General features: G+C 39.9%; 40 protein-coding genes (2 of these 40 cut by a window edge). 26 read left to right on the top strand and 14 right to left on the bottom strand.

Annotated features, from left to right (window positions below):
- Window positions 1-7: the 5' portion of a GNAT family N-acetyltransferase gene (locus DPX34_RS11975; RefSeq protein ID WP_111978662.1), read on the bottom strand. Its footprint begins 452 nt before the window's first position; only the first 7 of its 459 coding nucleotides appear in the window; its start codon is at window positions 5-7; the stop codon falls past the left edge of the window.
- 717 nt (window positions 8-724) lie between these two features.
- Here DPX34_RS11975 and DPX34_RS11970 point away from each other — a divergent pair.
- Window positions 725-3,910: a di-heme oxidoredictase family protein gene (locus tag DPX34_RS11970; protein ID WP_111978661.1), complete on the top strand. Its 3,186-nt coding sequence runs from the start codon at window positions 725-727 to the stop codon at window positions 3,908-3,910.
- A 224-nt stretch (window positions 3,911-4,134) separates the two neighbouring features.
- On the top strand, window positions 4,135-5,280 hold the full coding sequence (locus DPX34_RS11965) for a Fic family protein (protein ID WP_111978660.1): 1,146 nt from the start codon (window positions 4,135-4,137) through the stop codon (window positions 5,278-5,280).
- Window positions 5,281-5,309: 29 nt separating this feature from the next.
- On the opposite strand, the gene DPX34_RS11960 is transcribed toward DPX34_RS11965, so the two are convergent.
- From DPX34_RS11960 to ilvG, 8 genes are all read right to left on the bottom strand, one after another.
- Window positions 5,310-6,197, bottom strand: coding sequence for a GIY-YIG nuclease family protein (locus DPX34_RS11960; protein WP_111978659.1), 888 nt, complete (start codon window positions 6,195-6,197; stop codon window positions 5,310-5,312).
- A 268-nt stretch (window positions 6,198-6,465) separates the two neighbouring features.
- Window positions 6,466-7,008, bottom strand: coding sequence for a hypothetical protein (locus tag DPX34_RS11955; RefSeq protein WP_111978658.1), 543 nt, complete (start codon window positions 7,006-7,008; stop codon window positions 6,466-6,468).
- A gap of 605 nt (window positions 7,009-7,613) precedes the next feature.
- Window positions 7,614-9,284, bottom strand: coding sequence for a polysaccharide lyase family 7 protein (locus tag DPX34_RS11945; protein WP_198673690.1), 1,671 nt, complete (start codon window positions 9,282-9,284; stop codon window positions 7,614-7,616).
- A 500-nt stretch (window positions 9,285-9,784) separates the two neighbouring features.
- Window positions 9,785-11,326, bottom strand: a complete 1,542-nt coding sequence (gene ilvA, locus DPX34_RS11940; RefSeq protein WP_111978655.1) for a threonine ammonia-lyase, biosynthetic — start codon at window positions 11,324-11,326, stop codon at window positions 9,785-9,787.
- A gap of 101 nt (window positions 11,327-11,427) precedes the next feature.
- A complete protein-coding gene (gene ilvD / locus DPX34_RS11935) occupies window positions 11,428-13,272 on the bottom strand; it encodes a dihydroxy-acid dehydratase (protein WP_111978654.1) in 1,845 nt (614 codons plus the stop codon).
- Window positions 13,273-13,466: 194 nt separating this feature from the next.
- Window positions 13,467-14,396, bottom strand: a complete 930-nt coding sequence (locus DPX34_RS11930; protein WP_111978653.1) for a branched-chain amino acid transaminase — start codon at window positions 14,394-14,396, stop codon at window positions 13,467-13,469.
- 17 nt (window positions 14,397-14,413) lie between these two features.
- Window positions 14,414-14,680 carry an acetolactate synthase 2 small subunit gene (gene ilvM / locus DPX34_RS11925; RefSeq protein ID WP_198673689.1) on the bottom strand — a complete coding sequence of 89 codons (267 nt, stop codon included), beginning with the start codon at window positions 14,678-14,680 and terminating at the stop codon, window positions 14,414-14,416.
- Window positions 14,681-14,684: 4 nt separating this feature from the next.
- Window positions 14,685-16,325 (bottom strand): acetolactate synthase 2 catalytic subunit, encoded by a 1,641-nt coding sequence (ilvG, locus tag DPX34_RS11920; protein ID WP_111978652.1) that lies wholly within the window; start codon window positions 16,323-16,325, stop codon window positions 14,685-14,687.
- A gap of 852 nt (window positions 16,326-17,177) precedes the next feature.
- Here ilvG and DPX34_RS11915 point away from each other — a divergent pair.
- Together DPX34_RS11915 and DPX34_RS11910 are read left to right on the top strand one after the other, a co-directional pair.
- On the top strand, window positions 17,178-18,116 hold the full coding sequence (locus DPX34_RS11915) for an ABC transporter substrate-binding protein (protein WP_111978651.1): 939 nt from the start codon (window positions 17,178-17,180) through the stop codon (window positions 18,114-18,116).
- Window positions 18,113-20,821, top strand: a complete 2,709-nt coding sequence (locus tag DPX34_RS11910) for a hybrid sensor histidine kinase/response regulator (RefSeq protein WP_111978650.1) — start codon at window positions 18,113-18,115, stop codon at window positions 20,819-20,821. Before DPX34_RS11915 ends, DPX34_RS11910 begins: the two co-directional genes overlap by 4 nt.
- Window positions 20,822-21,393: 572 nt before the next feature.
- Here DPX34_RS11910 and metJ read toward each other — a convergent pair.
- On the bottom strand, window positions 21,394-21,735 hold the full coding sequence (gene metJ / locus DPX34_RS11905) for a met regulon transcriptional regulator MetJ (protein ID WP_111978649.1): 342 nt from the start codon (window positions 21,733-21,735) through the stop codon (window positions 21,394-21,396).
- 414 nt (window positions 21,736-22,149) lie between these two features.
- On the opposite strand from metJ, the gene metB reads away from it, so the two are divergent.
- The 7 genes from metB to DPX34_RS11870 all read left to right on the top strand — a co-directional run bounded on the left by metB (window position 22,150) and on the right by DPX34_RS11870 (window position 30,074).
- The gene (gene metB, locus DPX34_RS11900; RefSeq protein ID WP_111978648.1) at window positions 22,150-23,310 is read left to right on the top strand and encodes a cystathionine gamma-synthase; all 1,161 of its coding nucleotides are present in this window, start codon (window positions 22,150-22,152) and stop codon (window positions 23,308-23,310) included.
- A 223-nt stretch (window positions 23,311-23,533) separates the two neighbouring features.
- The gene (argC, locus tag DPX34_RS11895) at window positions 23,534-24,547 is read left to right on the top strand and encodes an N-acetyl-gamma-glutamyl-phosphate reductase (RefSeq protein ID WP_111978647.1); all 1,014 of its coding nucleotides are present in this window, start codon (window positions 23,534-23,536) and stop codon (window positions 24,545-24,547) included.
- On the top strand, window positions 24,547-25,323 hold the full coding sequence (argB, locus tag DPX34_RS11890; RefSeq protein ID WP_111978646.1) for an acetylglutamate kinase: 777 nt from the start codon (window positions 24,547-24,549) through the stop codon (window positions 25,321-25,323). Before argC ends, argB begins: the two co-directional genes overlap by 1 nt.
- 22 nt (window positions 25,324-25,345) lie before the next feature.
- Complete coding sequence (locus tag DPX34_RS11885) at window positions 25,346-26,257, top strand: ornithine carbamoyltransferase (RefSeq protein WP_111978645.1); 912 nt, start codon at window positions 25,346-25,348, stop codon at window positions 26,255-26,257.
- A gap of 91 nt (window positions 26,258-26,348) precedes the next feature.
- Window positions 26,349-27,557: an argininosuccinate synthase gene (locus tag DPX34_RS11880; RefSeq protein ID WP_111978644.1), complete on the top strand. Its 1,209-nt coding sequence runs from the start codon at window positions 26,349-26,351 to the stop codon at window positions 27,555-27,557.
- A gap of 173 nt (window positions 27,558-27,730) precedes the next feature.
- Window positions 27,731-29,701, top strand: a complete 1,971-nt coding sequence (argH, locus tag DPX34_RS11875; RefSeq protein ID WP_111978643.1) for an argininosuccinate lyase — start codon at window positions 27,731-27,733, stop codon at window positions 29,699-29,701.
- 106 nt (window positions 29,702-29,807) lie between these two features.
- The gene (locus DPX34_RS11870; protein WP_111978642.1) at window positions 29,808-30,074 is read left to right on the top strand and encodes a hypothetical protein; all 267 of its coding nucleotides are present in this window, start codon (window positions 29,808-29,810) and stop codon (window positions 30,072-30,074) included.
- Window positions 30,075-30,175: 101 nt separating this feature from the next.
- Here the strand turns inward: DPX34_RS11870 and rho are convergent, their stop codons facing one another.
- Together rho and trxA are read right to left on the bottom strand one after the other, a co-directional pair.
- A complete protein-coding gene (rho, locus tag DPX34_RS11865) occupies window positions 30,176-31,444 on the bottom strand; it encodes a transcription termination factor Rho (RefSeq protein WP_111978641.1) in 1,269 nt (422 codons plus the stop codon).
- 216 nt (window positions 31,445-31,660) lie between these two features.
- Window positions 31,661-31,987, bottom strand: coding sequence for a thioredoxin TrxA (gene trxA, locus DPX34_RS11860; RefSeq protein ID WP_111978640.1), 327 nt, complete (start codon window positions 31,985-31,987; stop codon window positions 31,661-31,663).
- A gap of 109 nt (window positions 31,988-32,096) precedes the next feature.
- On the opposite strand from trxA, the gene rhlB reads away from it, so the two are divergent.
- The 6 genes from rhlB (at window position 32,097) to DPX34_RS11825 (ending at window position 45,694) form a co-directional block, all read left to right on the top strand.
- Window positions 32,097-33,368, top strand: a complete 1,272-nt coding sequence (gene rhlB, locus DPX34_RS11855; protein WP_111978639.1) for an ATP-dependent RNA helicase RhlB — start codon at window positions 32,097-32,099, stop codon at window positions 33,366-33,368.
- A 14-nt stretch (window positions 33,369-33,382) separates the two neighbouring features.
- On the top strand, window positions 33,383-34,876 hold the full coding sequence (gppA, locus tag DPX34_RS11850; protein WP_111978638.1) for a guanosine-5'-triphosphate,3'-diphosphate diphosphatase: 1,494 nt from the start codon (window positions 33,383-33,385) through the stop codon (window positions 34,874-34,876).
- A gap of 1,255 nt (window positions 34,877-36,131) precedes the next feature.
- Window positions 36,132-38,603: a hybrid sensor histidine kinase/response regulator gene (locus tag DPX34_RS11840; RefSeq protein ID WP_111978637.1), complete on the top strand. Its 2,472-nt coding sequence runs from the start codon at window positions 36,132-36,134 to the stop codon at window positions 38,601-38,603.
- An 8-nt stretch (window positions 38,604-38,611) separates the two neighbouring features.
- On the top strand, window positions 38,612-40,909 hold the full coding sequence (locus DPX34_RS11835; RefSeq protein ID WP_111978636.1) for an EAL domain-containing protein: 2,298 nt from the start codon (window positions 38,612-38,614) through the stop codon (window positions 40,907-40,909).
- A gap of 124 nt (window positions 40,910-41,033) precedes the next feature.
- Window positions 41,034-43,541, top strand: a complete 2,508-nt coding sequence (locus DPX34_RS11830; RefSeq protein WP_111978635.1) for an EAL domain-containing protein — start codon at window positions 41,034-41,036, stop codon at window positions 43,539-43,541.
- A gap of 20 nt (window positions 43,542-43,561) precedes the next feature.
- Window positions 43,562-45,694 (top strand): hybrid sensor histidine kinase/response regulator, encoded by a 2,133-nt coding sequence (locus tag DPX34_RS11825; protein ID WP_111978634.1) that lies wholly within the window; start codon window positions 43,562-43,564, stop codon window positions 45,692-45,694.
- Window positions 45,695-45,946: 252 nt separating this feature from the next.
- Here DPX34_RS11825 and DPX34_RS11820 read toward each other — a convergent pair whose 3' ends face one another.
- Both DPX34_RS11820 and DPX34_RS11815 read right to left on the bottom strand, forming a co-directional pair.
- Complete coding sequence (locus tag DPX34_RS11820; protein ID WP_111978633.1) at window positions 45,947-46,438, bottom strand: GNAT family N-acetyltransferase; 492 nt, start codon at window positions 46,436-46,438, stop codon at window positions 45,947-45,949.
- 44 nt (window positions 46,439-46,482) lie between these two features.
- Window positions 46,483-49,041 carry a penicillin-binding protein 1A gene (locus tag DPX34_RS11815; RefSeq protein WP_232824719.1) on the bottom strand — a complete coding sequence of 853 codons (2,559 nt, stop codon included), beginning with the start codon at window positions 49,039-49,041 and terminating at the stop codon, window positions 46,483-46,485.
- Between the two features lie 140 nt (window positions 49,042-49,181).
- Between DPX34_RS11815 and DPX34_RS11810 the strand changes: the two genes are divergently transcribed.
- From DPX34_RS11810 to DPX34_RS11770, 9 genes are all read left to right on the top strand, one after another.
- The gene (locus DPX34_RS11810; protein WP_111978677.1) at window positions 49,182-50,261 is read left to right on the top strand and encodes a pilus assembly protein PilM; all 1,080 of its coding nucleotides are present in this window, start codon (window positions 49,182-49,184) and stop codon (window positions 50,259-50,261) included.
- Window positions 50,249-50,836, top strand: coding sequence for a PilN domain-containing protein (locus DPX34_RS11805; RefSeq protein WP_111978632.1), 588 nt, complete (start codon window positions 50,249-50,251; stop codon window positions 50,834-50,836). The genes DPX34_RS11810 and DPX34_RS11805 overlap by 13 nt, the downstream gene beginning before the upstream one ends.
- Window positions 50,836-51,468 carry a type IV pilus inner membrane component PilO gene (locus tag DPX34_RS11800; protein WP_111978631.1) on the top strand — a complete coding sequence of 211 codons (633 nt, stop codon included), beginning with the start codon at window positions 50,836-50,838 and terminating at the stop codon, window positions 51,466-51,468. Before DPX34_RS11805 ends, DPX34_RS11800 begins: the two co-directional genes overlap by 1 nt.
- Window positions 51,465-52,004, top strand: a complete 540-nt coding sequence (locus DPX34_RS11795) for a pilus assembly protein PilP (RefSeq protein WP_111978630.1) — start codon at window positions 51,465-51,467, stop codon at window positions 52,002-52,004. The genes DPX34_RS11800 and DPX34_RS11795 overlap by 4 nt, the downstream gene beginning before the upstream one ends.
- A gap of 5 nt (window positions 52,005-52,009) precedes the next feature.
- Window positions 52,010-54,058, top strand: coding sequence for a type IV pilus secretin PilQ (locus DPX34_RS11790; RefSeq protein ID WP_111978629.1), 2,049 nt, complete (start codon window positions 52,010-52,012; stop codon window positions 54,056-54,058).
- 115 nt (window positions 54,059-54,173) lie between these two features.
- Window positions 54,174-54,689, top strand: a complete 516-nt coding sequence (aroK, locus tag DPX34_RS11785) for a shikimate kinase AroK (RefSeq protein WP_111978628.1) — start codon at window positions 54,174-54,176, stop codon at window positions 54,687-54,689.
- 22 nt (window positions 54,690-54,711) lie between these two features.
- The gene (aroB, locus tag DPX34_RS11780; RefSeq protein ID WP_111978676.1) at window positions 54,712-55,776 is read left to right on the top strand and encodes a 3-dehydroquinate synthase; all 1,065 of its coding nucleotides are present in this window, start codon (window positions 54,712-54,714) and stop codon (window positions 55,774-55,776) included.
- Between the two features lie 21 nt (window positions 55,777-55,797).
- The gene (locus DPX34_RS11775; protein ID WP_111978627.1) at window positions 55,798-57,093 is read left to right on the top strand and encodes an SPOR domain-containing protein; all 1,296 of its coding nucleotides are present in this window, start codon (window positions 55,798-55,800) and stop codon (window positions 57,091-57,093) included.
- Window positions 57,086-57,671: the 5' portion of a Dam family site-specific DNA-(adenine-N6)-methyltransferase gene (locus tag DPX34_RS11770; protein WP_111978626.1), read on the top strand. It continues 260 nt past the right edge of the window; 586 of the gene's 846 nt are visible here — the first part of the coding sequence; it begins with the start codon at window positions 57,086-57,088; its stop codon lies beyond the right edge, outside the window. Before DPX34_RS11775 ends, DPX34_RS11770 begins: the two co-directional genes overlap by 8 nt.

The raw sequence follows: 57,671 nt of genomic DNA, 5'->3' as shown, positions 1-57,671 counted from the left end.
GGAGCACTTATATACACCTAACAGTTTAATCGAGCGCGATTCACGTATTTGCAAGCTAAAACCACGTGCATTTTTAACCTTGCTGTATTTTTAACAAAAAAGCTAACACATGGCTATTGATATTGTTATAGGCGGATATAAAAACATCAAAGGACAAATATACGCTAGGGCGTGTTTATCTTTGTCGTATAGATTTTGTTCAATTCCAAAACGTTTTGATCGCGGCATTGGCTTGATGGCATCGTGGTTCTACGTCAAAAGCCAATAACAAAGAGCAAAACGTTTTGGATTGAACCCAAAGGGCAGCGCATTTGCACCATTTCTACTATGTTGCCCCACATGGATGTAGGGTAAGGTGACTTTGCAGGAGCATAAAGTCTTTATCGCTCTTTTATGTAGAATAACGACACCGTAATCGCTCTGCCTTGTATAAATAGAGCAAATACTGCTGAAAAAGCATACACAAAAGATAAACACGCCCTAGTGAATAACGCGATCAATTAACTCATTTATCAAATAAAAACAGGCTTACACTGCAGATAAATGTGACAAAAATTAACCCAAACAGCTCAAGCGGAACAATGACAAGTTGAAGCGGCCGCTCTGACCTATACAGCGCAAAAAGTAATCGATATCCTTTTTTTAACAAAAATAAAACAATTTTATGATCAAGGATAATTGATATGACACTCACACACTCAATAAAAGATAAGGTGACGCTATAATGAGCCAGCCTATTAAATTATTACTGCTTAGCCTTTCTATCATGTGTTTATCGGTTACTGGGTGCTCGGGCTCAAAAACTGACGATACCCAAGCGCCCATCGCGATACCGGACACGCCGGAGATACCCGATACATCTGAGACACCGGATACTCCCAATACGCCTGAAACACCCGAATCACCCGATACGCCGGAATCACCCGATACACCTGATACACCTGATACACCTGATATGCCTGATACGCCTAATGTTCCAGATGTGCCGAATATATTAACCATTCAAGCCGAAGATTACGTCGCGTATAAAGATTCAGATACCGGTAACACCGGAGGGCAATACAAAACAGATGATGTTGATATTGAAAGCACAACTGATGCCGAAGGTGGCTTTAGCATAGGTTGGACGGTTACAGACGAGTGGCTAGAATATGAAGTAACAACAGCAGCAGGCTCATATGCACTTAGCTCAAGGGTCGCTTCAGAAACCGGTGGCGGCCGTTTTACGGTTAGCTTAACAGACGACCTCGCGAGTTCAATTATTGGTAACTCCACAGTAGGTAACACCGGCGGGTGGCAGCAATTCGAAACTCACAACATAGGCTCACTGGCTTTAACCGCAGGCAAACACAAAATACGTTTGCACGTTAACACGGGTAATTTTAACTTAAATTGGCTCAAATTAACGCCCATTGCAGACGAAGATCAAGATGGCATAAGCGATGAAACAGACCAATGTGCATTAACGCCCACAGGCCAAAATATAAATAAAGTGGGTTGTCCAGATCTCGACAACGACGGTATTTTTGATGACCAAGATGCATGCCCACAAACGCCAATTAATGATTACGTAGATGCACTTGGCTGCACGGCAGTACGCCCGTTAAACGAAGTCGCTTTTAACAATAATATACTGGTTGGCGGCACCGAATCAGACAAAGCAGGTTTCTCGCTTTATGTATTTGATAACGACCAAAATACCACCGGCAGTAGCTGTTACAATACCTGTGCAACCAATTGGCCACCACTTTTAGTAACCGATGGCAAAGCGTCTGGCATACAAAACTTAGGCACCATTACACGTGATGATGGTAGCTTGCAAGCTACCTTTAATGGTCGACCCTTATACTTTTTTATAGGCGATAACCAAGTCGGCGATACAACCGGTAATGGGGATGTGTGGCATACCGTTGAAATAGGCACCATTGGCGAATTTGTTGCGTTATATAACGAAGCGACACCACTGGCACCCAACGCGGCTTTTACACGTGAAGATGGTGTAGCGGTAACACGTATCGCCGACCGAGGCCGTGATCGTCATGCTAAAGATATAACCTCAAGTGATCATTACGACCATTTTTTAGCCCATTATTGGGAGTATAGAACAGCCCGCATCCAGCTTGAAGATTACACGCCCCTCAACCAAAGCTTGATTAAAGTCACCATTATTACCGAAGCCGAGCTAGGTGCGCGCGAGTTTAGGGTGTGGTACAACGGCGTAACAACCACAGGGCAATTCAATTTTAATCCACAAAAAGATGAAGCCAAAGCCAACCCAAACGAAACCGGTGTGGTTTATGTAGGGCGTGGCACATGGGATAACAATTTTGAAAAAGTCAGTGACGACGGTCATCAATTCAAATACACCTTAAACATAGTCGATGAATGGCAAAGCAACGGGCCCATTATTCCGCTCACCACCGGTCGTCGAATGGAGTTTGAAGCCAGCCAATTTTTAATTAACCCACCGGCAGGTTCACGACTTAATTATTACGGTACCACCTTTTTATACATAACCGGTCAAGCAGGTGTGCACCCTTTTGAATGGGATCGCACCGAATTTGACGATAGCTATCCTATTCCTGCCGCTGGCTTATCGGGTGGTGGCACCACACTTGGCTACAACTATAGCGAAGAGCCCGCAGGCCGCTTTATGGGCATGGCAACCAATATGAATGCCGAAAATGCACAACCTTGGGTTGAAGGCCGACGTGTACACCACACTAATTTTGAAACCGGTGAACATGATGAACGTGCAGAAAACATAATATGGACCGAACAAATAGGCAAAGCGGGCAACCACTATATTAATAATGCGTGTGCAGCGTGTCATATACGTAACGGCCGAGCCTTAGTGTCGGATGTAGGCACCGAACTTGATAAATGGGTATTCAAAATAGGCGACGAAAACGGCGCACCCGACCCACTTAAAGGGCGAGTGCTACAACCTGAAATAGCCGACAATGCCACGACCGGCACATCAGAAGGTCAAGTTACATTAGGCCCGTGGACCGAGTTAGCCAATGGTTTGCGCACACCTAATTATGTGTTTACACAAGGCTCTCCGGTGCAATTCTCAGCTCGAATAGCACCGCAGTTAGTCGGTTTAGGGTTATTAGAAGCCATCCCCGAACATGAGATACTATCGTGGCAAGATGCCAACGACACCAATAACGATGGCATATCAGGACGGGCATCGGTTGTTACCGACCCAATAACCGGCGAGCAACGTGTAGGTCGCTTTGGTTACAAAGCAGGCACCGCCAGTGTAAAACACCAAGTCGCAGCTGCGTTTAATACCGATATGGGCGTAATGACCTCGGTATTACCTAAGCCAGATTGTGGAACACAGCAAACCGATTGCGACAGCTCAGGTTCAGAGTTAGACGATATACACCTCGACAAGCTCGTAACCTATATAAGTTTATTAGGTTTGCCCGCTCGCCGTGATTATGACATTGTCGTGGGTCAAAACTTATTTACCGAAATAGGCTGTGCCGATTGCCATCGCCCTTCGGTAACCACAACGCCTTATCATCCATTAGCCGAACTGCGCAGCCAAACGATCCATCCTTACACAGATATGCTATTGCATGATATGGGTGAAGGCCTAGCCGATAACTTAGCAGAAGGCACTGCCACCGGCGCCGAATGGCGCACCGCACCGTTATGGGGATTAGGTCATGCCGCAGATGTCATGGTAAGAGACAACAAAGCGAATGATTCAATCTCGCTGGCACAAAGCGCCGCAGACATAAATCGAGTCGGTTATTTGCATGATGGACGCGCACGGACAATTGAAGAAGCCATTTTATGGCACGGTGGCGAAGCACAATTAACCACCAACGCTTACCAAGCTCTTAGCGTGCAGCAAAAAACCGACTTGTTGGATTTTTTAAAATCACTTTAAAACGATAAACCGGCTTCGGTTAACTTCAACCAGCTAACGCAAACCAAGGTACTCAAAAACAAAAAAGCCCTAGTCATTAACTGGGGCTTTAAAATGCAATAAAAAAGAAAGCCCCTCAAAACTGATAATAATTGCCCATAAGCCGAATAAAGCCTATTATTCAGCTCATATATTGAGCCGAATAATAGACTTTATTCGGCTCACAACGTTAAAAAGGGTAAATTATGTATATTTGGCAATCTGATTTATGGCCTCAATTTAGTTTTGATGAAAGCGTTATAAGCAAAAAATTAAACGAAGTAGCGCAAGCCAAACAAAGATTGCTAGATTATTCAACTAGCCTTCCTCAGCCTATTGATAAAGAAGCACAAATGGATGCCTTACTGCAAAATGCTATTCGCACTTCCCAAATAGAGGGCGAAAAGCTAGATGTCGGCTCGGTACGATCATCTGTTGCTAAACAACTCGGCTTACACACTTCGGGTTTAAAACCTAGCACCAAGCAAACGGATAGCTTAGTTGCTATGTTAGTGCTTGCAACTGAAAATTTAGATAACCCGTTAACCGTTGAAACCCTATGCGAATGGCAAGCTCTACTCTTTCCCGAACCACCCTTATTAGGTTCACTCATATTAGGCGAGCTTAGGGGAAATGAACCTATGCAGGTCATTTCTTACCGGGGTCGGCAACAAACAGTCCATTTTGAAGCACCGCCTAAATCGGTATTAGCAAACGAACTAACACGATTTATTGACTGGTTTAACTCAACCGACAATAAAGTTCACCCATTGCTTAAAGCCGGTATCGCACACTTATGGTTTTTGACGCTGCACCCATTTGATGACGGTAATGGTCGCTTAGCCAGAGCCATAACGGATCGCGCATTAGCGCAAGCAGATAAAACGTCAATTCGTTTTTACTCATTAAGCGCGACAATAGAAAAATATCGCAATAGCTATTATGATCACCTTGAATTGACCCAAAACCTAAAAGCCGCATCACAAATAAGCTCCAATAACGAATTAGATATCACAACATGGCTAATCTGGTTCTTAGATGTATTGACCGAAACCATTGAACATGGGCGCTTTAGAATTGATCGCGTACTCAACAAATCCAAATTTTGGCACAAGCATAGCCAAACCGTATTAAGTGAAAGACAAATCAAAGTATTAAACCGTTTGCTGAATAATTTTGGTGAAGAATTTAATGACGGAATTAACGCATCAAAATACCAATCACTGGCTAAAGTGAGTAAAGCAACAGCGACTAGAGATTTGACCGAACTGGTAACCAAAGACTGCTTAATTAAACTTGATAAAGGCGGCAGAAGTACTCGCTACCAAGTTAAATTAGCGACGCAGAAGTAAAATCAACTGTTTTTTCCTGCTGAATAGACTTAGGTTTTGCTTACCAACCGCTCTTCGATTACTTTTAAATTCTCACCTTCAGAGGTTTTCCAACTTTGTGGACCACTACGGCTATTACCTGCAACTAATGCGGCGGCATACGACGATGAACTCATAAGCTTATCTTTAAGCAAAAGGTAGAAATGGCCTTTATCCTCTAGAAGACCATCCGCGATCATTTGCTCTTTAATGAGTAGATTTTTACCCGGCATACTCGATGACGATCTATGTGCGATTTGCGAGCCTTTCAATAATAAAAAGCCGTCATCTGTAACTCTACCTTGTGCAATCACTTTACTTACTTTAAAACTAAATTCATAATTTATTAGAGAGTCTTCTTTTGGCTCTACAATAATTTGAACAGCACCTGAAGAAACAGACTCTAAAATCCTGTGGCTTAAACTACCTAGAACAATACGAATATTTTCGACAAACTCTTCCATTGCTGCAGCGTCAGCGCGAGGAAGGTTAGATTTAGTTGGTGTATTACTATTTTCTAAATCATATCTATCGGCTGATTTACTAATTTCTACGAGCCTTGCCTCTAAGTACTTAATATGACCTTTAGTTAAGTTTTCATCTTTGCTAGTAAAAATGATAACCTCATTCCAGAACTCTTTTTTACGGTCATGATCTGCCAATCTTTTAAATACGTCTTCCGATTCACCAATATATGCGACATTATTATCACCAGCGGAGTTCTCAAATAAAAAATAGACTCCAGGTCGTTTTGATTCTTCCCAATTCCCTAATTCTGAAAAGCGACTTCGAGGACAAGCAAGAGCTTGACCAGACCAATTAGCTATTTCAACATGGCGTAACCCAGTAGGACTTCCATCAGCTAAAAATATTCTTATACTTCGACCAAACTTAGACATATTTTCAAAATTCCCTGTAAAACTTAACAATTTAATCGTGTACGATTTTCGTCTTTTCCAGCTAAATCAGCGCGCATTTTCAACTTACTGTATTTTTAACAAATACGCTAACACATAACAATTTATATTGTTTATAGGCGGATATAAAAACATCAAAAGGCGCAAGTAGAAACAAAGGTATATAACGATGGTATCTAACTATGAGGTAGGCTTTTTGATCTATGTTTTTTAATGATCGCTATATTCAATTTACGCAGCGAATTTAGAATTAATAAGCTCCCCTCAAAGTCAGCGACAATCCGTTGTACTTTCTTGTAGATGAAAGGTCATATCGGTGGAACTCTAAACCAAAACGGGCTTTATCTTTACCGATGAAATAGCTCACGGTATAGGCGGGGCCAAACTCATATTTGTTTTCGCAATTGTTATAGTCATCTTTTAAAGCTAAACAATCTTCTCTAAAAACAGCACAATCGAAGCCCGCACCAAATCTCATATAAGAATATCGGTTTAAGTCTAATCGATAACCTAAGATAAAATCGACCTTGCCTGATTGCTGATTAAAATCAACAGTTGCCTGATCTGAATTTAATAATTCAGAGAAAACTTCTTCCGCATTAACACCTAATGTCACTTCACTATACAAACCAAAGTCGTTTGCGAGGCCCATCCCAATATTAAAAAAAGCAGAGCTTGAATGATTTAAACTATCTTGCCCTTGGATAGCTTGCACTGAAAAAAGGCTATACGGCTTAGCGATAACGGTGCTGGAAATAAGCAATAATGTAATGAAAAGAAAATACGGTTTCATGGTGGCCTTTTATAGTGACAGTTATAATTTAGCGAAAACCCATTAAGGGTACGTTTATAAAGTAGGGTTAGTTAAAAGAGGGGAAGAATAACAAATACGTTGATGTAATTTTTAGCAGCATACACTGATGAGTGTTCATATATTCAAGTCCTTTTGTAACCGTTCTACATGGCTTATTGCCCATGTTTTAAATCCAACTTGCTGATGAATGTCCTGTAGTCGACATCTTGCGGTCGACATCCTACGATAGAGGAGACTAAAACGTTTTTATTCATCGAGCGGTTTAAGATTATCTAACTTATTTAAACTCTGCAATATGATTAGGCTTATTTTCAGGGGTTTTTATTTTTTAATTGAATATCATTTTGATAAGTGCCACTTTGATGATCGACCGCGATTTTAAGTTTTTCGTTAGCGATAAAAAACGATAACCTCAGCTTATTCGTGAATGCGCTCGATTGGCATATTGGCATTAAGATCGCGTATATCGTTGCGGTATAACAAGTAAAAAAACGCTCACTTAAAAGTGAGCGTTCTTGTCGATTATAAGCATTGCTGCTTATCGATATGCAACCCAATAAAGCAGCATAAAATTAGCGGGGTATTTAGTCATGAATAACTTCAACATTTGAGAATGTCGCTTCGTATATCACAGTTGAGCTGGCATCTGGCTTTTGCTGTGGATATAAACCGGCTTTGAAATAGAAAGTTTCATCTTTCCAAGCATTGTTTAATTCATTACCAAAGGTTAATGTTTCGGTCACACCACCGGCTGATAATTCAATACCGGTGTCGGTCATTTTAATGCTGTAATCCCAAAAACCTGAAGAATCAACATAGCCAAGATTGACCGATTCTGATGAAGACGTTGCAGGCGTTGTATTATAAATAACACGGATAGGTTTGCTATCGCCTTCCCAGTGTAGTTTGATCGTTGCATAACTCACATCGTGACCATGAATTTGCCCCACTACAACTTTGGCTGTATCTCGGTTGTAATCGTCAATTCTAATCGTTGCATTTAAGGTGTGGTTACCGCCAAACGCCCAGTTAGCTTCGCTTGTTGTGCCACAAGGTGACCAATCGTGTAATTCACGTAACTCTGAACGAATATACGATGTATTAGGTGTTTTGCCATCTAAGTTCATCGGTACTTTGAAGTGTAAACCTTCACTGTCTGACCAGAAGTATTCGTTAGCTAAATCTTCGTCAAATGTAGCATCGGTACAACCGGCAGGCTGAATTTCTGCTGCACTGCTCGTATTGCCATCACCATAAAACGTATCGCCATTAACCGGCATTGTTACTTTCCAACCATCCCAATCAAAGCCTGTACCGGTAATTGGACCGGATTCTTTTTTAAGCTCAACCCAGTTTAAGTTGAAATCACTGCCAGTAACATTGATACGAATAGTATGATTACCAGCACTTAGCGTACCTAAATTAACGGTTTGAGTGGTCCAAGATTGCCATCCCCCCGTGTGGCCGACTTCTACGTTGGCTTTAGTGTTTCCATCAACTAATACATCAAATGTACCCGTTGAACGCGAAGACGCCACACGAATATCGGCAGTATATGTACCGGCACTAGTAACAGAAATTGGATACTCTAACCATTCACCTGATTTAATCCAACCAACGTTATAACCACCGTCAGTATCATTCGTTGTTTGTACATCAACATCATCTGCACGATATTGACCACCCGTATTGCCCGCCGTCGTATCGTATGCCGCATTGTAATCTTCAGCTTGAATTAAGCCTGGTACGCTTGTACGAATAACCGGTTCACCGCCATCAATAAATTCAACATCAGTTAAGCTGTTCCATGTGTTTGAACTATTACCAAAGCCTTGAATACGAAAATAACGTGCTGATACGTTATCGTTAAAACTATAGTTTTCTAAGCCGGTCGTTGAACCCGAGCTACCTGTACTGCTTGCATCAATTTGAGTTGTCCAATTTGAACCGTCGTTTGAGCTTTGAATTCTGAAATAAGTTTGTCGTTGGTCGCCTTTATAAAAAGCAATATTGAGGCCGCTTAGACTGGTTGCTGAGCCAAAATCATAACGAACCCATTGGCTACCGTCGTTACCATTGGCAGACCAACGTGTGCTGAATGTTGGATCATTATCGATTGTGTTAGCAGCCACGTTGCCATCATTGCCATTATCGGTGATAACAGAAGGTGTCGCGGCAAAAGCACTTGAACTAAATGCACCGGTAAGTGCTAAACAGATTGCTGAAAGTTTTAAAATGTTGTTTGAGCTTTTCATATACATCCACTTATCTTTATTATTGGTATGACCAACTGGTTATTTAATGCTCAATCATCATATAGATCTATTTTTACAATGTCATTACTATTTTTTAACAATTGGAATTACCAATTATATAAAACAGAATAAAAACATAGATAAGTAACTTATAAACAATAACTTATCTATTTATGTAAATTGAAAAATATATTTATTTTTATAAAATATTATTATTACATTACCCCTTATTAAATATAAAAATACAAAAAAAGAGTTAAAAATAATACAACTAAAAATTGGTATGACAAAAAAAACACAGTAATGAGAGTCATAATGGGGGTGTAATGCAACACCTTAGATCATCATTTGAGACGGGTAATTTATGCAGGTTTAATATGAAAAGCGAGTTAATAGGGATGACTGACGTTAATCATCCTCATTAACCTAATCGAAATCGTGTTCTATTTAAGTGTGCTATGTATACGATAAATTCAAACCTTCGATTCAAGCGTTATCGCTTACGATTTTAAAAAATAGTGAAACGCTGGGTTTTCAGTCTCGTCTGAGTAATTGTAACCCAAGGTTGATAAGTGATTTTCAAGATCATCAACTTGTTCACCCGGTACATCAAACCCCACTAAAACCATTGCATCAGCGGCATCATGGTTACGATAATGAAATAATGTGATATTCCATAATCCACCTAATGTATGTAAGAAGCTAGCCAGTGCGCCAGGCAACTGAGGAAACTCAAAACTATATAAACGCTCATTAGGCAGCTGATTAACTCGACCACCAATCATGTAACGTACATGCAACTTAGCCACTTCGTTATCGGTTAAATTAACCCAATCGATACCTTCATTGGTTAAATCGGTAAGCACTTCTTTTAATTCTTCTTCGCCACGGCGTAAGCGAACACCTACAAACACATTTGCCGCAGTTTCGGGCGTATACCGATAATTAAATTCGGTGATCGTTCGATTCCCTAATACGTCACAGAACTCACGGAATGCCCCTTTAACTTCTGGGATCGTGGCAGCAATAATCGCTTCACGGCCTTCACCTAATTCGCAACGTTCTGAAACATAGCGTAACGTATGAAAATTTATGTTTGAACCACATAAAATACCAGCAAATTGTTGCTTTGTTTCTGGTGTGTTGGTACTCAACCATTTTTTAATACCGGCAACCGATAGCGCACCAGCAGGCTCAGCAATAGCACGTGTATCATCAAATATGTCTTTAATCGCGGCGCAAATCTCATCCGAGCTTACCGTGATCACTTCATCGACATATTGCTGACACAGTCGAAAGGTTTCGGCTCCGATAGTCCTAACCGCAACGCCATCAGCAAAAATACCAACGGTATCGAGTGTGGTTTGCTCACCTTTATCGAATGCAGCTTTTAAACAAGCAGAATCTTCTGCTTCAACGGCAACAATGCGTAAATTAGGGTTGAGTTGCTTCATGTATACCGCAATACCCGCCACTAAACCACCGCCACCCACGGCGATAAATAAGGTATCAATATCACGTTTGGCATCAAATAATTCTTTGCCTATGGTGCCTTGACCCGCGATAACATCGGGGTCATCAAACGGATGCACCATGGTTAAACCATGCACTTTTGATAAGCGCTGCGCTTCAGCACTGGCGCTATCAAAGTTTTTACCCTGTAAAACAACATTAACCCATTCACCACCAAATGTGCGTACCGCACTCACTTTGATATCGGGGGTGGTTTCTGGCATAACAATAGTCGCTTTAACTTGCATGCGTTTAGCCGATAACGCTAAACCCTGCGCATGATTGCCAGCCGAAGCGGCAATCACACCCAGCGAACGTTGATCATTCGTTAAACTGGCTAATTTATTATAAGCGCCTCGCAATTTAAACGATTTAACCGGTTGTTGATCTTCTCGCTTTAACCAAATATCGTGCCCTAAGCGCTCTGATAATTTGCTCATTACATTTAAATCGGTATTTTTAGCAACGTCATAAACGGGGGCTAATAATATCTTGCGTAAATACGCATCAGGGCTAACAGGGTTTGACATGTTGGTTTCCAAATTGGTGGCGCTAATAATGAAATGCCGGAACAAGTCCGACATTCGTATTGATATAAATATTACCCAAGCAGTTTGGGCATCATGTTTGATTAATCTTCAAACATTGATTTGTCACGCACAGCGCCTTTATCGGCTGACGTGGCAAACATACCAAATGTTTTTAAAGCAAATGATACTTTACGTGGACGTGGTAAAGCTGGCTTCCAACCCGCAACGTCTTGCTCTGCACGACGCTTAGCGAGCTCTTCATCTGATACTGCTAAAATAATATCGCGTTTAGGAATGTCGATGTTAATGATGTCGCCATCACGTACTAGCGCAATTGCCCCACCACTTGCGGCTTCTGGTGATACGTGACCAATAGATAAACCTGAGGTACCACCTGAGAATCGACCATCGGTAATTAATGCACACGCTTTGCCTAAACCTTTAGATTTAAGATAAGTCGTTGGGTAAAGCATTTCTTGCATACCCGGACCACCTTTAGGCCCTTCATAACGAATAACAACCACATCACCCGCTTTAACTTTGTCACCTAAAATACCTTTAACGGCATCATCTTGGCTTTCAAATACGATTGCAGGGCCAGAGAAAACTAAGCACTCTTCATCAACGCCTGCCGTTTTAACAATACAGCCATCAACCGCTACATTACCGGCTAATACCGCTAAGCCACCATCTAAACTATAAGCATTGTCTAAATTACGAATACAACCATTTGCACGGTCGTCATCTAATGTTGGATATCGACAATCTTGTGAAAACGCTTGAGTGGTACGAATACCTGCTGGACCGGCTTTATAGAATGTTTTGACGGCTTCATCTTCGGTCACCACAATGTCCCACTTCGCTAATACATCAGCAAGTGTGCCACCCGCAACATGCGTAACATCGGTATGCAGTAAACCAGCGCGATCTAACTCGCCAAGTAAGCCCATCACGCCACCCGCACGGTGAACATCTTCCATATGGTAATGTTGTACAGCTGGCGCTACTTTACTTAAGTTAGGAATACGGCGCGACATTTCGTCGATAACTGACATATCAAAGTCAATTTCACCTTCTTGAGCTGCCGCTAATAAATGCAGAACCGTATTCGTTGAACCACCCATTGAAATATCTAATGCCATGGCATTTTCAAAAGCTTGACGGTTAGCAATACTGCGAGGCAATACCGATTCATCATCACCTTCATAGTATTGTTTACACAATTCAACAATGCGTGAACCGGCTTCTTTAAATAACGCTTCACGATCGGCATGCGTTGCCAACATTGAACCATTACCCGGTAATGATAAACCTAGTGCTTCGGTTAAGCAGTTCATTGAGTTAGCCGTGAACATACCTGAGCATGAACCACATGTTGGACAGGCTGAACGTTCAATCTTTTCACTTTCTTCGTCTGATACATTCGGGTTTGCCCCCGCAATCATGGCATCAACTAAATCAAGATGAATAATTTTGTCTGAAAGCTTGGTTTTACCTGCTTCCATTGGGCCGCCCGAAACAAAAATAACCGGAATATTTAAACGCATCGAAGCATTTAACATACCAGGAGTAATTTTGTCGCAGTTAGAAATACACACGATAGCATCGGCACAATGTGCATTAACCATGTATTCAACTGAATCGGCAATCAAATCACGTGATGGCAAGCTATATAACATGCCGTCGTGACCCATAGCGATACCATCATCAACCGCTATCGTATTAAATTCTTTAGCGATACCGCCCGCAGCTTCAATACTACGCGCAACCAGTTGCCCCATATCTTTTAAATGAACATGGCCAGGCACAAATTGGGTAAATGAGTTAGAAACCGCAATAATTGGCTTACCGAAATCATTGTCGTTCACACCGGTCGCGCGCCATAATGCACGAGCACCAGCCATATTACGGCCTTGAGTAGATGTAGCCGATCTTAACTTTGGCATGTTAAATACCTTTAATTTGATAGTCGGTTAACCCGACAAATTTGAGTTCACAATGCGTGCACAACATTGTAATTTAAGAAGTAATATTAAAATATAAAAACGTCGATGAAACGTGCAACAACGGCGATCGACGTTATTAATATTACCTACGAAAGTACGACCGATGAAAGTCCAACTTTGTAAAAATTCGGTAATTAATCGTTAAGGTAGGTTAACCAGCCATATTTATCTTCACTGACACCTTTTACCAAATCGAAGTACGCTTTTTGCAATACTTCCGTAATAGGTCCACGTTTACCGTCACCCACTACAATTTGATCAACACTGCGCACTGGAACAACTTCTGCCGCACTGCCACACATAAAGACTTCATCAGCTAAATATAAAGCTTCACGTGGTAATGCTTGTTCATTCACTGTGTAGCCTAAATCGTTTGCTAACGTCATGATAGTACTACGCGTGATGCCCGGCAAAATACCCGCGGTTAATGGAGGCGTATTAATAACGCCATCACGAATAACAAATAAGTTTTCGCCTGCACCTTCAGAAACGGTGCCATTGTGATCTAAACCAATACCTTCAACATAACCATGACGCTTAGCTTCAGTTGTGATCAAGATAGAAGACAAGTAGTTACCACCGGCTTTGGCCCCCGTAGGCATTGTGTTTGGCGCTAAACGATTCCAAGATGTGATCGCAGCATCAACACCGTTAACTAAGCTTTCTTCACCTAAATAAGAACCCCACTCAAGTGCAATAACGGAAACATCTAAAGGTACTTTAGGTGGGTTTAAACCTAAACCATGCGCGCCCATAAAACCGAAAGGACGTAAGTAAGCATCTTTAAAACCATTTTGCAGCACGATATCTTTACACGCTTGGTTAATTTGCTCTGGGGTATAGCCTAAATCAAAACGATAGATTTTGGCAGAATCAAACAATCGACGTGTATGCTCTTGCAAACGGAAGATTGCAGGGCCTTTTGGTGTGTTATAACAACGTACACCTTCAAATACAGAAGAACCGTAATGGATAGCATGACATACAACATGTACTTGCGCTTCGGCCCATGGCTTAATTTCACCGTTATACCAAATTAACTCTGGAAATTTTGTAGTACTCATAATGGAATGCTTCCTAATTACGCGCGAATACTAGCGGCTTGCGCAGCTGTATCGGCAGATATTAATTCTAAATGGGCGATATCATACAATTTATCTAACTGTGTTTGCAGTGTTTCGATTGGTCTTTCACCCGATACCGTTAATTCTATTTCAACTTGCGCTTTATCGGAAGATGAAACGTTGACTGATTGTAAAATAAAACCACGATGACGGACGACTCGAAGTACACGTTCCACGGTAGCAGGTTGTTGTTTGGCTACAATATTAAAGCGGTGTCTTATCATCTTTTTATCCTTCTATCATTTCGTGGTTAGCTTTGCCAGGCGCAACAAGTGGCCAAACGTTTTCTTTATCATCAATAACAACATGTAATAAATAAGGGCCGTCAGTTTCAAGCATTTGTGTTATTGCATCACTGACTTCAAATTTGCTATGTATCGTTTTAGCCGTTAAATCAAATGCTCGAGCAAGCGCAACAAAATCGGGGTTGTCACTTAAATTAGTTTCTGAATAACGCTCTTCAAAAAACAATTCTTGCCATTGTTTAACCATGCCTAATCGTTGGTTATCAAGTAATACAATTTTAATTGGTAAATTAAAGCGTTTAATGGTGCCTAATTCTTGAATATTCATCATAAATGAACCGTCACCGGTGACAACAACCGACGTAGTATTAGGACGCGCGATTTGCGCACCAATTGCAACCGGTAAACCAAAGCCCATCGTACCGGCACCACCACTTGATAAATGGTTATAAGGTGACGTAAACGACATGTGCTGCGCAACCCACATTTGGTGTTGACCTACATCACAACTAACCACATGGTTAGTGGGTAAACGCTGACTTAACTCATTAAGCAATGCGGGGGCAAAAACACCTTCGCCCGGTGCATCGTAACGCCATGCATGTTCAACATTTAAGGCGCTAATTTTAGCTTGCCATGGCGTAATATCCACCTTTGTTTTTAAAGCAGGGATTAGCTGTTTAAAATCACCTTTTATGGCCACATCAGGTTGTCGTAATTTACCAAATTCGGCGACATCGATATCAAGGTGAATAACCTTAGCATTTGGCGCAAAGGTATCGAGCTTACCAGTAACACGATCATCAAAACGCGCACCAATACAAATCAATAAATCACACTCTTGTACCGCTAAGTTAGACGCTTTTGTGCCATGCATGCCGATCATACCCGTATAATAAGGATAATCCGGAGCAATCGTACCTAAACCTTTTAAAGTCGATACCGCTGGGATTTGTGTAGCTTGTAAAAATTCATTTAACTCATCAACGGCATCGGCCATACCCACACCGCCACCTATATAGGCAACAGGGTTTTTAGCTTGCTGGATAAGCGCTTTAGCCGCTTCAACATCGGCAAGGTTAAATTCTGGCAATACTCGCGTAGGTATCGGGTAAGGCTCAAAATCAACTTGACCAATTTGAATATCTTTTGGAATATCCACTAAAACAGGGCCTGGTCGACCTGATTGAGCAAGCTCAAAGGCTTCATGTAAAATTTTGGCTAGATCATTTATATCTTCAACTAAAAAGCTATGCTTAGTCACCGCTAGGCTCATACCAAGCACATCGACTTCCTGAAAAGCATCCGTCCCCATTAGTGAACTAAAAACCTGACCTGTTATAGCAACAACCGGTATTGAATCTAACAATGCATCGGCTAAGCCAGTGACTAAGTTAGTCGCACCGGGGCCAGACGTTGCCATGCAAACACCCACGCCATTAGTTGAACGTGCATAGCCAACCGCTGAAAAAGCAGCACCTTGCTCATGCCGACATAAAAAATGTTTTAAATCAGAATCGTAAAATGCATCATATATTGGCATGATCGCCCCACCTGGGTAACCAAATACATGCTTAATGCCATGTTGCTGTAGTACTTTCAGAACCAGCTGTGCGCCTGTCATTCTGTGTTCTCCGCCGTCAAAGTTGATTTTATATAACCAATCAACCTATATATTAATATTTTTATAATAAAATATTTTAACAAAACCCAATCAAAAAACCCCCCGAATCTTGCGATGCGGGGGGTTCCTTTTATTCGGTGAATATCTTTAGTCCGAACAAAGCCCCCGCGATGTCACAATAATGACCACCACACTGACTAGAATTCCAACTAAAGCTAATAATTTCATAGAATCAAATCTTGAATTTTGATAAATAATTTTATCTCACACTGATATATAATTAATAACACACACCGCCATTTGGATCAAAGCGTTTCTTATAACCGATTGCTTTAAGTTACGCATTCACCATTCTTTTTTAACGCAAAAGGGCTAACTTAGCTTAAAAAACACGGTTAACGCCCGCGCGATTTAAATGTACCCAAAGATCATAAAACACAGATAAAAAAAGATCCGTTATCTTGGTTTAAAAAAGGACGGATCCAGAGTGACGGCTTATACTATCGTCAAAGCGATCGGGTTTTAGGGGCAGGTTTCTAGTTCCAGACGCAACCGAAGTACTTACATCCATGATAAGCAAAGCCGTCAAAGCTACCGCGTCTTGCTCTCGCCCCTTACCTGCATCCATGCAGGCAAGCTTCGAGACGCCATGAGCATATGCTCTACTATGTGATTGGGGCCGCCTAAATGGATTTAGGTGTTAGAACGACGCAGGAGCCAAAGTCGAGAGTAAGCGCTGACAATGAACCATAAAACCTGAGCGAGAAGACTATATACTCAGGAAAATTAGGTATTAAAGACAAAAGACTCATGCACTGAATAATTCGATTTTTTCAGTTAAGGAATTAACGTTTGCTCTACTTTAAAACAAGTGTTTTTTTTATATTAACGGTAATAACCATAAGCTGCGCCAAACCCAATAATACATTGCGCATTGCACTCAACCCTTGGCCCGGCTACGAATTACTTTATTTAGCAGAACAACAAGGTTTTTTTGCTGATCAAGAGTTAGATATAAAATTAATACAAATAGCCTCTTTATCTGATGGCTTGCATGCATTTAATGCCGGCTATGTTGATGGCATGGCAAGCACGTCTATTGAAGTGTTACAAGCGGCTACATTAGGCGATCGAACGTTAGCCCCCGTTTTGGTCACCGATTATTCCAATGGTGGCGATATTATTGTCGCGCATCCGACCATTAAAGCCGTTCAGCAATTAAAGCAGAAGCGAATAGGACTAGAACTTAATTCACTCGGCATCTATGTTTTAAGCTTAGCATTAGCTCAAGTTGAACTCAGTTTACAAGATGTAACGCTAGTTAATGTAGAGCAATTAGATGGTGAAAGAGCCCTCGCGGAAGGAACCATCGATGCGTTTGTTACTTATCCGCCCATTAGTATTAATTTAACATCGCACTACAACACTTTATTTACGAGTAAAGAAACACCAAAAAAAATACTCGATATGGTTTCAATCGATCCGAATAAAATAGGCAATTTAACCGACTTTAAGCAAAAGTTGCACCTTGCTTGGCAGCAAACGCTCGACTACACGCAGCAAAATAAAAAGGCCGCTTATGGCTTAATGGCCAACAGAGAGAACATTAGCCTTGCTGATTTTCAACACACAATAGAAAATGATTTAAAGTTATTAACCGGAGCAGAGCAAGCAAAGGTACTTTTACAATTAGATAAACATTTTAATCAAATGTGCGCTATTTTAAGTCGGCAAGGCAATCAATCTATTGATTGTGACATCGCAATTCAGAACATCGAGTTAACCGAATGATCTTAAATAAATTATCCACCAAACTCATTCTGCCAATTAGTGGGTTGTTGCTATTACTCACGTTATGCATGGGGTATATGTTTAATGATGCATCTAACCAGCAATTAGCTCACTACATAAAACAACGCCAGCTCAGCTTATTTGAAACAGCCAGTTTAATGTTATCAATGACCGATTCAGCGGCCCAGCATCATAAAGCGTTAAACTTATTAGCCGCGCATCGCGACATAGAACATATTATTTTAATCGAATTACCTAGCCAAAAAATCATTATCGCTAACGATTATCAATTACTTGATAAGCCAATTTCACAATTAAGCAATATTGCGCTATTAAAGCAAATACCAGACCCGATTTTGCAACAGTCCACCTCAAGCGCCACACAAACATTCAATAACACTCATGCTTTATCTTGGCATATTGTGCCCGTATTAAATTCAGATAAAGATCAATTTATTCCACACATATTAGCCGTACATATCAACGCGGAACACACCATAAAAGAAATGAACGCTTTGTTGACGCATTTGGCTATTCTCTTTTTAATTAGTGTTTTGCTCTTAGTGGGTGTCATTGGCTACGTGATATTTAAACAAATTTTGAGCCCGTTACAATTTTTTACCGAATCAATAAATGTTAACCAAACCAGTAATAACGCCAAAATACTTAAATACAAATTTAACGATGAGTTTGCTTGCTTAGCTGATGCCTATAATGGCTTAATCACAAAGCAAAAAGAACAAAACCGCGCATTGATTATAACCGCAAAAGAAGCTAATCAAGCGAACCAAGCGAAAAGCCAATTTTTAGCAACCATGAGCCATGAGATCAGAACCCCTATTAACGGCATTATGGGCATGATCGATCTCACACTAAAAACGCCGCTAAATAAAAAGCAAACTCACAATTTAGAATGCGCAGTGCTATCGGCTAACTCGTTACTTTATATTATTAACGACATTTTAGATTACTCAAAAATTGAATCGGGCAAATTAAGTTTAGAAGCCATTTCTTTTAAACTCGACGATGTGATAACAACGTTAAAAACACAAGTGCAGCATTTAGCGCACGCCAAAAACCTTGATCTATACTTTCACGTTCCGCCTCAAATAGCCGAGCAATCTTTTGTCAGTGATCCACATCGCTTAAGCCAAGTGCTGTTGAACATCACCAGCAATGCGATTAAATTTACGAAGCAAGGTTCTGTGATTTTAAAAGTCATTCCAAGTGCAACCGGCTTGCTATTTTCAGTGCAAGATACTGGTATTGGTTTAACAAACACGCAAAAAGATAAATTATTCCAACCCTTTACCCAGGCCGACAGCTCAACAACACGTCAATATGGTGGATCAGGTTTAGGTTTAGCTATTTGTAAAAATATAATCGAACTATTAGGCGGCACTATCGACGTGTATTCGCGTTATAAATTAGGCAGTACGTTTAACATACATTTACCTATGGTAGTTGAAGAGGTTGAACCAGAGCCTAAACAAGAACTAAAAGTACTGGTTTATGAAGACAATGCCGATCTGCGCATACCACTCATAGAGCAGCTTGAGTTTTTAGGCTATATTGTAGTCGAAACAGGATCTGTGGTTGTTTTAACTAATTTACTTAACGAAAACAGCCAATTTTATTCATTATTTTTAACTGACGAACCGCTCAATCAATGCAAATTAGCGCTTAGCCAATATCAAAAACAAAACCCTAATGTGCGACTAATTGAGTTAGTCAACACACAAACCACAAAATCAGCAGACAGAGCCCCATTAACGATAGAGTCGCTAGCTCAACCATTGACTCTGCAGCATGTGCGTAAAAGCTTGCAGCAAAATATAGGCATTTTAGAACACCAAAAAATACAATTTACCGGTCAAACCATTCTTTTAGTCGAAGACAATAAAATTAACACCGAAATAGCCAAACAAATACTTGAGAATATGAATTTACAGGTCGACTGTGCCATTAATGGTATGGATGCTTGTCAAAAATTGACGAGCCATCATCAAGCCGTATTAATGGATATTCAAATGCCGATTATGGATGGCTATGAGGCGACTCAGGCCATTAGGCAAAAAGGCTTAACCAACTTACCTATTATCGCAATGACAGCTAATGCTATGCAGGGTGACAGAGATAAATGTATTAAAGCAGGGATGGATGATTATTTAACTAAACCGATTAATATAGAGGCATTACAGGCTAGCCTTGCCGCGTGGTTAACAACCGAGATTATCGATGTAACCCCTACCGACAAGGTTGACGACGCAAGTCTATTAAAGGATTCACTTTTAGTATCACCAACCCCCGAAATAGCACCGAATCAAGACAGTCATGCGTCTGAATCGGAGAAAGATGACGTAGCCCTACTCGACAGCGAGGCGATCTTAGCCCGGCTTAGCGGCAACCAAGAAATAGTCAGTGTTTTACTTGAACAATTTTTAGCTGAATTTAAAGATTCAGCTCAGCTGATCAAGCAACACACGCTGAACAATGAATTACAACAAGCTCAAACACTGAATCACACGTTAAAAGGCACGTCGGCCAATTTAGGGTTAATGCAACTCTCTATTCAGAGTAAAGTTATCGATGGTTTATTTAAACAAGATGAACCTATACCTGAAGATGAGCTAGATCGACTGCTGGAAATAAATGAAGCCACACGAGCTAAAATTAACGAATTTAATTTAAGCTTGAAAAGCTAGGGCGTGTTTATCTTTGTCGTATCAATTTTGTTCAATTCTAAAGCGCTTTGATCGCCGCATTAGCTTAATGGCATAGTGATGGCCTAATGGCTCTCCGTCAAAAACCAATAAAGTTTTGCCCTACAGGGACGTGGGGTAAGGTGACTTTGCAGGAGCATAAAGTCTTTGCCCTACAGGGACGTGGGGTAAGGTGACTTTGCAGGAGCATAAAGTCTTTAGCCTTCTTTTATGGAAGCGAAATAAAACTGAAGCACAGCGTCGCTGTTTGTTGAGCTGAATACATGGGTACATGAATGCACAACGTAATATAGTCTTCTCGCTCAGGTTTTATGGTTCATTGTCAGCGCTTACTCGCCCCAATCACATAGTAGAGCATATGCTCATGGGGGCTCGAAGCTTGACGGCTTTGCTTACATGGATGTAAGTACTTAGGTTTCGTCTGGAACTAGAAACCTGCCCCTAAAACCCGATCGCTTTGACTATATCTCTTCAGGGATGAACAACTCAATAATGGGGGAGTCAATTTAAATCGTGCAAACACGGCTGCAAAAACAGACACTAACTATACCCCCTTAGTCTTCGTCATCACCTTCTATTAACGCATCTTCATCACTGATATCGATATTCATCTGTAGCAAGATATCGCGCACTTCAGCGGGGATCCGATGCGGGTTGTGTTTAGCTAAATCGGCATCTGAGGGCAAAGGTTGACCAGTAAAAGCATGTAAAAACGCTTCACACAGCAGTTCACTGTTCGTTGCATGTCGCAAGTTGTTAACCTGACGACGAGTACGCTCATCTGTTAACACCTTTAATACACGTACGGGTATTGAAACCGTGACTTTTTTTACTTGTTCGCTTTTTTTGCCGTGTTCAGCATAAGGGTGAACATACTTACCATTCCATTTTGCCATTAAAATAAACCTGAATTAGCAATTACATACTTCTAAAATTCATACCAAGGTCATTTAAGCTCATTAAAGTTAAATGAGAATATGTTGTGTATGAAGATAATAAACAAACTGACTGGCGGCTAATTGTAGCGATTAGCCATAAGCAGTCAATAGACACACAGGCGGCAAGGCTACTTAGCGTAAAATTAACCCATAAATTGATTTAAACCTATGCTTGTGCAATATAAATAAACGCTTTATGAGTCAACTTAGGTCTGTTTGCTTGGCTAAACCCATTTAAATTCCCACTGGATACGGTATTTGGAAGCCTCTTGGGAATATAGACTAAGTTATAGCAATTTGGGTTTGACAGCTAGCCAAACTCTGTTTACATTCTGGACGTATAGACGGCTAAAAACAAGTGTAAAATATATCATGAGCAAAAACACATTATCGACCATTTCAGTACGTGGCGGCATCGAGAGCGATAGTAATCATGCAGCGGTTGTACCTCCAATTTATTTATCTTCTACTTATGCATTCGAAGGCTTCAATCAAAAAGGCGCTTACGATTATAGTCGTTGTGGTAATCCAACACGTGATATTTTAGGCCAAACCCTAGCCGAATTAGAGCAAGGTGTTAAAGGTATTGTGACTGCAACAGGCACAGCCGCGATTAACTTAGCTTTACAAATTTTAAAGCCAGATGATTTATTAATTGTGCCGCATGATTGTTATGGTGGTAGCTATCGCTTATTCATTAATTTAGCGGATAAAGGTCATTTTAAATTAAAAGTCATTAATCAAACCAATCCTGCAGAATTAGATGACGCCTTTGCCGCTAAACCTAAATTAATTTGGGTTGAAACACCAAGTAACCCTTTATTACGAATTACTGATTTAGCCGATATTTGCCAACGCGCTAAAGCAACAGACACGTTAGTCGCTGTCGATAACACCTTTTTAACGCCAGTGTGCCAACAACCGCTTACTTTAGGAGCGGATATTGTTGTACATTCAACCACCAAATATATCAATGGCCATTCAGATGTTGTTGCCGGAGTATTAATCACTAAAACGGAAGAGCTAGGTGAAGAATTAGCATGGTGGGCAAACTGCTTAGGTATCACAGGTTCAGCTTTTGACAGTTACTTAACCTTACGAGGTGTACGCACATTAGTTCCGCGTATGCGTCAACACCAAGAAAACTCGGCTAAACTGGTCACATTGTTAAGTGAACATGCCGCGGTAACCACGGTTTATCACCCTAGCCTACCGAGTCACCCTGGTCATGATATAGCAAAGCAACAGCAACACGGCTTTGGCGCGATGTTAAGTTTTGAGTTAGCCGGTGGTGAACCTGAAGTCATCAAATTTATTAATGCCTTAGAGCATTTCTCGTTAGCTGAGTCATTAGGTGGCGTAGAAAGTTTAGTATGTCATCCTTCAACAATGACTCACGCCGCAATGGATGCAGAAGCCCAAGCCAAAGCGGGTATTGGCCCTAACCTAATGCGCTTTTCAGTTGGCATTGAAGATGGTGATGAATTAGCGCAAGATGTTAAACAAGCACTCGATAGTTTAATTGGCGCTTAATATATAACCAATTGTACATTACATATAATTAGATATTTATTCTTTTTTATTGCATAAATATTCAATAGTAATTAATATTTATCATTCAGAGGAAAGCTATTACTAGCTTTCCTTTTTTGCGTTTTAGGATTTGACTAAAGAAGTCATCGCATTTTTGTATAACACTGCTAAAATGTCGGCCTTTTAGTAATAGTCAGCCGTTTAATGAGGTTTGAAGCAAATTATGATCAGAGTATCGATAGTCGGAGCCAGTGGTTATACCGGTGCAGAATTAGCAGCATTAGTACATAAACATCCACAATTTCAATTAGCCGGTTTATACGTATCAGAGAACAGTGCTGATGCATACAAGCCTTTTTCATCGATCCATGGTCAATTCGCTTATCAAATCGATCGAACACTTATTCCGGTAGGCGAAAATCAAATTGGTAAAATAGTATCTGAATGTGATGCTATCTTTTTATGCACCCCACACGAGACCAGTGTTGAATGGGTAGCTCAAGCAAAACATCACGGCGCAGTTGTCTTTGATTTATCTGGTGCTTATCGTTTATCTGATTTATCGGTGATCAAAAAATATTATGGTTTTGATCATAAATACCCAGAATTATTGCAAGAAGCCGTATACGGTTTAGCAGAGTGGAATCACGAAGCTATCCGTAAGGCTGACTTAATCGCGGTACCAGGTTGTTACCCTACAGCCACATTATCAGCGCTTAAGCCATTGCAAGAAGCCGATTTTATTGATTCTTCAGTCTTACCTATCATCAATGCGACCAGTGGTGCATCGGGTGCAGGTCGTCGCGCTAGCTTAACCTCAAGCTTTGTTGAAGTAAGTTTGAACCCGTATGGTGTTTTAAGCCATAGACATCAACCCGAAATCGCTGAGCACTTAGGTCACCCCGTGATCTTTACACCGCATTTAGGTAACTTTAAGCGTGGAATCTTAGCTACGATCACCTTAAAGCTTCGTGAAGGCACAACTGAAAATCAAGTTAATGCTGCGTATTCAAATGCTTATGAAGGTAAGTCAATTGTACGTTTGCGTCAAAGCTGGCCTTCAATCGCCGATGTTGAATGCACGCCTTTTGTTGACTTGCATTGGCAACTTGACCCGCAAACGGGTTATTTAGTGGTTGTATCAGCTATTGATAACTTGCTAAAAGGTGCGGCGGCGCAAGCCATGCAATGTGCTAACTTACGTTATGGTTTTGCATCTAGCAAAGGGTTAATTTAATGAGCGCTAAAACACTCGTTATTAAAGTCGGCGGCGCTTTACTTGAAAGCGCTGACAGCTTAACGGCATTTTTTGCTGAATTAAACTCGATCAGTAAAACACAACCCGTTGTTGTTGTGCATGGTGGCGGCGCATTAGTGCAAAAACTCCTCGCTGATTTAGGTCACACAAGCGAAAAGAAAGACGGTTTACGTATTACCCCCGCTGAGCATATGCCTTATGTGGTGGGTGGCTTAGCCGGGACCGCTAATAAGCAAATGTTATCCGTGGCTTTAAACGTCGGGGCAAAAGCCGTTGGCTTAAGCTTAGCCGATGGCGGCGATATTCAATGTGAAATTACCAACCCTGAATTAGGTTTTGTGGGTGAAGTAACCGCCGGCACAGCTGATTTGGTTCAACATTTATTAAGCGCTAATTATTTGCCTGTGATTAGCTCTATTGGCGCCAAAGCCGACGGTCAATTACTGAATGTTAATGCTGACCAAGCAGCCGAAGCCTTAGCAAAAATTTTACAAGGTCAGTTGGTTTTATTATCTGACGTTGATGGTATTTTAGATGCCAATAAACACGTTATTCCAACCATGACTCGCGACGTGGCCGATGATTTAATCGCGAGTGGTGTTATCACCGATGGTATGGTTGTCAAAGTTAATACCGCTTTAGCAACCGCTAAAACATTACAAGCGCCAATTGGCATTTTGAATTGGCGAGAACCAAAATTAATTTCGCAATGGTTGGAAAACCAATCTTGCGGCACAACAGTCGTTGCTGAGTAACAGTAAACGAGAGGATGGCATGATGGACGATTTCCTATCTACCCAAGAACTTTCAAAAGAAGAATTGCATGATCTGATCAAACTTGCTGTTGATCATAAACAAAACCCAAGTAAGTATAGCCAAGCATTAGCAGGTAAATCTATTGCCACGTTATACGAGAAACCCTCTTTACGTACGCGTGTTAGCTTTGATGTGGGTATTGCTAAAATGGGTGGCCATGCGGTTTATCTTGATCAGCAAAATGGGGCTTTGGGCAAACGCGAATCAGTAAAAGATTTTGCTTTAAACTTATCATGCTGGGTTGATGCGATCGTCGCTCGTGTATTTGATCACCAAACATTGGTTGAACTCGCTGAACATTCAAGTGTGCCCATCGTGAATTCACTTTGTGATTTATATCATCCATGCCAAGCCATTGCCGATTACCAAGCATTATATGAAGCGCGTGGTAATAGCTTAGAAGGCGCATCAATTGCTTACATAGGTGATGGTAACAATGTCACGCATTCGTTAATGATGTCAGGTGCTATTTTAGGCTTAAAAGTTGTTGTGATCACACCGGTGGGTTACAGCCCAGATGCGCAAATCGTATTGAAGGCGCAAAAACTAGCCGCTAAAAATGGCGGCGAAGTGATCATTAGTGATGATGTAATGGACGCAAAAGGTGTAGATGCCATCTACAATGATACTTGGATCTCAATGGGTGATAAACGCTCAATTGATGACATCAAGAAAACATTTAAACCTTATCAGACTAATGCAAAGTTAATGACTGATTTAGGGGCCAAATTTTTCATGCATTGCCAACCTGTTTATCGTGGCGTAGAAGTTACGGATGAAGTGGTTGACAGTGAACAGAGTATTTTAATGGTTCAAGCTGAAAATCGCATGCATGCACAAAATGCAATTTTGCTAACCTTATTGAATAAATAATTTTGCGTTAATCATCGCAAGCTATTTAACAAGTAATAACCGTTGCGTCAAAATGACAGCAACCAGTAACGATTAATTAGGAAAGACAATCATGTCAGATATTAAAAAAGTTGTACTCGCTTACTCTGGTGGTTTAGACACATCAGCAATCATTCCTTGGTTAAAAGAGACCTACAATGGTTGTGAAGTTGTTGCTTTCTGTGCCGATGTAGGCCAAGGCGAAGATGAGCTTGAAGGCATTGTTGAAAAAGCAATTGCTTCAGGTGCAAGCGAATGTCACGTTGTTGATTTAAAAGAAGAGTTCGTTAAAGAGTATATCTTCCCAATTATAAAAACAGGTGCAGTATACGAAGGCGAATATTTATTAGGTACTTCAATGGCTCGCCCTATTATTGCTAAAGCACACGTTGAAGTGGCACTTAAAGTAGGCGCAGATGCACTTTGTCATGGTTGTACGGGTAAAGGTAATGACCAAGTTCGGTTCGAATCTTGTTTTGCTGCTTTAGCACCACAATTACACGTGATTGCACCTTGGCGCGAATGGGAAATGCGTTCACGTGAAGACTTATTAGATTATTTAGCCGAGCGTAACATTCCTTGTTCTTCATCGTTAACTAAGATTTATAGCCGCGATGCTAATGCATGGCATATTTCGCACGAAGGCGGTGAAATTGAAGATCCGTGGAACGAGCCATCAAAAGGCATTTGGACCATGACGGTTGATCCGATGGATGCCCCAGATGAATCAGAAACGGTTACCTTAAGCTTTGAGAACGGCGAATTAACAACAGTCGATGATAAAGCATTAACCGCGCACGAAGCGTTAGTTTACTTAAATGCAAAAGCGGCCGCTCATGGTGTTGGCCGTATCGATATCGTTGAAAACCGTTTAGTGGGTATGAAATCACGTGGTTGTTATGAAACACCAGGCGGAACCGTACTCATGAAGGCTTATAAAGCATTAGAGTGTATGGTTTTAGATAAAAATTCACTTAAGTTCCGTGAACAAGTTGGCCTTGAATTCTCTCACGTTATTTATGATGGTCGTTGGTTCACACCACTTTCAAAATCATTATTAGCGGCAGCTAACTCATTTGCTGAAGAAATTACCGGTGACATCGTTATTCGTTTATACAAAGGTAACTGCACGGTTATTCAACGTCGTTCACCAAACAGCTTATACAACGAAGAGTTCTCGACATTCGGAGAAGACGAAGTTTACAACCAAAAAGATGCAGCGGGTTTCATTCGTTTATTCAGCTTATCTAGCCGCATTGGCGCATTAAACAAACAAAAGTAAGCATTTACTTTAAGTCAGCTTGTTAAGCAAGCTGACTACTTTTCCTGATTACATTTGGTGAGCCAAATAATCCTAAGTAACAGGTCTGCAATTAATTAACCACATAGCATTCATTAAGCCAACTGCTCAAACTAAGTAACCTTTAGCTTTAATGTATTGCGAGGAGATATAACATGGCATTATGGGGCGGTCGTTTTACTGGACAAACCAGTGACCTTTTCAAAAAATTCAACGATTCACTTCCTGTTGATTATCGTATGGCTGAACAAGATATTGTCGGTTCAATCGCTTGGTCTCGCGCTTTACAAAAAGTAAATGTGTTAACAAAAGATGAGCAAGTTGATCTTGAAAAAGCATTAAATGATTTATTGCTCGTTGTTAAAGCGAACCCTGAAATTGTTTTAGAATCAGATGCTGAAGATATCCACTCGTGGGTTGAAGGTAAATTAATCGATGCCGTCGGCGATTTAGGTAAAAAATTACACACAGGCCGTAGCCGTAATGACCAAGTCGCAACCGACTTAAAACTATGGTGTAAAGACGAAGGCGATCGCATCTATAAATTGCTTGTGGGTATGCAACAGCAATTAGTTGATTTAGCTATTCGTGAAAAAACAACCGTGCTACCGGGTTATACTCATTTACAACGCGCTCAGCCCGTTACTTTTGGTCACTGGTGTTTAGCGTATGTTGAAATGTTTGATCGTGATATCACACGTTTAAAGAATGCCTTAGACCGTTTAAACACACTACCATTAGGCTCTGGTGCCTTAGCGGGTACCGCTTATCCAATTGACCGTTATGCCTTAGCGAAAGACCTTGGTTTTTCACAACCAACAATGAACAGCTTAGATGCGGTATCGGATCGTGACCACGTTTTAGAATTACTGTCGACTGCCAGTATTTCAATGGTGCATTTATCACGCATGGGCGAAGATTTAATTTTCTATAACTCGGGTGAAGCAGGCTTTATCGAAATGTCAGACGATGTAACTTCTGGTTCATCACTAATGCCACAAAAGAAAAATCCAGATGCGATGGAGCTCATTCGTGGTAAGTGTGGTCGAGTTGTCGGTTCATTAAACGGCATGATGATGACAATGAAAGCTTTACCCCTAGCCTACAACAAAGATATGCAAGAAGACAAAGAAGGCCTTTTTGATGCCCTTGATACTTGGCAGATTTGTATGGAAATGGCTCAGCTTGTTATTATTGGCATTAAAGTAAACCGTGCTAAAACATTAGCCGCAGCACAACAAGGTTATGCTAATGCGACCGAGCTTGCAGATTATTTAGTGGCTAAAGGCATTCCGTTCCGTGAAGCTCACCACATTGTGGGTGAAATAGTCGTTGCAGCCTTAGCTAAAGCCAAACCGTTAGAAGACTTTAAACTCTCTGAATTGCAAGAATACAGCACTGAAATTCAAGAAGATGTTTATCAGCATTTAACCATTGAAGCCTGTTTAGAAAAACGCGAAGTACTCGGTGGAACATCGACCACTCAAGTACAATTGGCGATTCAAGCATTGCAAGAAGGTGGCGAAATTGTCGCGAAGACCCCTTCTTTAGGTGGCGCTTCAATTAACCAAATATCACTTGCCCTACAACGAGCTCAACAACGTTTGAACGCTCAAAAAGCAGAGGCATTAAGTGTTCGTCCGGCTAAATTAAGCGATGTGAATGAGCTTGACCGCATTATTACTTATTGGTCTGATGCAGGTGAAACATTACCCAGAACACGTGATGATTTAACACACAATATTTTAGATTTTGTGGTTGCTGAAATTAAAGGCAAAATTGTAGGCTGCGCATCGTTGTTTATTTACGGTACTGGTTTAGCCGAAATACGCTCATTAGGCGTTGATACCGAAAGCCAAGGTTTAGGCCAAGGCCGTGCAATGGTTCAATACTTGATGGAAAAAGCGCGTGAACTTGAGTTAGCTCGCATACTTGTATTAACGCGTGTGCCTGATTTCTTTGAAAAGCTAAACTTCACCCATACAAATAAAGACAAACTACCAGAAAAAGTCATGAAAGATTGTGATATTTGTCCGAAGAAAGAATGTTGTGACGAAGTCGCACTAGAGTACATGGTTGATATTGCACAGGCTACTGATGCAATCAATATCGACACCGTTGAATAAACGTAATGACGATTAGCTAAAAAAATCCGATGTCTTACATCGGATTTTTTGTATCTGAATTGATAAAGCAGCGCCTTATCAATTAAGGCAAGAGAAGGAAACAATAATGTTAACGAATAGCTTTGAAGTATTAAAAGCACTACGTGAAAAAACGCAATGCACACAAGCGTCTTTCCATGTCGCACAGGATGCTGATTCAACACTCGTCATCGAGTTTATTAAAATAGAAGATGGGTTAGAATTTTCGATTATATTAGAATGCAATGTAGACGAATTTAATACCATCAATGAAAATGCAATTGTTGAAGCCTATCAAACCGAATTAGCGGCACAAAAATGTGCAGCGCACAATTGTTGCGACCATGATCACTAATTCACATTTTAATTAATCTTGAAGTGACTTGGGTATAAACAAACCCAAAAACAAAAAAACCTCAATTAAGAGGTTTTTATCAATCAAATAACGTTAAACAATTAACTGCCTTTTTGGCGTTTCATTGCTTCAAAGAATTCATCATTAGTTTTGGTCATAGATAACTTATCGATCATAAATTCCATTGCATCAATTTCACTCATTTCATGAACGATTCGTCTGAGTATCCACATTTTTTGCAATTCTTCACTTGAAGTGAGTAATTCTTCTCGACGTGTACCAGAACGATTAATATCAATCGCAGGGAAAACACGTTTTTCAGCTATCTTACGATTTAAATGGATTTCAGAGTTACCCGTTCCTTTAAATTCTTCATAGATAACTTCATCCATTTTAGAGCCAGTATCAATTAACGCAGTTGCAATAATAGTTAAGCTACCGCCTTCTTCAACATTACGAGCAGCACCAAAGAAACGCTTAGGCTTATGTAATGCATTAGCATCAACACCACCGGTTAATACTTTACCTGATGAAGGGATAACCGTGTTATAAGCACGTGCGAGACGTGTAATTGAATCAAGTAAAATGACGACGTCTTTTTTATGTTCAACTAAACGTTTAGCTTTTTCGATTACCATTTCGGCCACTTGAACGTGGCGGCTAGCAGGCTCATCAAACGTTGAAGCAATAACTTCACCGCGTACTAAACGCTGCATTTCCGTTACTTCTTCCGGACGCTCATCAATTAATAACACCATCAAAACACATTCAGGGTGATTAGCCGCTATAGACTGTGCCAAGTTTTGCAACAGCATCGTTTTACCGGCTTTTGGTGGCGCAACTAATAGTGCACGTTGCCCTTTACCAATTGGTGAAGCTAAATCAAGCACACGCGCGGTAATATCTTCTTTAGAACCATTACCACGTTCCATAATCATGCGGTCAGTTGCATGTAAAGGCGTTAAGTTCTCAAATAAAATTTTATTTCTAGAGTTTTCAGGTCGATCAAAATTAACTTGGTTAATTTTTAATAATGCAAAATAACGCTCGCCGTCTTTAGGTGGGCGGATTTTTCCGGCTAAGGTATCGCCAGTACGTAAATTAAAACGTCTTATTTGTGAAGGTGACACATAGATATCATCTGGCCCCGCAAGGTACGAAGAATCACCTGAGCGTAAAAAACCAAAACCATCTTGTAATATTTCAAGGGCGCCGTCACCAAAAATATCTTCACCGCTTTTAGCGTGCGTTTTCAAAATGGCGAATATAATATCTTGTTTGCGTAAACGAGCCATATTTTCAAGTCCCATAGACTCGGCTAGTTTAACTAATTCATTTATAGGCTTTTGTTTAAGTTCGGTTAAATTCATAACGGTGGGTTCTTTAGGTGATATAAGTTGGCTCAAATAGATATTGGTCTTTGGGCTTAATCCAAATAAGAATATTTTGAGTTTTAATTTAGGGGTTTATTTTTTGAACGAATGTCTTTGGACGAACTAAAGGTAGCAGTATTTTTTTAAGAGATCCAGAAAAAAATTGAGGTTCTCAAATTAAGAACCTCAATTGCACAATTACCGCCTTATTTATTAAGCGTGTTGACTAACAAATTCAACTAATTGTGTTTTGGACATTGCGCCAACTTTATTGTCAACAACAGCGCCATTTTTAAACATTAATAAAGTAGGGATACCACGAATATTAAATTTAGCAGCTACTTCGTTTGCTTCATCTACGTTTAATTTGCCTACTTTTACTTTACCAGCAAATTCTTCAGCCACTTCGCCAATTACCGGCGCGATAATTTTACATGGACCACACCACTCTGCCCAAAAATCAACTAACACCGGTAAATCGGCCTTAATTACTTCTTCATCAAAATTATCATTTGTTAGTTCGATAGTAGCGTCACTCATCGCTATCTCCCATTTAAGATTCGCATATTGCGGATAGAATTAAATTTACTGAGTTTTTTAAACGATTGTGTTTCTTATTGCAAGTTTATACTGATATGCTTATGGAATGATGAATACCCAAAAACACTTAACAGAGACAAAATTTAGCGATTTGGACTTAGATCCACGTCTACAAACTGCTTTAACTGAAGCCGGTTTTGTCCACTGTACCCCAATACAAGAGAAGAGTTTACCTTTAGCATTAAAGGGAAATGACATTGCAGGTCAAGCACAAACAGGTACGGGTAAAACCATGGCCTTTTTGTTAGCGACATTCAATCGATTGTTAACTCAAAAATCAACTAACCCCGTACAAGATGGGCAACTTGGAGCCGTTATACTCGCGCCAACCCGTGAATTAGCCGTACAAATACATAAAGATGCACAGTTGCTTTCTAAAGCGACAGGCCTGTCTTTAGGTTTGATTTATGGTGGTGAAGGTTATGATGAACAGCGTGCACAAATTAAGGCAGGCATCGACATTTTAATCGGCACAACTGGGCGTATAATCGATTATTATAAGCAAGGCGAATTAAATCTATCTGCCGTGCAAGTGGTTGTACTCGACGAAGCCGATAGAATGCTCGATTTAGGCTTTATTAAAGACATTCGTTATTTGTTTAAAAATATGCCAGAGCCTGAAAAAAGGCTTAATTTAGTATTTTCAGCTACACTTTCACATAAAGTGAAAGAATTAGCCTATGAACACATGGGTAACCCTACCGATGTGTTTATCGAATCTGAAAAAATGTTATCGGGTCGTATTACAGAAGAACTATTTTTTCCTGCTCAGCAAGACAAAATGCGTTTATTGCTGACATTAATGGAAGAAGAATGGCCAGACAAAGCCATTGTTTTTTGTAACACCAAACATAGCTGCGAAGATGTTAACAACTGGCTAAGAGCCGACAAACATCGAGTAGGCTTATTAACGGGTGATGTTACTCAGAAAAAACGGTTACATATTCTTAATCAATTTACGAAAGGACAACTGGATATATTAGTCGCAACCGATGTTGCAGCGCGAGGTTTACATATTTCAGACGTAAGTCATGTATTTAATTATGACCTGCCTGATGATTTTGAAGATTATGTCCACCGTATTGGTCGTACTGGTCGTGCAGGTAAAACCGGTATCGCTATTAGTTTCGCTTGCGAAAAGTATGTTTACAACTTACCGGCAATTGAAGAATATATTGGCCATAGCATTCCCGTGGGTCAATACGATCCAACCGCTTTGCTAGATGACGTAGTTACACCGCGCCCTGTTGCGCGTAAACCCTTTAGATCAAACCGTCCAAACAACAAGCCCAACCGGGGTGGACGTAACTATAATAGGTAAGCTAATAGGTAAATATGAACGAGACCAATCCTGTTTATGCGGCCATTGATTTAGGCTCAAATAGTTTTCATATGCTGCTGATACGTAGTGTTGGCGGTAGCGTTCAAACTATTGGAAAAATAAAACGCAAAGTGCGTTTGGCATCAGGATTGGATGAAGATAACAATCTTAGCCAAGAAGCGATGGCTCGTGGTTGGGATTGCCTTTCATTATTTGCCGAACGTTTGCAAGACATCCCTATCACTCAAGTTAGGATCGTTGGCACCGCAACATTGCGCTTAGCAACGAATGTAACTGTTTTTTTAGAAAAAGCAGAAAAAATACTTGGCCATAAAATCAATATCATTAGTGGGGAGGATGAAGCACGCTTGATTTACATTGGCGTCGCACACACTTCGGGTTCAGCTAAGACTAAATTAGTCATTGATATTGGAGGGGCGAGCACTGAACTCGTCGTTGGACAAGGCTTTGATCCCATCGTCGTTAATAGCCTTAATATTGGCTGCGTAACCTACTTAAAACGTTACTTTAAAAATGATGTCATTAGCAACGATAATTTTTCTGCCGCTATAAGTCATGCAAAATCATTAATTGCCCCTTTAGCTTTAAGCTACTTAACCCATGGCTGGCAAGCCTGTTTAGGGGCATCAGGAACGCCACAAGCGATCCAAGAATGTTTAACCGCTCAGGGCTTTAGTGAATTAATCACACTTGAAAAAATGCACATGTTAATGCAGCAAGCTATTGAATGCAGCTCTATTGATAACTTAACGATTGCAGGTTTAGCTGAAGAAAGACGTGTTGTATTTGTGAGTGGCCTTGCCATTTTAATCGCTATCTTTGAAAGTTTAAAAATTAACTACCTTGTTATTGCAGGGGGTGCATTACGAGAAGGTTTGATTTATGGCATGTTACCTTGCCAGCAAAACTTAAATATTCGTTCGCGTACAGCCGACAGTTTTATTCAACGTTATCAATTAGATTCTGCTCATGCGCATCGAGTTAAAGACACGGCACTGGCGTTGTTTAAGCAATTAAAATCAGCTTGGAATTTAAACCAACACGATGCAAAAGCGGTATTGTCACTCGCGGCGATTGTACATGAAGTCGGTTTTGCAATTGACTTTAAATATGCCAATAAACACAGCGCCTATATTTTAAATAACACAGCCATTCCTGGGTTTAGCTTAGCGCAGCGTAAATTACTGATTGCATTAGTTGGCAACTGTCGAGCAGATATTACACCCATTGAAATACAAAACCAGACGATGACAAGCCCTTTACTCGCGGCACAACTAACCTGCATTTTACGATTAGCCGTATTATTAACAATGCGCCGCCGAGATGAGGCCCTGCCAAAAGTAACGATAACCGCGTTAACTGAACATGATGTTCAGTTACAATTTGAGGCTCACTGGCTAGCAGAACACCCATTAATGGCAAGTGAATTTGAACAAGAAATTCAACACTTAAAAATTATTGATTTCAACTTAACGTTAACCGCATAAATCTATTTCTATACCGATAGTCTTATTGAAAGAGCTTAGGGCATGTTTATCTTTTGTGTATGCTTTTGCAGCCGTATTTGCACGATTTATACCAATTCATATAAATAAGTGATCTCTCAGAATGCATCCTGCGGTTTTTGAACAAGGCGTCGGTGTGTAGGAATGGTTGTTCCCTTTCAAATACCGATAACGCAGGTCAAAAGCCGCTGGGGCATTCCTTTCAGGCGAGTTTTAAATACGCTTACTCTGTGTTGCTCGAACTCAAAAGAGCACCACTATTCTTTCATTTAAGCGCATTTAAACGCTCGCTGAGTGAGCACTTATTATTACGGATTGGTATTATACAAGGCAGAGCGATTGCGGTGTAGTCATTCTACATAAAAGAGCGATAAAGACTTTATGCTCCTGCAAAGTCACCTTACCCCACATCCATGTGGGGCAAAGACTTTATGCTCCTGCAAAGTCACCTTACCCCACATCCATGTGGGGCAAAGACTTTATGCTCCTGCAAAGCCACCTTACCCCACATCCATGTGGGGCAACATAGTAGAAATAGCGCAAATGCGCTGCCCTTTGGGTTCAATCCAAAACGTTTTGCTCTTTGTTATTGGCTTTTGACGNGCCGCTGGGGCATTCCTTTCAGGCGAGTTTTAAATACGCTTACTCTGTGTTGCTCGAACTCAAAAGAGCACCACTATTCTTTCATTTAAGCGCATTTAAACGCTCGCTGAGTGAGCACTTATTATTACGGATTGGTATTATACAAGGCAGAGCGATTGCGGTGTAGTCATTCTACATAAAAGAGCGATAAAGACTTTATGCTCCTGCAAAGTCACCTTACCCCACATCCATGTGGGGCAAAGACTTTATGCTCCTGCAAAGTCACCTTACCCCACATCCATGTGGGGCAAAGACTTTATGCTCCTGCAAAGCCACCTTACCCCACATCCATGTGGGGCAACATAGTAGAAATAGCGCAAATGCGCTGCCCTTTGGGTTCAATCCAAAACGTTTTGCTCTTTGTTATTGGCTTTTGACGTAGAACCACTATGCCATCAAGCCAATGCCGCGATCAAAACACTTTGGAATTGAACAAAATCTATACGACAAAGATAAACACGCCCTAGTTAATCAACTTGATTGATAAGCCTTTATCTCTTTATATAAACCAACTTATTTAACTAAAACGGCTGTTTATTTACAGGTTATACACTACAATTTTTGTATCAGTCTACGTTAGTTAAAGCAACGTTATATGGATATACAAGTTGAATACCAAGTACTGCAAAGTATTGTGGCCGCGCAGCAACACTTTCTAGTATCGAATAATGCTACCGAAACCCTGTCTACATTATTACGTAGTTTGATGTCATTAAATCATTACCAATACGGTTTTGTCGGTACCTTTAAAAAGTCAAAGACCTTAACCTTACAGATACTAGCAGAGCAACACTTAGAGTTAGCAGAAGAAAACACCTTTAAGTTAACTCAATCACTTACGCTTAATACCAAAGCTGATTGCTTATTTTATCAAGCCTATCTACAAGCTAAGATGCAATTTGTTACCACGGCCTCTGCATTCTCTATGCAAAACCAATTACCGTTAACCGCACCAAAAATTGAAAACATGCTGGTTTTACCCATACTCGGGGTTAATAGTACGTTAGCGGTTTTAGTGCTTGCTAACACGCACAGTAGTCAGGAAAGTGAGTTTAACAATGCCCTCTATAAACATCAAAACAGCATTGCGCATCTAATTTATGTTATCAAAATGGCCAAGCGCGAAAATGCGATTCTAACCAAATTAGAAGTGAGTGAATTACGCTTACTTAACTCGCAAAAAATATCAAAAGTTGGCAGTTGGGAGCGAGATATTAATAATGAAATGGTGAGTTGGTCAGAAGAAGTTTTTCGGCTTTATGATTATGACCCGACTCATATTAAAGCGAGTTTTCTTAACGAGCTTAACCGCGTACATTCAGCAGATAAAGAAAAATACATAAAAGCCTATCGACTAGCCTTACAAGGTAATGGATTAAATATTCACTATCGGGTTGAAACGGCTAATGGCCAATTAAAAACATTACACAATATAGCTGAATTTATTACCGACCCACTCACCAAAAATAAAAAATTAATTGGGATAATTCAAGATATAACCGGTCAACGTGCGACAGAATCAAGATTACACAAAAGCCAAGATAATTTCCGTACGGTCTTAGAAAGCATCCCAATTCCTATTATTGTTTTAAACGCCGAGTTAAAAATAGAAATATTTAATGCCGCGGCACAAAGTACATTTTTATACCCAGCTGACAAAATGAGTGATCAGCCGTTAAAATCAATAATCCACGTTGAAGACCAAAATGAACTTGATAATCTAGCCAGTGAATTTATTGAAAGCGCAGTCAAAACATCGTCAACAAAAGAGCTGAAAGCCATACGCAATGATGGCATCAAAATTCCGGTTAAGGTTACCTTTTCAGCGATTAAACCACTCGACGAAATAGCGTTAGGCGAATTAGCGTTAGGAGAGATGGCATTTGTCGTGATTTTATATGATTTAAGTGACATCAAGCTAGCAGAAAAGGTTATTAAGCGAAGCTCAAAAATGGATGCGTTAGGCCATATGGCAGGCGGTATAGCGCATGACTTTAATAATATACTCAATATTGTTTCAGGGCATTTAGAATTGCTGCAAATGCAACAAGCCGATAATGAGATAGTCATTCGAAAAATCGCATCGGCACTTAAAGGCGTTGAACGAGGTAATCAGTTAACTCAAAAGCTAGGGCGCATGTCGCGAATTGATCATAACGACAATAAACTTGTCAATTTGACAATGGAGATAAACGATTTACAAGATTTATTAAAAGAGTCGGTTTCAAACAAAATAGACTTCACATTTAACCTATTACCCATCACAAAATGGATCTTGCTCGATATTGGTAACTTTACAGATTCGTTGATCAATTTATGCATCAATGCGGGTGATGCCATGCCAAACGGCGGCACTATCACCATTAGTAGCCATGAAGTATTCATTAACAACAATAATACCCCCTATGCTAGCTTATCGCCCGGCCATTATTTAGAATTAACAGTCGCAGATAACGGTGAAGGTATGCCACATGAATTAAAAGAGCATATCTTTGATCCTTTCTTTACGACAAAATCAAAATCCAAAGGGACAGGGCTCGGCCTCAGTCTTATCTATAACTTCATCAAAAGTAGCAATGGTTATATTTTTGTAGAATCAACCGAAGCGCAAGGCACAACCTTTTTATTATACTTCCCAATTGTTGAGATTGATGACTCTCAAATTGATATACCCATAAAAACGAATGATGAGTATCCTAGCTTAGCCGGCAAGCGCCTTTTACTTGTTGATGATGAAAAATCGATAACCAAATTACTTTCTACTTTTTTACAACATTATCAACTTAATATTCAATGTGCAGATCAAGGAGAAATTGCTTTAAATAGCTTAAAAAATAATAACTTTGATTTGGTTTTAAGCGACATTAATATGCCAGGTGAGATAGATGGGATAAAATTAGCGCAAAAAATACACCAAAACTGGCCAAAATTGCCTATTATATTAATGAGTGGATTTATCAAGGATGATAGACTGAGTGCGCCAGAGCTAATTAATATACCGCTGCTCAACAAACCATTTAAGAAAAAAGAATTATTGGATTTAATTCATGAATATTTACGGCAATAGGGATAAAAATGATGCGAAAAATACTACTCATTGATGACGATGACTTGTTCGCTGAATTTGTAACGGATGCTGCAGAGTTAGTAAATGCGAGCGTACTTACAATTAACAACGGCAAAAAAATTGAACAATTAAATTGCCATGATTACGACGATATCATCATTGATTTAAGCGTGCCGGGCTACGATGGCGTGCAAATATTACGCTGGCTAAAAGAACACAACTGTACATCACGTATTATTATTGCTTCAGGTTGTGACATATCCGTGATCAATTCTGCCGGACAACTCGCTAACGCTTACCAATTAAATTTAGTTGATTGCTTAAGCAAACCTTTTTCGCTTGACGCTTTTTTAAAAACCCTACGTAGTGAGCAACATTTTGCTCAAAAAACACCGAGAACAATCGAAGATGATGAGTTAAGTGATGAAGAAATTGTGCTGGCGTTACATGAAGGCATTAAAAATAATGAAATAGAAGTCTACTACCAGCCCAAAATAGACCTAATTAACAATCAATTACTCGGTTTTGAAAGCTTAGCCCGTTGGACCTTCAAAGGCTCGCCCATTCCACCCGATATATTTATTCCGCTCGCTGAGCAATTCGATTTAATCGATGACCTTACCTTTAAAATAGTTGATCAATCGTTACCTCAATTAGCTAAATGGTCAACAGTGGATCAACCTTTAAGAGTCGCCATTAACTTTTCAGCTCGCTCGTTATCAAAACTCGACGTTCCTGATTATTTAAGCCAAAAAGTCGAAGCTTATAACTTATTGCCACAACAAATAATTATAGAACTAACAGAAAGTGCCTTAGCCGATGATCAAGCTTCTTCACTTGAAATTTTAACGCGTTTACGCATGAAAGGGTTTGATCTATCTATCGATGATTTTGGAACAGGTTACTCTTCTGTTCAACAGTTACAAAATATCCCATTTACCGAGTTAAAAATCGATCGCTCATTTATTGGTAATTTTTTACATAATCCACAGTCGCAAGCCATTGTAAACTCAACGATCGAAATGGCACATAAACTCGGTATTAAAGTTGTCGCCGAAGGTATTGAAGATTCAGAAACACGCAACGCCTTAATCACACTCGGCTGTGATGTCGGACAAGGTTACTATTTTGCAAAACCATTAAACGTAACCAGCATGAATAAATGGTTACAGGCTAATAATCATTATACATCGGTATCAACCCAGCAAAGCCACGAATTAAAAGTATGCTTAGTTGATGATGATCTTAATTTTATATCGATGATCAATGATGTGTTTAAAGATAAATTCGAATTTTCAAGTTACTCATCTGCAATGCCGTTTTTAGATGATTTAAATGAAATATCACCTGATATCATTTTGCTCAATACCAATTTACCCGACCATGACGGCTTTGAAATAGGTCAAAAAATTAAAAGTAATGTCCAAGACGCATCGATACTGTTTATATCCGAATTAGATAACAAAGAGCAAAGATTAAAAGCCTACGCGGCAGGGGGGGATGATTTTATTGCGAAACCCATTTCAATAGGAGAACTCTTAGCCAAGCTCCGTACGTTGAAGCATTTTCAAATTAAACAAAAAAAACTAACACAAGATGAAGAAAGCGCCCAAGATATTGCTTTCAACACAACGATAGAAGCAGCGCAATACGGTTCACTCCTTCACTTTTTTAAACAATCTTTTGCTTGCCGAAATTATCAACAATTAGCCGAGCTTTTTTTCTCGTATATGGCTGAATTACGATTAAGTGCTTGCATTCAATTTAGATCGTCAACAAACAATTATAGCTTGCGCTCTGCTACACAGATATGTAGCCCAATGGAAGAAAGCTTATTCGACATGCTAGCCAATGCAGGCTCTCTATATCACTTTAATGATAAAACCATGATTAACGATAAACATATTTCTATTATCATTAAAAATATGCCGAATTCGGATGACAAGACTTATCCGCATTACACTCATTTGATCACCGCGTTAATAGAAGGGATAGAAGCAAAATGGGTCGATTTATTGCGAGCCCAATCAGCAACAGAACTGGTCACCAATATCGACGATATTTTAGGAGCCTTAAAAAATAAATTTAATGACTTTGAAAAAGAAACCCATTTAATTATTGATATGCTGATCTTAGATGTAAGAGCCTCTTTAGATACGCTGGATTTAACCGACAAACAAGAAACTGACTTATTGACTACAATTGAAAAAGAGGTTCAACGTGTTATGAATTTAAGTAACTCAGGTAAAGAAATCGAACACGATTTCACCAAAATAATTGGAAACTTTAAAAAAACTTATCAATAAGTCATTAGATTAATGAATTTAAAGTGAAGAAAGTGTAGCTTTAGGTTATATTTTTGAGCGGCAAAAATCACAAACCCTAATAAACAAGGTATGTATGACACTAAACACAGTAAAGCAAAACTAAATGCGCCTAAAAATATCAGCTTACTTAGCTATTAGTTATTTACTGTTAATGCTTTCATGTGCCAACGCGTATGCACTTACCTTAAAAACAACGGATCAATCCATTGCGATTGGCAATGACTTACATTTTTTATACGATAACGATCAGTTTTTTACTGCCGACGAAGCACTCGAACAACTCTATACACGACCACAATTAGAAAATGAATCAATTGCATTAGATTATTCAGGTAAAACCTTGTGGCTTGCGACCGAACTCAATTCTGAAGCAAATGACACGATTAATTTTGTTTTAGAGCTACAAAATAGTAAAAGCCCTGCCGTATCCTTTTACTTATTCTCTGGCCAACAAATCGTTAAACAATTTGAATACCCTAACGATATTCAAGATTATCGTTTTAAGCGGCCTATTTTTGCTTTTGATTTACAACCGCTCGAACAAGTCACTTTACTGGTTAAAATACGACACGTTAATAGTGGTATTAGGCCAATAATTTGGCAGCAAAGTGCTTTTAATGACCACACTATGTTAACCGTTCCTATTTTAGGCGCTTTTCTGGGTATATTAATCGGCTTAGCTATCTATAACTTGATTTTATATTTCGGCTTAAAACACGCGGCGTTTCTTTGGTATTCGGCTTATATTTTCGCTACATTAGCTTGGCGCATTTTATTTAGTGATCATGGTGCTGCGTTTATTCCTGCCAATTGGAATATATTACTCCAACCCTACTCGGCTTCCTTAGCGTTATGTGCATTGATTTTCGCAGGCTGTTTTTGTTACTTTTTTCTTGAATTAAAAAAAATAAAATCACATTTTGAACCTTGGGTAAAAAGGCTCATTATCGCCATTATCTGTGCCAGTGTGATCTCTTTATTTGTATCTGCGCGCTTTACCTTATTAATGATCGGTATATTAACGCTTATCGCAGGGCCGCTATTTTTAAGTGCGGCAATCTCAGCATGGAATAAAGGACAAGTAACAGCTCGTTATTATATTTTAAGTTGGCTGCCTTTAATCTTAGCGGCTTTGTATACGCAATTAAGTATTTGGCAACTCGTACCGAGTTTAGAGCAAAGAACGTTACTGTTAGATATCGCCATACTTTTTGAAGCCTTTTTATTAACATTAGCACTCGCAGACAAACTAAAAATGTCAGAGAACGAAAAAAACTATATCGCGAGTCATGATCCCATCACCGGTTTACCTAACCACAATACGCTTGTTGCACAATTGGTAGAGCACCATGAAAAAAAGGAGTTCACTTTACTGCAATTGAATATTCAGCGTATTCATATTATTCAAAATACCCTCGGGTTAAAAACGGCGAATGAAATCCTCACCGTTATTGCAGCTCGTTTAACCGCCTGGTCAAAAAACCAGAAACAATTACTTAATTTAGGTGTTCAAACCCATCAGCCTATTTACCTTGGTCAATTAGAGCGCGGGCAACTCATTCTCGCAGTCGCTGACACACTTAATGAACCTGATAACATCATTAAAGCGATCAGAATGGAAGTTCAGCGGCCTATTGAATATCACGCGATCACATTAGACTGTGACTGCCATGTGGGTGTTGCGTACTCTAAATATCATTGTGACAACATTGAGCAGTTAATTCAAAATGTAAACATCGCAAGTAATATCGCCGTCAATAAGCAATTACCTTTTATTCTCTATTCAGATGAGAAAAATTTGTTTACCGAACGCCGGCTCGCATTAATGACAGATTTAAAAAAAGCGATACAATCTAAATCTGAACTTTTTATTCATGTGCAACCGCAAATCACCTTGCAAGATGGCAAGCCTTATGGCGGAGAAGCATTGATCCGTTGGCATCATCAAGAACATGGCTTTATTGCCCCAACTGAATTTATTCCTATCGCCGAAGAAGCTGGGCTCATATCCGCTATCTCTTTATGGGTGATTGAAGAAGCTTTACAGATTAACCAAGTATTTAATCAAAAGTGTAAAGGCCATGTCATATCAGTCAATATTTCAGCTCATGACTTAGAGCACCCACAATTTGTCAATAACTTAGCTGCGTTACTTAAGCGCTCACCTTTACCCAATAACCAGTTATTACTTGAAGTAACCGAATCGGCCATGATGAGTGAGCCAGGGCTCGCGAGCTTGGCCTTAGCACGTATTAGTCAATTAGGTGTTTTAACCAGCATTGATGATTTTGGTACCGGTTATTCTTCATTATCTTATTTAAGTTTATTACCCGTTAACGAGTTAAAAATAGACAAATCATTTATTTTGGATATCGGTGAAAAAGAACAAAACTACACCATAACGGAAATCATTTTAAGCTTAAGCAAAAACTTAAGCTTAACTTCTGTCGCTGAAGGTATTGAAGACCAATTAGCATTAGACACATTGAAACAATTGCAATGCGATATTGGGCAAGGTTATTACATAAGTAAGCCACTTGCTGTTACCCAATATTTAACGTGGTTAGATGATCATAAATCAATCACAACGACAAATAAGATTAACGATTAATAATTGCGGTTAAATATCTGGTGAAAACTCAAAAACATTTTTCGCAACTAAAGTTTGAAGATGATCTAGAGCAGCAATTTTGGATTAACGCTGAAAGTAAAGCACGCCCTTTAGTTGCGTTTATCTATTGGATTGGCGGTATTCTTCCGCTTATTTTCATGTTGAATGATTACTTTAATGCGGAAGCCCGTTTTAATGAATTATTCATTACACGCTCTGTATACATGTGTTTTTGGGCGGCTATCACTTTCGCAACCCTTTCGAAGTGGCGCTTTATTTCGCTCTCGCATTCAATGCTCATTTATATCAGTGTGGGCATGCTTTATGTTCCGTATTTAAATGCGATCGTGTCTGAACGACCAGAGCTCGTTGTGCCATCAGTTTTATTCTATTTATTTGGCATTGTTATTTGTCAGCTCGGCGCGAGATTAGCTTTATACGCAGGTTTAGCCAGTTGTGTTGTTCCTAGCATCTTATTTATTAGCCATAACCAGCTCAACAAAAATGAAATAAATATCATTTTTATGTTGGCGATTTGGTCTATTGCGACCTGGGTTGCAAGCTTAATTTTAGAACGCATTAATCGACGTTTATTTTTATATGAACATGACCTAAATCACGTCAACAAAATCAATCAAGACCTGCTAAAAAAAGAAGCACAAGCCAATCGCTTTAAAAGTGAATTTTTAGCTCAGATGAGCCATGAGATCAGAACGCCATTAACCGCTATTTTAGGTTACGCCGAGAGTTACTTCTCTGATAATTTAAGTAAAGAAACAAAAGAAAGCACCGTTAAAACCATACATAAAAATGGTGAACACTTACTTTCATTAGTTAATGATATTTTAGATTTATCAAAGATTGAGGCGGGGAAATTACAACTAGAATCAATTGATTCTGAATGGTTATCCATTGCTGAACAAGTACAAGAAACCCAACAAAATAGCCTGGCGCATAAAGATGTATGTTTTAACCTAAGTTACCAATACCCTTTGCCATCACACATACAAACGGATCCAACTCGGCTCAAGCAAATCTTGTTTAACTTAACCACAAACGCCATAAAATTTACCCCCAAAGGCCAAATAAATTTAGATATTTCATACGATAATGAGCACAAGAAAATATTGTTTGTATTAAAAGATTCGGGCATCGGTATGAGTCAGCAAGTTTGTGATAACTTGTTTAAAGCCTATCAACAAGCCGATAGCAGTATTAACCGTACCTATGGCGGTACCGGTTTAGGTTTATATATTAGCAAACAACTTATTGAATTATTGGGCGGCTCCATTCGAGTTGAAAGTATCCCCAAACAAGGCACTATTTTTTACTTTTCTATCGCCGCACACCTAAGTCAGCAGCATACACAAATAACCAATGCCACCGAAAACAAAAGCAATGAAATCCCCAATAGTTTACCTTCAAATAATTCAAACTTCATAGGGCATGTTTTAGTTGCCGAAGATAATATTGATAATCGTAAGCTTATAAAATTAAAATTAGAGCAAATAGGGCTAACGGTTTCAACGGCAGAACAAGGTGAACAAGCCGTAGAAAAAGCGTTACTTGAAGATTTCGATTTAATCTTAATGGATATTCAAATGCCGATTATGTCAGGTGAAGAGGCATTAAAAATTATCAAAGCGACCGATGCCGATATTCCTATTGTTGCATTAACGGCTAACGCGATGTCGCAAGATATCCAACGTTATTTATCACTCGGCTTTGACGCTCACATTGCAAAACCTATAGAGCAAATTCACTTTATTAATGTGATTAAACAGTTTTGCCAAAGCCATACTGAATCCGCGGTAACCAAACAAGCAACGTTAGAACCGTCAGCACCCAATCAAGATACTTTGTTTTCACTTGATAACAGCGCATTTAGAGCATTAGTTTATGAATATATTGACAGCTTACCCTGTGAAATAGAGATGCTGAAACATGCGAAAAAAAATCATGATTGGCAAAAACTAGCAAAAGTAGCGCATAATATTAAAGGCTCAGCCGGTAATTTTGGTTTTACGCAAGTATCAAGCGATGCGAGTGAGGTAGAGCAACTTATAAAAAGTGATCACTTAGGTGAGATAGACCGTGTATTCAGCCAGTTACTTGAATCACTTAATCAAGCCTTATATTCAAGAGAAAACTAAATCGGCTTCTCTACCCTAGGTATATAGACAGAGATATAATCTTCTCGCTCAGGTTTTATGGTTCATTGTCAGCGCTTACTCTCGACTTTGGCTCCTGCGTCGTTCTAACACCTAAATCCATTTAGGCGGCCCCAATCACTTAGTAGGCCTATGCTCATGGCGTCTCGAAGCTTGCCTGCATGGATGTAAGTACTTCGGTTTCGTCTGGAACGAGAAACCGGCCCCTAAAACCCGATCGCTTTGACTATCAGCTTACCCAAGGAGCATTGGCTCATACAAATCAAAACCACGCTTTTTATAATTATTTAATGTTGCTGGGTGATCAAAGTCGCCCGTATGCACCCATACACGCTTTGCATCCCATTGCCATGCTTGCTCAGTCGCAAACGACAATAAAGCCGAACTAATACCGCGATCAATATATTCAGGCATTAAACCAAAATAAATAATTTCAACATCACCTTCTACTGAGCGCTCTAACTCAAAATACCCCGCAATAGAGCCTTCCTCTAAAGCAAGCCATGTCCTTAAATTGTCACGCTCTACGTAAGTTTGCCAAATTTGTTCTGACCAACTGATTTTATCAACCCACTTCCAAGGCGTACCAACGGCTTGATACATAAACTGATTAAGCTTAGCCTGTGGTTCTACACATTCTTTTACATACAACCATTTAGGCAATCGCTTTACTTTTAACGCCGCAGCACTGTGCATTTCAAGGTAATACGTTTTATTTTTAGTCATAATATCTACTAAACGACTCAAGTCATTTGAGTGTAGTCGATTTATTAAAAAATACCCTCATCCGCACCTTCACTCACCTCTCCCTCCTGTTCCGCTGTTAAAATGTCAACGTCTGGCGATCTTTCGACGAACTCAGTAGGTTCCGTGCCTTTAATAAAATACTCAAATTGCGTTGTATGATCCGTTTTATTCGACAGCTTGCCACTGGTGTTATCAATGCGTACGGTAACGATGTTAGCGGGCATATGTTTAGCTGAGTTATCAACATCTTGCAAAATTTCTTTTGCATAATCTATCCAAGCAGGCAAAGCCGTTTTAGCGCCAAATTCCGTGCCGTAAATTTGGTTGCGGTCTAAATTATTATTGTATTTTGATTGGCCCAGCACACGTGAATGATCGTCAAAACCAACCCAACTGGTGATCACTTCTTTAGGGGTAATACCACTAAACCATGCATCTTTTGCGTCATTGGTTGTACCGGTTTTACCACCTATATCTCGGCGTTTTAATTTTTGAGCACGCCAAGCGGTACCATTCCATCCGGTGCCTTTATTCCAATTCCCACCTCCCCAGACTGTACTTTTCATTGCCTCCGCAATTAAAAATGCATTTTGCTCACTTATCACCTGAGGTGCTTGCAGGTATTCTTTCACTGGTTTCTCTTTCGTTGACTGATCATATTGATTTTTAAAAAACGCATCTTCCGATTGCAACTGCAATTCAGCTTCTTGTTTTAATCGACAAGCGAGGCAAGCTAAAGGCGGGTTTGCTTCCCATATTAATTCATTCGTTTGGCTTTCTATTCGTTCAATAAAATAAGGCTCAACTAAATACCCACCATTAGCAAATGTAGTGAATGCGGTGGCGACTTCCAGTGGCGTGAATGAAGCTGAGCCTAAAGCTAACGATTCATTCGCAGATATTTCGTGTGGTGAAAAACCAAAACGTGTTAAATAGTCAACCACGGTTGGGATCCCAATGCTACGTAAAAGCCTAACCGATACTACATTTTTAGATTTAGCTAATGCCTGGCGAATACGAATTGGGCCATCATAAACAGCAGGCGAGTTTTTGGGCCGCCATACTGTACCTTGGCGACGATCCCATTGGTTTATCGGGGCATCATTAACAATACTCGCTAATGTGAAACCATTTTCTAAAGCGGCAGAATAGATAAAAGGTTTAATATTAGAACCGACTTGGCGCTTCGCCTGCGTAACACGATTATATTCACTTTGCCTAAAATCATAACCGCCAATTAATGCTCTTATTGCCCCATTATCAGGGTCAAGAGAAACTAATGCAGCAGACACGTCAGGTAACTGCGCTAAACGCCAATCTCCTGCGTTATTTTTACGTATGCGTACAATTTGACCAACACTAAGGATATCTTGAATACTGTTTGGCTCCTTGCCTTGCATCGTATCACTGACATAAGATCGGGCCCATTTTATATCTTCCCACCCTACAATACCGGTCTGAGACATTTCATCGATAAATGAAAATGAATTATTTTCTAAATCAACTTGGGTGATCACAACATTCGTTAAATCACCAAAAGCGGGCAGCGCTTGCAGCGCCGAGCGAATATCGGTTACAGCCCAAGGTTCTTCAGCCCCCCCTTGCCACAGCTCTTGCAATGGACCTCGATATCCATGCCTTTCATCATAAGCATGCATATTGTCTCGTAATGCTTTCTGAACAGCCAATTGCGAATTAGCCGTCACCGTCGTGTAAACATCAAATCCAGCGGTGTAAGCTTGGTCACCATATTGTTCAATCATATGTTGCCGCACCATTTCAGCAACATAAGGCGCATCCACATCAATTTGCGCGCCATGGAATTTAGCCGTAATAGGAGTCTCGATCGCTTTTGTATATTCGCTCTCATTCAAATAGCCGGCATCTTTCATACGCCACAGCACGGTATCACGACGTTGTTTGGCTTTTACCGGACGTCGTAAAGGGTTATAGGTAGAAGGCGCTTTATGCAAACCGATAATCATGGCAGATTGCGGTAACGTTAAATCAATGGCTTTTTTACCGTATAAAACTTCAGCGGCCGCGCCAACCCCAAAGGCCCGGTTACCCAGTTCGTTTTTATTTAAATAAAGCGTTAATATTTCATCTTTAGATAATAAATTTTCGATATGAAACGCGATAAAAATCTCTTTTATTTTACGAATATAGGTTTTTTCTCGTGTCAAAAAGAAATTGCGCGCGACTTGCATGGTGATTGTACTTGCACCTTGCGTTCGTTTACCACCGGCAGAAACAACAGCAATAGCCGAACGCACTAAACCGATGAAGTCGACGCCAGGGTGCTCATAAAAACGGGCATCTTCAGCGGCTAATAATGCTTGGATCATATGTTCAGGCACATCAGCAAGGGTAACGGGGATCCTTTTCTTTTCACCAAATTGTGAAATCAATAAACCATCCGATGTATAAACTCGCATAGGGGTTTGCAATTGAATATCTTGCAGTTTCTGTACAGAAGGCAATTCATCTTTTATATAATAATAAATAGACGTTATTGTCAGAACCGTAAAAAGAATTCCGCTGAGGGTTAAATAAAATAAAATTCGAAAAAATTTAGTCACGTGATCACTCTAATGGTAAAAAATGTGGCACAAATATTTAATAATCGTTATAGTCTCAAAATATGCTGGCGATATTTTGTCACATTACGGCCTATATTGAACAGAATCATAAAAAAATAATAATTTGGTTGACCTTAAATATGCTTTCATCATTTCTCGGACAAACAAGCACTGCCATGGTTGGTATCGACATAGGCTCGTATGCGGTAAAAGCCGTTCTTCTTGAGCAAGAAGGCGAACATATCCGCTTACTGCAAGTTGTACAAGAGCCAATACCCAAAGGCGTTATGAACGAACGTGAAATTCAAGACATTGAAGCCCTTGGCAATGTCATCGCTAAAATACGTAAATCCATTCCTAAAACAGTTAAACTCGCTGCTGCGGCAGTTTCAGGCTCAACCGTTATCACCAAAACCATTTATATGGACGTTAATTTAACTGATGATGAAATGGAAACGCAAATAGAAATCGAAGCCGATAGTCTCATTCCCTACCCTTTAGAAGAAGTCAGTTTAGATTTTGAACGCCTTGGCGTTAATGAATCAGATCCTTCTAAAGTTAATGTCCTTTTAAGCGCAGCCAGAACCGATAGTGTTCAAGCTCGCGTCGGGGCACTCGAAGCCGCTAATTTCACAGCAAAGTTAATCGATGTCGAATCATATGCTCTTTCCCGTTCTGCTGAGTTAATTTACGGGCAATTACCTGACGATGCAACCAGTAAACGCGTTGGCCTTGTGGATATGGGGGCAAATATGACCCTAATGACAGTATTGGAAGATGGAGAGGCGATTTATACTCGAGATCAAGCCTTTGGTGGGGAGCAATATACCAAAAACATTGTTAATTATTATAACAAGACATTTGAAGAAGCTGAGCTCGCCAAAAAAACAGGTGATTTACCACCTAATTATACTTTTGAAGTCCTTGCGCCATTCCAAACGGCTGTCATTCAACAAATACGCCGCGCAATTCAAATGTTTTTAACATCAAGTGGTCATGATAAGTTAGACTATTTAGTTTTATCTGGCGGGGCTTCAATGCTTGAAGGCATGAAACAAGTGATTGAAGATGAACTAGGTATTTATTGTGTAATTGCCAATCCATTTACGGATATGGAAATTAACGCTAAAGTTGACCCTCAACTTACAGATAATCAAGCAAGCGCCTTTATGATTGCAGCTGGATTAGCATTAAGGAGTTTCAATCCGTGCCACATATAAACCTGCTGCCTTGGCGTGAAGAGGCAAAAGAACTCAAACAGAAACAATTTATTGGTATGCTCGCACTAGCCGCGATTATAGTAATCATTATCGGCTTGCTGATTAGCTCATATTATAGTGGCCGTATCGATTATCAACATAAACGGAATCAATATATCCGCAATGAAATTGCCGTGCTCAACACCAAAATTGAAGAGATAAAAAACCTACGAGCTAAACGTTCTGAGTTAGAACAACGCATGGGGTTAATTGCCGATTTACAACGTAATCGAAACCTAGGTGCACAAATACTAGATGAACTCGTTAAAGTTGTACCGCCAGGTGTTTATTTAACCGAATTAGAAAAGCGCGAATCAAAAGTATCGGTTAAAGGCAAAAGTGAATCGAATAACCGTTTATCTAATATGATGCGCCAAATTGAAAACTCTTGGTTATTAGAAGCGCCTATTCTTAATTCCATTGTTGCAGCTCAAGTTGAACCAAGAATACTAAGTGATTTTAGAATGTCAATGGATGTAAAACCGGTTAACGAGACAGAAGCCAATGCGGCCGCCAAAAAAGGAGGCGCTCGCTAATGGATTTTAAAAATATTGATTGGAAGAATTTAGACCTAAACGATTTAAACGATTTTGAGATTGACCCAAATGATTTAGGTAGCTTGCCAAAACCCGTTAAAATTATTTTCGCCGTAGTTTTAGCGATTATCGTAGGCATAGGTTACTATCAACTTTTTATTAGCGACCAAATAAAAAGCTATGAAGATGCACAGCGCCAAGAAGTGGGTTTAAGGCAAGAATTTTCAGCCAAATACCATATCGCGGTCAATGCCGATGCATACAAAGATCAATTAAAAAAAATGGAAGGCGAATTTGCTCAATTGTTAAAACGCCTACCAACCGAACATGAAACACCAGGCTTACTTGATGATATCAGTTTTGTGGGTACAACCAGTGGTTTAACCTTCACGAAAATAAACTGGGAAAACGAGATCCAAAAAGAATACTACACCGAGTTACCGTTACGCCTCGAAGTTATTGGGGGTTATCACGAGTTTGGTGAATTTTTAGGCCGTGTAGCCGCTTTACCACGAATTGTTACCTTGCATGACTTTACAATTAAAGTACAAAAAGGCGATACTCTACAGCTAAACTTATTAGCCAAAACATACCGCTATAAAGAAACGCCAAGTAAAGGAGTAGCGAAATGATCAAACATTTAGCTATACTACTGGGCGCGTCGTTGGCGCTAACAGGTTGTGGTAACGATTTAGCCGACTTGCAAGAGTTCACTTCTCAAGTAAAAGCATCGGCTAGAACGGATATTGAACCGATACCAACGGTTGAAGCATTTGAGAGTTTTGAGTATTCAGTAAGTGGCCTGCGAAGCCCGTTTGTTGAACCAGAACCGGAATTAATACAAGATAAAATGCAACAATCTCGCGATTGCTTGCAACCTAACTTTGCCCGTAATAAGCAACCGCTTGAAAAATACCCATTGGATAACCTGAAGATGCGTGGCACCTTAGGTTCAGATGGTTCACTCTGGGGTCTCATTGAAGCGGCAGATGGCGCTTTATTTAGGGTTAGACCAGGCAGTTATGTGGGTCTATACCATGGTCGAATTGTTGCTGTAACGACTGAAGAAATAGAATTAGAAGAAATGATACCTGATGGAACTGGCTGTTGGGAAAAGCGAGCCGCACATCTTATGATGACAGGTGAAGAATCGGAATTAGGAAGCTAACCAAAATGATAAACTGGATCCAAAACCAAGCTAATAATCTGCGACGCGGCCGCCAAATTCTGGCCTTTATTGGCCTTATTGCGCTTCCTATGCAAGCATTTGCATTATCTGTACTTTATGAAATCAGATACAACCCTGTTGTAGCGGGCGAAACCGAACTCGAATTTGTATTTGACCAAGAGTTAGCCGATGAGCCCTCAATTCAAGTTTTCAGTAACCCCTCTCGGATAGAGATTGAAATATCAAATGCCGATTTCGAGAGTTACCTTGCTGAAGTTCCGGTTAATATTGCGGGTGTTGAAACAATAAAAACGTCTTATGAAGAAGAAACCGTACGCATTCAAATTTTGCTTGATTCATTAAAAGTGTATCAAACACGCATTGAAGAAGAACGCTTTTATGTGCATATTTCAGACAATGCCAATTTTGAACAAGCAACAACCCAAGATAAAGTTGAATATTTAAACAAAGTGCAAGCGATGGATTTCCGTCATGGCTCTGATGACAGCGGCCGTGTACTTGTTTTCTTAGAAGACAATATGGCAGCCGTTGATGTGGTCGAAAAAAATGAAAAAATCATTATCGACTTTCACAGCACGGATATCCTACCTGACCTGTTATATAAAATGGACGTCACCGATTTTGGTACGGTAGTTGATAGTTTGGAAACATTTAAAGATGCAGGCATGACACGCATTGAAATCATGACTAACCGCCCCTTTAAATACCAATATCAACAACTTGAAAATATTTTCACGCTAGAAATCACTGAAGATAAAATGGAAGGCGGGATCATCGGTTCTGAACAGTTTGAAGGTGACCCTATTTCACTCAACTTCCAAGATATTCCGGTAAGAACCGTTTTACAAATTATTGCTGACTACAATGGCTTTAACTTAGTAACCAGCGACTCGGTGGGCGGTAACATTACCCTTCGTTTAGACGGTGTACCATGGGACCAAGCGTTAGAAATAATCCTTAAAATTAAAGGGTTAGATAAACGCATGGAAGGTAACATCTTACTTGTTGCACCCGGCGACGAAATCGCGGCGCGTGAAGCAAGAGAACTACAGGCTAAAAAGCAAGTAGCTGAATTATCTCCTTTATACACTGAATACATGCAAATCAATTACGCTAAAGCCACAGCAATTGCTTCGCTGTTAAAAGGCGAAAACGCGATGCTGTCTGAACGAGGCAGTTTATCCGTTGATGATAGAACAAATACTTTATTAATCCGCGATACAACAGCCAGTATCAGTAACGTTAAACGCTTAATCGAAATTCTCGATGTTCCGGTTAAGCAAGTTATTATTGAATCACGTATCGTTACCGTTAAAGACAACATCACCGATGAAATGGGGATCCGTTGGGGTTTCTCAGATCAACAAGGCTCAGATGGTTTATCAGGCTCAATTGAAGGCTCTCAAGCGATCGGAGGAGGTTCAATCCCGACATTAAACGATCGTTTAAATGTTAATTTACCGGTTGCATCACCCACAGGTAGCATTGCTTTTCATGTAGCGAGGTTAACCGACGGAACTATAATCGACCTTGAGCTATCGGCTTTAGAGCGTGAAAATAAAGGCGAAGTTATTGCCAGCCCACGCATTACTACAGCTAATCAAAAAACAGCATACATAGAACAAGGTACAGAAATTCCATTTGTTCAAGCCGCATCAAGTGGTGCAACGGCCGTAACCTTCAAAAAAGCAGTCTTAAGCTTAGAAGTCACGCCCCAAATTACACCAGATAATAAAATCATTTTAGATTTAATTATCACACAAGATTCACGTGGTGATACTGTGCAAACCTCAACAGGTCAAGCAGTCGCCATTGATACACAAGAGATTGGCACACAAGTACTCGTTGATAATGGTGAGACAATTGTCTTAGGTGGTATATACCAACAATCAACCCTTAATTCAGAAAGCAAGGTCCCGCTATTAGGTGATATCCCTTATATCGGCAGACTGTTTAAAAATACATCTGATTTTAATGAGAAAAAAGAGTTGCTAATTTTCGTAACACCTAGAGTTGTGACAGAAACGTTTTAAAAAGTCCATTAAGCTTGCAATTGCTACTAAAGAGCTGAGATAATCGCGGCTCTTTTTTAAAAGACAGTGAAACTCCGGAGCAACTACAACTAACTTTGGTATAGATAGAGTTAAAATGGCCGAGAAACGTAATATATTCCTCGTGGGTCCTATGGGGGCCGGCAAGAGCACAATTGGTAGACAACTAGCTCAAGAACTTCATCTAGATTTCGTAGATTCTGACGCAGAAATAGAGCGCCGTACTGGTGCTGATATCGCTTGGGTTTTCGATGTGGAAGGTGAAGAAGGCTTTCGCGTACGTGAAGAGAAAGTCATATTTGATATAACCGAACAACAAGGTATTGTTTTAGCCACAGGTGGTGGTTCGGTAATAAGCAAAGAAGTTCGCAATCGTCTATCTGCTAGAGGCTTTGTCGTATATTTAGAAACGACAATTGACAAACAAGTCGCAAGAACGCAAAAAGATAAAAAACGCCCACTACTACAAACAGCTGAACCTCGCAAGGTACTTGAAGCTCTCGCAAAAGAGCGTAACCCGTTGTATGAAGAAGTAGCTGATCTATTAGTTAAAACTGATGATCAAAGCGCAAAAGTAGTAGCGAAAGAAATAATAGACCGCCTAGGTTTTTAATTAAAAAATAGTAGCTATGAGCATTACACAATTAAATGTTGAATTGGGGGCTCGTAGCTACCCTATTCGTATTGGATCCGGCTTAATTAATAATAAAGCTGAATTCAACAATATCATTAAAACAAAACGCGTAGTCGTTGTAACCAACGAAACAATCCAGCCTTTATATTTAGAGTCTGTTCTCAGTAGCCTCACTGACTTTAACACCAGCTACACTATTCTTCCGGATGGCGAACAGTTTAAAACACTCGAATATTTTGAAAAGATTAACGCGTATTTACTCGAACAAAATTGCGGCCGAGATACCACTTTGGTTGCATTAGGTGGTGGAGTTATTGGTGATTTAGTCGGCTTTGTAGCGGCTTGTTATCAGCGCGGCATCCCATTTGTTCAAGTTCCAACCACACTTTTATCTCAAGTTGATTCTTCTGTTGGCGGTAAAACCGCAGTTAATCACCCTTTAGGTAAAAACATGATCGGTGCATTTAACCAACCGCAAGCGGTCATCATCGATACAGAAACACTAAAAACATTGCCACCGCGTGAATTTGCAGCAGGCGTTGCAGAAGTCCTGAAGTATGGCTTAATTTGTGATTTAGCTTTTTGGCAATATTTAATTGCACACCAAGATAAAATTCAAACGTTGAACGATGAAGAAATACGCTACATTATTCAACGCTGCTGTGAAATCAAAGCCGATATCGTTGCTAAAGATGAAACCGAACAGGGTTTAAGAGCATTATTAAACTTAGGTCATACTTTTGGTCATGCTATTGAAGCAGAAATGGGCTACGGAGTTTGGTTACACGGTGAAGCAGTCGCAACGGGGATGGTCATGGCTGCGGAGGTGTCTCTAAACAGAGGTTACTTAACTCCAACAGAATTTGATGAAATCAAATTAGCAATAACGGCATTTAATTTACCAATTAGTAAACCAAGTTCTATGTCAGCAAGCGATTTTATCAAACACATGAAACGCGATAAAAAGGTAAGTGATAACGTAATGCGATTCATTTTACCCAGTGCATTAGGACAAAGCGCTTTATACAGCGATGTAAGCGAAGCTGAATTAATAGCGATCTTATAAGCTGCAGTAAAGGCTAATACAATGCAAACGACAACGTCAGCAAGGCTGTTACATAACTTACAGTTTTCTGACGCTGTTATTATCTACACGCAATTACAAACCCCGATCCAAAAACAACTATCGCTATTTATTGAACACTTTAATGTTTGCTACATCGCAACAACCCCCGATCATACAATTGAACAACTGCGAAGCATTATAATTCAACAACTGTTCAGTAACCCATTGCTCAATCCCAATTTAAGCTTAATTGAACTGTTTAATGAGTTTGATGATCAGCAGCAAGAATACGTTATCATTATCAAAAATCACTACAATGCCGAATTATTAAGTGATTTAATTTCAATGCATAAACTCTTTGCCAAACGTTTAAAAATAATCATTGAGGTTGAACCTCTAAAAGCGTCTGAAGTAATTAAAAAGTTTAAGCAAGCCAATGACACAATAACCTTAATTGGTGAGCTCACGGGCAGTCTCCAAAGTAAACAAACCTTTAGTCATGCATTAGAAAATAGCACGCCAAACTATCAAAAACCGATCATATTAAGCAGTCTTATTTTAGTCACATTAATCTTTTTGACGACACTGTATTACTATAACCAAAAAGATGACCAAACAGGGCATCATGTTGAAAACACAACAGCAACAACACCACAAGAAAGAGTGAATAAAGACAAGCCTGTTTCAGCTAAAGAGCAACGGATTCAGGAATTAAGTAAGCAATTATTAAAACCAATTAATACAAGTCAACTTAGCGATAGTAGCACACAGGCAGAAGAGCCTGAACAAGCCGAACAAACCGAACAAACCGAACAAACCGAACAAACCGAACAAACCGAACAAACCGAACAAACCGAACAAACCGAACAAACCGAACAAACCGAACAAACCGAACAAGCCGAACAAGCCGAACAAGCCGAACAAGCCGAACAAGCCATTATTAAAACAACGATAACGGACACTAAAAAACAAATTTATAAAAAAACAAAAAAAGTTTTGTTTAATACTGAGCAATATGACAACGCATGGTTTTTACAAGCCAATGCGAAACATTATGTATTACAACTTGCCGTTATCAGTAGCAAAAACTTATTACACGATTTTATCAACGACAATGATTTGCAAGATAAGGTAAAAATTTATCAAGTTGCTGGCCAGTATGGTGTTGTTTTAGGTGATTACCCTAATATAAAACAAGCAAAGCTTGATATTACTAAACTTAACAGTAATATCGTCATCTCAAAAGCGTGGCCTAAACCGATAAGTACGATCCAAGCCGCAATAAAAACATCAACGGCAGCAGATAACATTGAATAAAGTACGACCCTTTTTAAAATGGGCAGGAGGAAAATACCTGCTAGCAGAAAAAATCAGCAAAATACTGCCTAAGGGTGATTGCTTGGTTGAACCTTTTGTCGGTGCTGGCGCTATTTTTTTAAATAGTCACAACTATTCTCGCTACATACTTAATGATATTAATGCCGATCTAATTAACTTGTATCGACTGCTACAGGACAATTCAGCTGAAATTATCAAACAAACACAGTTGCTATTTGCAGGCGACAACAATCTTGAAAGTAAATATTACGAGCTAAGAACAAAGTTTAATGAATCAAGTGATCCATTTGAGCGCTCTTGTTTATTCATTTATTTAAATCGCCACGGCTACAATGGCTTATGTCGCTACAATAAATCAGGCATTTATAATGTCCCCTTTGGACGCTACGTTCATCCTTATTTTCCTGAAAAAGAGCTTGAATATTTTGCTGAAAAATCTCAAAACGCGACATTTACCTGCTTAGATTTTGAGCAAGTGCTCCAAGACAGTCCAAACGAAAGCGTGATCTATTGCGATCCACCATACGCCAGTATCAATCCTCTAAAGGCCGCCTCGT

The organism is Algibacillus agarilyticus (assembly GCF_003286125.1).
In the GTDB taxonomy this organism is placed as follows: Bacteria; Pseudomonadota; Gammaproteobacteria; order Enterobacterales; family Alteromonadaceae; genus Algibacillus; species Algibacillus agarilyticus.
Note: the sequence above shows the minus strand (reverse complement) of the source record. Positions and strands in the feature narration are given on the sequence as shown.

Bases quoted from the DNA above. Each gene is read 5' to 3' on its own strand.
- DPX34_RS11970 (WP_111978661.1), top strand. From the start codon at position 725: ATGAGCCAGCCTATTAAATTATTACTGCTTAGCCTTTCTATCATGTGT.
- DPX34_RS11965 (WP_111978660.1), top strand. From the start codon at position 4,135: ATGTATATTTGGCAATCTGATTTATGGCCTCAATTTAGTTTTGATGAA.
- DPX34_RS11960 (WP_111978659.1), bottom strand. From the start codon at position 6,197: ATGTCTAAGTTTGGTCGAAGTATAAGAATATTTTTAGCTGATGGAAGT.
- DPX34_RS11955 (WP_111978658.1), bottom strand. From the start codon at position 7,008: ATGAAACCGTATTTTCTTTTCATTACATTATTGCTTATTTCCAGCACC.
- DPX34_RS11945 (WP_198673690.1), bottom strand. From the start codon at position 9,284: ATGAAAAGCTCAAACAACATTTTAAAACTTTCAGCAATCTGTTTAGCA.
- ilvA (WP_111978655.1), bottom strand. From the start codon at position 11,326: ATGTCAAACCCTGTTAGCCCTGATGCGTATTTACGCAAGATATTATTA.
- ilvD (WP_111978654.1), bottom strand. From the start codon at position 13,272: ATGCCAAAGTTAAGATCGGCTACATCTACTCAAGGCCGTAATATGGCT.
- DPX34_RS11930 (WP_111978653.1), bottom strand. From the start codon at position 14,396: ATGAGTACTACAAAATTTCCAGAGTTAATTTGGTATAACGGTGAAATT.
- ilvM (WP_198673689.1), bottom strand. From the start codon at position 14,680: ATGATAAGACACCGCTTTAATATTGTAGCCAAACAACAACCTGCTACC.
- ilvG (WP_111978652.1), bottom strand. From the start codon at position 16,325: ATGACAGGCGCACAGCTGGTTCTGAAAGTACTACAGCAACATGGCATT.
- DPX34_RS11910 (WP_111978650.1), top strand. From the start codon at position 18,113: ATGATCTTAAATAAATTATCCACCAAACTCATTCTGCCAATTAGTGGG.
- metJ (WP_111978649.1), bottom strand. From the start codon at position 21,735: ATGGCAAAATGGAATGGTAAGTATGTTCACCCTTATGCTGAACACGGC.
- metB (WP_111978648.1), top strand. From the start codon at position 22,150: ATGAGCAAAAACACATTATCGACCATTTCAGTACGTGGCGGCATCGAG.
- argC (WP_111978647.1), top strand. From the start codon at position 23,534: ATGATCAGAGTATCGATAGTCGGAGCCAGTGGTTATACCGGTGCAGAA.
- argB (WP_111978646.1), top strand. From the start codon at position 24,547: ATGAGCGCTAAAACACTCGTTATTAAAGTCGGCGGCGCTTTACTTGAA.
- DPX34_RS11885 (WP_111978645.1), top strand. From the start codon at position 25,346: ATGGACGATTTCCTATCTACCCAAGAACTTTCAAAAGAAGAATTGCAT.
- DPX34_RS11880 (WP_111978644.1), top strand. From the start codon at position 26,349: ATGTCAGATATTAAAAAAGTTGTACTCGCTTACTCTGGTGGTTTAGAC.
- argH (WP_111978643.1), top strand. From the start codon at position 27,731: ATGGCATTATGGGGCGGTCGTTTTACTGGACAAACCAGTGACCTTTTC.
- DPX34_RS11870 (WP_111978642.1), top strand. From the start codon at position 29,808: ATGTTAACGAATAGCTTTGAAGTATTAAAAGCACTACGTGAAAAAACG.
- rho (WP_111978641.1), bottom strand. From the start codon at position 31,444: ATGAATTTAACCGAACTTAAACAAAAGCCTATAAATGAATTAGTTAAA.
- trxA (WP_111978640.1), bottom strand. From the start codon at position 31,987: ATGAGTGACGCTACTATCGAACTAACAAATGATAATTTTGATGAAGAA.
- rhlB (WP_111978639.1), top strand. From the start codon at position 32,097: ATGAATACCCAAAAACACTTAACAGAGACAAAATTTAGCGATTTGGAC.
- gppA (WP_111978638.1), top strand. From the start codon at position 33,383: ATGAACGAGACCAATCCTGTTTATGCGGCCATTGATTTAGGCTCAAAT.
- DPX34_RS11840 (WP_111978637.1), top strand. From the start codon at position 36,132: ATGGATATACAAGTTGAATACCAAGTACTGCAAAGTATTGTGGCCGCG.
- DPX34_RS11835 (WP_111978636.1), top strand. From the start codon at position 38,612: ATGATGCGAAAAATACTACTCATTGATGACGATGACTTGTTCGCTGAA.
- DPX34_RS11830 (WP_111978635.1), top strand. From the start codon at position 41,034: ATGCGCCTAAAAATATCAGCTTACTTAGCTATTAGTTATTTACTGTTA.
- DPX34_RS11820 (WP_111978633.1), bottom strand. From the start codon at position 46,438: ATGACTAAAAATAAAACGTATTACCTTGAAATGCACAGTGCTGCGGCG.
- DPX34_RS11810 (WP_111978677.1), top strand. From the start codon at position 49,182: ATGCTTTCATCATTTCTCGGACAAACAAGCACTGCCATGGTTGGTATC.
- DPX34_RS11800 (WP_111978631.1), top strand. From the start codon at position 50,836: ATGGATTTTAAAAATATTGATTGGAAGAATTTAGACCTAAACGATTTA.
- DPX34_RS11795 (WP_111978630.1), top strand. From the start codon at position 51,465: ATGATCAAACATTTAGCTATACTACTGGGCGCGTCGTTGGCGCTAACA.
- DPX34_RS11790 (WP_111978629.1), top strand. From the start codon at position 52,010: ATGATAAACTGGATCCAAAACCAAGCTAATAATCTGCGACGCGGCCGC.
- aroK (WP_111978628.1), top strand. From the start codon at position 54,174: ATGGCCGAGAAACGTAATATATTCCTCGTGGGTCCTATGGGGGCCGGC.
- DPX34_RS11775 (WP_111978627.1), top strand. From the start codon at position 55,798: ATGCAAACGACAACGTCAGCAAGGCTGTTACATAACTTACAGTTTTCT.